The organism is Alphaproteobacteria bacterium (genome assembly GCA_017308135.1).
In the GTDB taxonomy this organism is placed as follows: Bacteria; Pseudomonadota; Alphaproteobacteria; order CACIAM-22H2; family CACIAM-22H2; genus Tagaea.
Map to the genome: position 1 here is coordinate 1 of JAFKFM010000015.1, position 57391 is coordinate 57391.

Annotated in this window: 52 protein-coding genes, 1 tRNA gene and 1 riboswitch (1 of these 54 cut by a window edge); of the genes, 31 read left to right on the forward strand and 22 right to left on the reverse strand. The window is 65.2% G+C overall.

The window, feature by feature from the left end; all coding sequences use genetic code 11:
- From J0H39_24235 to J0H39_24270, 8 genes are all read left to right on the forward strand, one after another.
- A partial coding sequence (locus tag J0H39_24235) for a flagellin (GenBank protein MBN9499870.1) occupies positions 1-540 on the forward strand: 540 nt, incomplete at its 5' end.
- Positions 541-789: 249 nt separating this feature from the next.
- The gene (locus tag J0H39_24240) at positions 790-1608 is read left to right on the forward strand and encodes a flagellin (GenBank protein ID MBN9499871.1); all 819 of its coding nucleotides are present in this window, start codon (positions 790-792) and stop codon (positions 1606-1608) included.
- Between the two features lie 173 nt (positions 1609-1781).
- The gene (locus J0H39_24245) at positions 1782-2600 is read left to right on the forward strand and encodes a flagellin (GenBank protein MBN9499872.1); all 819 of its coding nucleotides are present in this window, start codon (positions 1782-1784) and stop codon (positions 2598-2600) included.
- A gap of 106 nt (positions 2601-2706) precedes the next feature.
- The gene (locus J0H39_24250; GenBank protein MBN9499873.1) at positions 2707-3537 is read left to right on the forward strand and encodes a flagellin; all 831 of its coding nucleotides are present in this window, start codon (positions 2707-2709) and stop codon (positions 3535-3537) included.
- A 261-nt stretch (positions 3538-3798) separates the two neighbouring features.
- Entirely contained in the window at positions 3799-4617 is an 819-nt protein-coding gene (locus J0H39_24255) for a flagellin (GenBank protein ID MBN9499874.1), read from the forward strand.
- A gap of 231 nt (positions 4618-4848) precedes the next feature.
- On the forward strand, positions 4849-5862 hold the full coding sequence (locus tag J0H39_24260) for an ABC transporter substrate-binding protein (GenBank protein MBN9499875.1): 1014 nt from the start codon (positions 4849-4851) through the stop codon (positions 5860-5862).
- A gap of 4 nt (positions 5863-5866) precedes the next feature.
- The gene (locus tag J0H39_24265; GenBank protein MBN9499876.1) at positions 5867-6805 is read left to right on the forward strand and encodes an isopenicillin N synthase family oxygenase; all 939 of its coding nucleotides are present in this window, start codon (positions 5867-5869) and stop codon (positions 6803-6805) included.
- Positions 6802-7200, forward strand: coding sequence for a VOC family protein (locus J0H39_24270; GenBank protein MBN9499877.1), 399 nt, complete (start codon positions 6802-6804; stop codon positions 7198-7200). Before J0H39_24265 ends, J0H39_24270 begins: the two co-directional genes overlap by 4 nt.
- Here the strand turns inward: J0H39_24270 and J0H39_24275 are convergent.
- The 6 genes from J0H39_24275 to J0H39_24300 are packed head-to-tail and all read right to left on the reverse strand — an operon-like array spanning position 7197 to position 13132.
- Positions 7197-8225, reverse strand: a complete 1029-nt coding sequence (locus J0H39_24275; protein ID MBN9499878.1) for a hypothetical protein — start codon at positions 8223-8225, stop codon at positions 7197-7199. The genes J0H39_24270 and J0H39_24275 overlap by 4 nt on opposite strands.
- The gene (locus tag J0H39_24280) at positions 8222-9313 is read right to left on the reverse strand and encodes a GTP-binding protein (GenBank protein ID MBN9499879.1); all 1092 of its coding nucleotides are present in this window, start codon (positions 9311-9313) and stop codon (positions 8222-8224) included. The genes J0H39_24275 and J0H39_24280 overlap by 4 nt, the downstream gene beginning before the upstream one ends.
- Positions 9314-9343: 30 nt before the next feature.
- The gene (locus J0H39_24285) at positions 9344-10255 is read right to left on the reverse strand and encodes an ABC transporter permease (GenBank protein ID MBN9499880.1); all 912 of its coding nucleotides are present in this window, start codon (positions 10253-10255) and stop codon (positions 9344-9346) included.
- On the reverse strand, positions 10255-11175 hold the full coding sequence (locus J0H39_24290) for an ABC transporter permease (GenBank protein MBN9499881.1): 921 nt from the start codon (positions 11173-11175) through the stop codon (positions 10255-10257). The genes J0H39_24285 and J0H39_24290 overlap by 1 nt, the downstream gene beginning before the upstream one ends.
- Positions 11176-12651, reverse strand: coding sequence for a peptide-binding protein (locus tag J0H39_24295; protein MBN9499882.1), 1476 nt, complete (start codon positions 12649-12651; stop codon positions 11176-11178).
- Between the two features lie 31 nt (positions 12652-12682).
- Positions 12683-13132, reverse strand: a complete 450-nt coding sequence (locus J0H39_24300; GenBank protein ID MBN9499883.1) for a DUF1636 domain-containing protein — start codon at positions 13130-13132, stop codon at positions 12683-12685.
- Between the two features lie 94 nt (positions 13133-13226).
- Positions 13227-13422, reverse strand: a riboswitch (cobalamin riboswitch).
- A 312-nt stretch (positions 13423-13734) separates the two neighbouring features.
- Here J0H39_24300 and J0H39_24305 point away from each other — a divergent pair.
- The 3 genes from J0H39_24305 to J0H39_24315 all read left to right on the forward strand — a co-directional run bounded on the left by J0H39_24305 (position 13735) and on the right by J0H39_24315 (position 16668).
- On the forward strand, positions 13735-14145 hold the full coding sequence (locus tag J0H39_24305; protein MBN9499884.1) for an NUDIX hydrolase: 411 nt from the start codon (positions 13735-13737) through the stop codon (positions 14143-14145).
- A 38-nt stretch (positions 14146-14183) separates the two neighbouring features.
- The gene (locus J0H39_24310) at positions 14184-14507 is read left to right on the forward strand and encodes a hypothetical protein (GenBank protein ID MBN9499885.1); all 324 of its coding nucleotides are present in this window, start codon (positions 14184-14186) and stop codon (positions 14505-14507) included.
- A 196-nt stretch (positions 14508-14703) separates the two neighbouring features.
- Positions 14704-16668, forward strand: a complete 1965-nt coding sequence (locus J0H39_24315; protein MBN9499886.1) for a methyl-accepting chemotaxis protein — start codon at positions 14704-14706, stop codon at positions 16666-16668.
- Positions 16669-16676: 8 nt separating this feature from the next.
- Here J0H39_24315 and J0H39_24320 read toward each other — a convergent pair whose 3' ends face one another.
- The 4 genes from J0H39_24320 to J0H39_24335 form a co-directional block, all read right to left on the reverse strand.
- The gene (locus tag J0H39_24320) at positions 16677-17279 is read right to left on the reverse strand and encodes an SCO family protein (protein MBN9499887.1); all 603 of its coding nucleotides are present in this window, start codon (positions 17277-17279) and stop codon (positions 16677-16679) included.
- A gap of 40 nt (positions 17280-17319) precedes the next feature.
- Complete coding sequence (locus J0H39_24325) at positions 17320-18771, reverse strand: malonyl-CoA decarboxylase (GenBank protein MBN9499888.1); 1452 nt, start codon at positions 18769-18771, stop codon at positions 17320-17322.
- Positions 18772-18828: 57 nt separating this feature from the next.
- Positions 18829-19038 carry a hypothetical protein gene (locus J0H39_24330; protein ID MBN9499889.1) on the reverse strand — a complete coding sequence of 70 codons (210 nt, stop codon included), beginning with the start codon at positions 19036-19038 and terminating at the stop codon, positions 18829-18831.
- A gap of 81 nt (positions 19039-19119) precedes the next feature.
- Positions 19120-20613, reverse strand: coding sequence for an NAD(P)H-hydrate dehydratase (locus tag J0H39_24335; GenBank protein ID MBN9499890.1), 1494 nt, complete (start codon positions 20611-20613; stop codon positions 19120-19122).
- A 42-nt stretch (positions 20614-20655) separates the two neighbouring features.
- On the opposite strand from J0H39_24335, the gene J0H39_24340 reads away from it, so the two are divergent.
- On the forward strand, positions 20656-21339 hold the full coding sequence (locus J0H39_24340) for a DUF1194 domain-containing protein (GenBank protein MBN9499891.1): 684 nt from the start codon (positions 20656-20658) through the stop codon (positions 21337-21339).
- On the opposite strand, the gene J0H39_24345 is transcribed toward J0H39_24340, so the two are convergent.
- The 3 genes from J0H39_24345 to J0H39_24355 all read right to left on the reverse strand — a co-directional run bounded on the left by J0H39_24345 (position 21336) and on the right by J0H39_24355 (position 23415).
- On the reverse strand, positions 21336-21887 hold the full coding sequence (locus J0H39_24345) for an NAD(P)H-dependent oxidoreductase (protein MBN9499892.1): 552 nt from the start codon (positions 21885-21887) through the stop codon (positions 21336-21338). The genes J0H39_24340 and J0H39_24345 overlap by 4 nt on opposite strands.
- 14 nt (positions 21888-21901) lie before the next feature.
- Positions 21902-23230: a pentapeptide repeat-containing protein gene (locus J0H39_24350; GenBank protein MBN9499893.1), complete on the reverse strand. Its 1329-nt coding sequence runs from the start codon at positions 23228-23230 to the stop codon at positions 21902-21904.
- 109 nt (positions 23231-23339) lie between these two features.
- Positions 23340-23415: transfer RNA gene (locus tag J0H39_24355), tRNA-His, on the reverse strand.
- 103 nt (positions 23416-23518) lie between these two features.
- Between J0H39_24355 and J0H39_24360 the strand changes: the two genes are divergently transcribed.
- From J0H39_24360 to glnA, 3 genes are all read left to right on the forward strand, one after another.
- Positions 23519-24712, forward strand: a complete 1194-nt coding sequence (locus tag J0H39_24360) for a pyridoxal phosphate-dependent aminotransferase (GenBank protein MBN9499894.1) — start codon at positions 23519-23521, stop codon at positions 24710-24712.
- Between the two features lie 197 nt (positions 24713-24909).
- Positions 24910-25248 (forward strand): P-II family nitrogen regulator, encoded by a 339-nt coding sequence (locus J0H39_24365; GenBank protein MBN9499895.1) that lies wholly within the window; start codon positions 24910-24912, stop codon positions 25246-25248.
- 59 nt (positions 25249-25307) lie between these two features.
- Positions 25308-26717, forward strand: coding sequence for a type I glutamate--ammonia ligase (gene glnA, locus J0H39_24370; protein MBN9499896.1), 1410 nt, complete (start codon positions 25308-25310; stop codon positions 26715-26717).
- A 76-nt stretch (positions 26718-26793) separates the two neighbouring features.
- On the opposite strand, the gene J0H39_24375 is transcribed toward glnA, so the two are convergent.
- Entirely contained in the window at positions 26794-30015 is a 3222-nt protein-coding gene (locus J0H39_24375; protein ID MBN9499897.1) for an AsmA-like C-terminal domain-containing protein, read from the reverse strand.
- Positions 30016-30094: 79 nt separating this feature from the next.
- Between J0H39_24375 and J0H39_24380 the strand changes: the two genes are divergently transcribed.
- Both J0H39_24380 and J0H39_24385 read left to right on the forward strand, forming a co-directional pair.
- A complete protein-coding gene (locus tag J0H39_24380) occupies positions 30095-33034 on the forward strand; it encodes a bifunctional [glutamine synthetase] adenylyltransferase/[glutamine synthetase]-adenylyl-L-tyrosine phosphorylase (protein MBN9499898.1) in 2940 nt (979 codons plus the stop codon).
- Positions 33034-33567, forward strand: coding sequence for a peroxiredoxin (locus tag J0H39_24385; protein ID MBN9499899.1), 534 nt, complete (start codon positions 33034-33036; stop codon positions 33565-33567). The genes J0H39_24380 and J0H39_24385 overlap by 1 nt, the downstream gene beginning before the upstream one ends.
- Here the strand turns inward: J0H39_24385 and J0H39_24390 are convergent.
- The 3 genes from J0H39_24390 to J0H39_24400 form a co-directional block, all read right to left on the reverse strand.
- Positions 33564-34805, reverse strand: coding sequence for a hypothetical protein (locus J0H39_24390; protein MBN9499900.1), 1242 nt, complete (start codon positions 34803-34805; stop codon positions 33564-33566). The genes J0H39_24385 and J0H39_24390 overlap by 4 nt on opposite strands.
- A gap of 104 nt (positions 34806-34909) precedes the next feature.
- A protein-coding gene (gene prfB, locus J0H39_24395) for a peptide chain release factor 2 (GenBank protein MBN9499901.1) occupies positions 34910-36038 on the reverse strand; the annotation gives its coding sequence in 2 pieces (ribosomal slippage) (positions 34910-35968 and positions 35970-36038; 1128 coding nt in all).
- Between the two features lie 87 nt (positions 36039-36125).
- Positions 36126-38537, reverse strand: coding sequence for a penicillin-binding protein 1A (locus tag J0H39_24400; protein ID MBN9499902.1), 2412 nt, complete (start codon positions 38535-38537; stop codon positions 36126-36128).
- Between the two features lie 88 nt (positions 38538-38625).
- On the opposite strand from J0H39_24400, the gene J0H39_24405 reads away from it, so the two are divergent.
- From J0H39_24405 to J0H39_24450, 10 genes are read left to right on the forward strand one after another with little or no spacing between them, the layout of a single operon-like run.
- Positions 38626-39129 (forward strand): prolyl-tRNA synthetase associated domain-containing protein, encoded by a 504-nt coding sequence (locus J0H39_24405; protein ID MBN9499903.1) that lies wholly within the window; start codon positions 38626-38628, stop codon positions 39127-39129.
- Positions 39130-39165: 36 nt separating this feature from the next.
- Positions 39166-40218, forward strand: a complete 1053-nt coding sequence (locus J0H39_24410; protein ID MBN9499904.1) for an SPASM domain-containing protein — start codon at positions 39166-39168, stop codon at positions 40216-40218.
- On the forward strand, positions 40218-41411 hold the full coding sequence (locus tag J0H39_24415; protein MBN9499905.1) for an ABC transporter substrate-binding protein: 1194 nt from the start codon (positions 40218-40220) through the stop codon (positions 41409-41411). Before J0H39_24410 ends, J0H39_24415 begins: the two co-directional genes overlap by 1 nt.
- On the forward strand, positions 41412-43082 hold the full coding sequence (locus J0H39_24420) for an ABC transporter permease (protein ID MBN9499906.1): 1671 nt from the start codon (positions 41412-41414) through the stop codon (positions 43080-43082).
- Positions 43079-43702: an ATP-binding cassette domain-containing protein gene (locus J0H39_24425; GenBank protein ID MBN9499907.1), complete on the forward strand. Its 624-nt coding sequence runs from the start codon at positions 43079-43081 to the stop codon at positions 43700-43702. The genes J0H39_24420 and J0H39_24425 overlap by 4 nt, the downstream gene beginning before the upstream one ends.
- A complete protein-coding gene (locus tag J0H39_24430; GenBank protein MBN9499908.1) occupies positions 43699-44181 on the forward strand; it encodes a GNAT family N-acetyltransferase in 483 nt (160 codons plus the stop codon). The genes J0H39_24425 and J0H39_24430 overlap by 4 nt, the downstream gene beginning before the upstream one ends.
- A 36-nt stretch (positions 44182-44217) precedes the next feature.
- A complete protein-coding gene (locus J0H39_24435) occupies positions 44218-45582 on the forward strand; it encodes a hypothetical protein (protein MBN9499909.1) in 1365 nt (454 codons plus the stop codon).
- Complete coding sequence (locus J0H39_24440) at positions 45582-46547, forward strand: ABC transporter permease (protein ID MBN9499910.1); 966 nt, start codon at positions 45582-45584, stop codon at positions 46545-46547. Before J0H39_24435 ends, J0H39_24440 begins: the two co-directional genes overlap by 1 nt.
- A gap of 16 nt (positions 46548-46563) precedes the next feature.
- Complete coding sequence (locus tag J0H39_24445) at positions 46564-47517, forward strand: substrate-binding domain-containing protein (protein MBN9499911.1); 954 nt, start codon at positions 46564-46566, stop codon at positions 47515-47517.
- Positions 47514-48263 carry a sugar ABC transporter ATP-binding protein gene (locus J0H39_24450; GenBank protein MBN9499912.1) on the forward strand — a complete coding sequence of 250 codons (750 nt, stop codon included), beginning with the start codon at positions 47514-47516 and terminating at the stop codon, positions 48261-48263. The genes J0H39_24445 and J0H39_24450 overlap by 4 nt, the downstream gene beginning before the upstream one ends.
- A gap of 3 nt (positions 48264-48266) precedes the next feature.
- Here J0H39_24450 and J0H39_24455 read toward each other — a convergent pair whose 3' ends face one another.
- Together J0H39_24455 and J0H39_24460 are read right to left on the reverse strand one after the other, a co-directional pair.
- Positions 48267-49082, reverse strand: coding sequence for a hypothetical protein (locus J0H39_24455; GenBank protein MBN9499913.1), 816 nt, complete (start codon positions 49080-49082; stop codon positions 48267-48269).
- Positions 49083-49086: 4 nt separating this feature from the next.
- The gene (locus tag J0H39_24460) at positions 49087-49500 is read right to left on the reverse strand and encodes an acyl-CoA thioesterase (protein MBN9499914.1); all 414 of its coding nucleotides are present in this window, start codon (positions 49498-49500) and stop codon (positions 49087-49089) included.
- Between the two features lie 54 nt (positions 49501-49554).
- On the opposite strand from J0H39_24460, the gene parE reads away from it, so the two are divergent.
- The gene (gene parE, locus J0H39_24465) at positions 49555-51531 is read left to right on the forward strand and encodes a DNA topoisomerase IV subunit B (GenBank protein ID MBN9499915.1); all 1977 of its coding nucleotides are present in this window, start codon (positions 49555-49557) and stop codon (positions 51529-51531) included.
- On the opposite strand, the gene J0H39_24470 is transcribed toward parE, so the two are convergent.
- On the reverse strand, positions 51528-52409 hold the full coding sequence (locus tag J0H39_24470) for a LysR family transcriptional regulator (GenBank protein ID MBN9499916.1): 882 nt from the start codon (positions 52407-52409) through the stop codon (positions 51528-51530). The genes parE and J0H39_24470 overlap by 4 nt on opposite strands.
- A 72-nt stretch (positions 52410-52481) precedes the next feature.
- Between J0H39_24470 and J0H39_24475 the strand changes: the two genes are divergently transcribed.
- Positions 52482-53222 (forward strand): sulfite exporter TauE/SafE family protein, encoded by a 741-nt coding sequence (locus tag J0H39_24475; protein ID MBN9499917.1) that lies wholly within the window; start codon positions 52482-52484, stop codon positions 53220-53222.
- On the opposite strand, the gene J0H39_24480 is transcribed toward J0H39_24475, so the two are convergent.
- Both J0H39_24480 and J0H39_24485 read right to left on the reverse strand, forming a co-directional pair.
- Positions 53219-55318: a HAMP domain-containing protein gene (locus J0H39_24480; GenBank protein ID MBN9499918.1), complete on the reverse strand. Its 2100-nt coding sequence runs from the start codon at positions 55316-55318 to the stop codon at positions 53219-53221. The genes J0H39_24475 and J0H39_24480 overlap by 4 nt on opposite strands.
- Positions 55319-55468: 150 nt before the next feature.
- Entirely contained in the window at positions 55469-56119 is a 651-nt protein-coding gene (locus J0H39_24485; GenBank protein MBN9499919.1) for a cytochrome P460 family protein, read from the reverse strand.
- Positions 56120-56256: 137 nt separating this feature from the next.
- Here J0H39_24485 and J0H39_24490 point away from each other — a divergent pair, with 137 nt between their 5' ends.
- Together J0H39_24490 and J0H39_24495 are read left to right on the forward strand one after the other, a co-directional pair.
- Entirely contained in the window at positions 56257-57093 is an 837-nt protein-coding gene (locus tag J0H39_24490; protein ID MBN9499920.1) for a class II glutamine amidotransferase, read from the forward strand.
- 11 nt (positions 57094-57104) lie between these two features.
- A protein-coding gene (locus tag J0H39_24495) for a glutathione S-transferase family protein (GenBank protein ID MBN9499921.1) crosses the window boundary here: on the forward strand, positions 57105-57391 show its beginning. It continues 334 nt past the right edge of the window; the window shows 287 of its 621 coding nt (coding positions 1-287); it begins with the start codon at positions 57105-57107; the stop codon falls past the right edge of the window.

Sequence of the window (57391 nt, forward strand, 5' to 3'; positions counted from 1 at the left end):
GCCAAGATCACGCAGCTCGCCGACGGCTCCATCGGCAACTCGCAGCGCACGATCTACGCCGCCGATTTCAGCGCGATGACGAACCAGATTTCGAACTTCATCGCGCAGGCCAACTACAACGGCGTGAACCTGCTGTCGAACAACTCGGCGGCCAAGACCTTCCTGGCGGATACCTCGGCCGCGACGCTGACGATGACCAGCCGATCGGCGGTGCACACGGCGTTCACGACCTTCGCCGCGTCGTCGGTGTCGTCGGTCACCGCTGCCACCGCGGCGCTGACCTCGCTCACCACTTTCTCGAACGCCGTCGCGGCCTCGCTCGGCCAAAACGCGGCCGACACGCGTACGCTGCAATTGCAGTCGAACTTCGTGAACTCGGTGGTCGACGCCACGACGACCGGCCTCGGCGCCATCGTCGACGCCGATATCGGCAAGGCTTCGGCCTCCGTCCAGTCGCTTCAGGTTCGCCAGCAGTTGGGCATCCAGTCGCTGTCGATCGCCAACCAGCAGCCTTCGGTCCTGCTGGGCCTGTTCCGCTAAGCGACAAGTTTTGCGCGGTAAAACGAACGCCACCGCTTGCCGATATTTTAGGCAGCGGCGGCGTTACGATTTTCTAAACAATCATTATAAAACAACAAGATAACGCTCACGCATTTAATCCGAAAATCGGATATCCCGTTACATTTTGTAGTTTGACAGTGACAAGCGACAGGAATATTTTCGGCATCGTCGATATACGACACCGGATCGCAGAAGCGGCCCGGACATCTTCCAGAAGGAACCACGACCATGACGAATTCCGTCAATACGAACGTTGGTGCGCTTGTGGCTTTGGCCTCGCTGCGCACGACTCAATCGGCTCTTTCCGTCGCGTCGAAGCAGGTGCAGACCGGCTATCGCGTGTCGGACGCGCAGGACGACGCGTCGACCTTCTCGGTCGCGCAGGGCATTCGCGGCAACCTTCAGGCTTTCTCGGCCGTGCAAGGTTCGCTGGCGAACGGTGTCGGTCTCGGCACCGTCACGCAGGCCGCGCTGACCAACATCTCGGATCTGGTCGGCAACCTCCAGGCCAAGATCACGCAGCTGGCTGACGGCTCCATCGGCAACAGCCAGCGCACGATCTACGCCGCCGATTTCAGCGCGATGACGAACCAGATTTCGAACTTCATCGCGCAGGCCAACTACAACGGCGTCAATCTGCTGTCGAACAACTCGGCCGCGAAGACGTTCCTCGCCGACACCTCGGCGACGACGCTGACGATGCAGAGCCAGTCGACGGTGCACACGGCGTTCACGACCTTCGCGCAGTCGGCGGTTTCGTCCGTCACGGCGGCGACGGCGGCCCTCACCTCGCTGACGACCTTCGCCAACTCGGTGGCCTCGTCGCTGGGTGCCAACGCCGCCGACACGCGTTCGATGACTCTCCAGTCGAACTTCGTGAACTCGGTGGTCGACGCCACGACGACCGGCCTCGGCGCCATCGTCGACGCCGATATCGGCAAGGCCTCGGCTTCGGTGCAGGCGCTCCAGGTCCGTCAGCAGCTGGGCATCCAGTCGCTGTCGATCGCCAACCAGCAGCCTTCGGTTCTGCTGGGCCTGTTCCGCTAAGTCCAAACGAAAACTCTCCGATCGGACGAACGGGGGCGGTGACAACCGCCCCCGTTTGCATTGTGCGAATCAGGTTTTGACTTCGCCGCAACGTTTAGTTACAGTTCTGACAGCCGAAAATCGGCCCCGGATCGCAGAAGCGGACCGGACATCTTCCAGAAGGAACCATAACGATGACGAATTCCGTCAATACGAACGTTGGCGCGCTCGTGGCTTTGGCCTCGCTGCGTACGACTCAATCCGCGCTCTCCGTCGCCTCCAAGCAAGTCCAGACCGGCTATCGCGTCTCGGATGCGCAGGACGACGCGTCGACCTTCTCGGTCGCGCAGGGCATTCGCGGCAACCTTCAGGCTTTCTCGGCCGTGCAAGGCTCGCTCGCGAACGGTGTCGGTCTCGGCACGGTCACCCAGGCCGCGTTGACCAACATCTCCAACTTGGTGGGCAACCTCCAAGCCAAGATCACGCAGCTGGCCGACGGCTCGATCGGCAACAGCCAGCGTACGATCTATGCCGCCGATTTCAGCGCGATGACGAACCAGATTTCGAACTTCATCGCGCAGGCCAGCTACAACGGCGTCAACCTCCTCTCCAACAACTCCGCCGCCAAGACCTTCCTGGCGGATACCTCCGCGACGACGCTGACGATGACCAGCCAGTCGACGGTGCACACGGCGTTCACGACCTTCGCGCAGTCGGCGGTTTCGTCCGTCACGGCGGCGACCGCGTCGCTCACCTCGTTGACGACTTTCGCCAACTCGGTGGCCTCGTCGCTGGGTGCCAACGCCGCCGACACGCGTTCGATGACTCTCCAGTCGAACTTCGTGAACTCGGTGGTCGATGCCACGACGACCGGCCTCGGCGCCATCGTCGACGCCGATATCGGCAAGGCCTCGGCTTCGGTGCAGGCGCTCCAGGTTCGCCAGCAGCTGGGCATCCAGTCGCTGTCGATCGCCAACCAGCAGCCGGCGGTGCTGTTGGGCCTGTTCCGCTAAGACCGGCCCAGCGATACCAAACGGCGTTTTTCCGCATTTTTTGCGGAGGAAAAGCGGACGCGGGAGGAGACTCCCGCGTCTTCTTTTTTTGGGGTAGATTCACCCCATGGCCAGTTCGATCAATTCCATCAACACCAACGAGGGCGCCTATCGCGCGCTATCGTCGACGCGCAGCCAATCGGCGGCGTTGCAGCAGGCGCAAAAGCGTCTGCAAACGGGATTGCGCGTCGCCGATGCGGCGGACGACGCCTCCACTTTCGCCGTCGCGCAAGGTTTGCGCGGCGATCTGCAATCCTTCACCGCCGTGCAAAGTTCGCTCGCCAACGGCGCGGGGCTCGGCTCGGTCACGCAAGCGGCCCTCGGCCAGGTCTCGGATCTGTCGAACCAATTGCAGCAGCGTTTGACGCAGCTTTCCGACGGATCGATTTCGGCGCAGCAGCGCGCGACCTATTCCGCCGACGTGCAATCGCTGACCAGCCAGATCCAAACCACGATTCAGCAAGCCGGGTTCAACGGCCAGAATCTTCTGCAAGCCGGGGCGAGCGGCACGTCGTTCTTGGCCGACACGAATGGCGCCAGCATCTCGGTTTCCGGCCAAGGGCAAGTCGGCGCGGGCGCCACCACGCTGCAAGGGGCGATCGACACGTCGAGCGCCGCGACATCGCAGGCGAGCCTCGGCGCGTTGCAGAATTTTCAAAATACCATCGCGCAGGCTGCAGCCAATAACGCCGCCGATACGCGCGGCCTCGTCCAGCAATCCAGGCTTACCAATTCGATTTCCGACGCGGTGACGATCGGTTTGGGCGCGCAAGTCGATGCCGATATCGGCGCTTCGGCCGCGCAGGCTTCGGCCCGCCAAGTCGGAAGGCAGCTCGCCTTCACCAGTCTGGGCCTTGCCAACAGCCAGCCCAGCGCCCTGCTCGGGCTCACCCGCTAACCTCATTCCTGAGACGCATAATTGCGGTAATATATTAGCTCGTTAATTATGGCTAATTTTATCTTTATTTGAATTAACTAGATTCTGATTTCTCCAAGCATAACAAGGGCTTGCCGGTTCCGTAGATTTTACGTTAATATCTCATTGCTCGGCAGTCCGTGGACGCGGCGTCGTCGGCCCAACCCCGTCAAGAGGGAACGGCGACACGGACTCCAGGTTCGACAGAAGTCGAAACCACATAGACCAGAAAGGGACCAACTAATGACGAATTCCGTCAATACGAACGTTGGCGCATTGCTTGCGCTATCGTCGCTCCGCAGTACGCAGACCGCTCTGCAAACTGCGTCCAAACAAGTCCAGACCGGCTATCGCGTTGCCGATGCGTCCGACGACGCGTCGACCTTCTCGGTGGCGCAAGGTATTCGCGGCAACCTGCAGGCTTTCTCGGCCGTGCAAGGCTCGCTGGCGAACGGTGTCGGCCTCGGCACCGTGACCCAAGCCGCGCTGACCAACATCTCGGATCTGGTGGGCAACCTCCAGGCCAAGATCACGCAGCTCGCCGATGGTTCGATCGGTAACAGCCAGCGTACGATTTACGCCGCCGACTTCAGCGCGATGACGAACCAGATTTCGAACTTCATCGCGCAAGCCAGCTACAACGGCGTGAACTTGCTGTCCAACAACTCGGCCGCGAAGACGTTCCTCGCCGACACCTCGGCGACGACGCTGACCATGGCCAGCCAGTCGACGGTGCACACGGCGTTCACGACCTTCGCGCAGTCGGCGGTTTCGTCCGTCACGGCGGCGACGGCGGCCCTCAGCTCGCTGACGACCTTCGCCAACTCCGTGGCCTCGTCGCTGGGTACGAACGCCTCCGACACGCGTTCGATGTCGTTGCAGTCGAACTTCGTGAACTCGGTGGTCGACGCGACGACGGCCGGCCTCGGCGCCGTCGTCGACGCCGATATCGGCAAGGCCGCGGCGTCCGTCCAGGCGTTGCAGGTCCGTCAGCAGCTGGGCATCCAGTCGCTGTCGATCGCCAATCAGCAGCCCGCCGTGCTGCTGGGCCTTTTCGGATAAGGCCGGCGCTTCGCCGTCGACCTTTCGCCGAGCACGACAGAAAAAAGAAAGGCCCCGCACGCCGGCGGGGCCTTTCGTATTCTCGGGCGCCGTATTGGACGCCTTCCCCAAAAGTTGAGCCGCATCTGGCCTTTTGCACATCGCCGCAAGCCGCGCGCGGCACGCAAACTGCACGCCTCCGGGATCGCTTTTCGACCCCATGGGAGGTATCCAATGACGAATTCGCTCCGTATCGGCCGCCGTTCTCTGCTTCTCGCCGCCCCGGCCGTCGCCCTGGGCCTGGGATCGGCGCGCGGCCAGACCGCGAAATTCCGGTTCAATCTCGGCTGGCGCGTCGAAGCCTCCGCCGCCGGCTATCTCGTCGCGGCCGAACGCGGCTATTACCGCGAAGAAGGCCTGGACGTGACCATCGATGTCGGCAACGGCTCGGCGGGTGCGATCTCGCAGGTCGCGGGCGGCGCCTATGACGGCGCGACCGCCGACATCCCGTCGATGATCCAGCACAATCTCGCCAATCCCGGCCGCAAACTGATCTGCGCCGCGATCCAATACGACACGAACCCGAACGCACTGATCGTCAAGGCGGACTCGCCCATCAAGGCGCCGCGCGACTTCATCGGCAAGAAGGTCGCGGGCCAGCCCTTCAATGCCTCGCGCGCCCTGTTCCCGATCTTCGCGCGCGCGCAAGGCCTGCCCGCCGGCGCGGTGCAATGGCAATCGGTCGATCCGGGCTTGGGCAACCAGCTTTTCCTGAAGGGCGAAGTCGACGCGGTCGCGTTCTTCTATTTCACCGGTTTGCTGAATCTCAAACTCGCCGGCTTGCCGCTCGAGCAGATGCGCACGTTCCGTTATTCGGATTACGGCCTCAAAGGCTACGGCAACGCGATCATCGTCAATCCGGCGACCAACCCGCGCGCCATCTCGGGCTTCGTGCGCGCGGCGACGCGCGGCTGGCTCGATTGCATCGCCGACCCCGATGCGGGCGGCAAGGCGGTGAAGGCGCGCGACTCCCTCGCCGATCAGGCGATCGAAACCGAACGCCTGAAGATGATGGTCGAAGGCACGATGGTGACGCCCGACACGCGCCTTTATGGCTGGGGCGGCGCATCGCCCGCGCGCTTGCAGGCGACGATCGAGGAAACGCTGCTCGCCTACAATCTCCAAGGCAGCTTGACGCCGGACGACATCTTCACCAGCCAGTATCTGCCCGCCGCCGCCGATCGCACCCTGCGCGTGAAGAGCTAACGCGATGGGCATTCCGGTCGTCAGCCTCGCGAAATCCGACCTGGAGATCGCCGCCGCCATCCGTGCGGCGGCGACCGCCCACGGATTTTTCTACATCGTCGATCACGGCGTCCCGCAAAGCCTGATCGACGCGCAATACGAATGGGCCAAGCGCCTGTTCGCTTTGCCCGAAGCCGCCAAGCGCAAGATCTCGCTGTTCAACTCCAAGGCCAAGCGCGGCTGGGAAGCGATCGGCGATCAAACCTTGGACGCCGAAGCCGAGCCCGACCGCAAGGAAAGCTTCTATTGCGGCGTGCCTTACGGGCCCGAGCATCCTTACGTGAAGGCCGAGCTCAACGGCTACGGCGCCAATCAATGGCCCGAGGAATTGCCGGAGATGGCGGAATCCTGCGCAGCCTATATCGCCGCCACGACGAAAATCTGCGAAGGGCTGATGCGCCACCTCGCCCGCTCGCTCGATCTGCCGCCCACGCAATTCGACCACACGATGGCCGAGCCGATGATCACGCTGCGCCTGCTGCGCTATCCGCCGCATCCCGCGGATGCCGGCGCCAACGTGTTCGGCGCGGGTGCCCACACCGATTGGGGGGCGATCACCGTGCTGGCGCAGGACGACAGCGGCGGCTTGCAAGTGCTCGACGCCGACGGGAAGACGTGGCTCGACGCCACCCCCATTCCCGGCAGTTTCGTCGTCAATCTCGGCGACATGATTCCGCGCTGGACCAACGGGCTCTATCGCTCGAACCTGCATCGCGTGATCAACAAGGCGTCCGCGCATGATCGCTATTCGGTGCCGCTGTTCTACAGCCCGAATTATCACGCAAAGATCGAAGCCCTGCCCGGCACGGTCATTCCCGGCGAGACGCCGCTGCACGAGCCCTGCACCGCCGGCGAACATCTCGCCGAGATGTATCGCAAATCCTACGGGTTGAAGGCCGCATGACGAAGCTCGTCAGCATCGACGTCAATTTCTTCTGCGCCGATCCCGTCGCGTTGATGGGCTTCTATCAAGCGCTGCTCGGCTTGCCGGAAGTCGAAGCCTCGCGCTCGCCGATCTATCGCGCGCTGCGTTTGGGCGAGACCGAATTCGGCTTCAACAAGACTGACGCGTATCCGGTCTTGAACCTCGCCGACCGCGTGCCCGGCGACAAAGGCGTGAAGGCCTATCCGACCTTCGTCGTGCCGGCGGAACCGGCTATCGACGCCCTCGCCGCCAAGGTGACGGCGCTAGGCGGCAAAATCATCAAGCCGCCCTATCGCACCTACTACGGCGCGTGGCAGGTCGTGGCCGAGGATATCGAAGGCAACGTGTTCCGGCTCAACTGCCGGGCGGCCTAACTCTTGTTCTTCAGGTCGAACACGACGGCATAGCCGTCTTCCGCCCCCGCGGCGATGCGCCAGCCGTCCGGCGACCAGGCCATCGCGCGGATCGGCTTTTGTATGTCGGCCGGTGCGCGCAGTTCGAGATCGCGGCGGCTATCCATATCGCCCAAACGCAGCGCGCCGTTTTCGAACCCGCCGCAGACGAAGCCGCTGTCGGGATGCGCCACGATGCCGGTCATTCCCGCCCCGTCGCCGAACCCGTATTCGACCGGCGGCTGGCCTTCGGGACCTTTGCCCGAGAAATCCCAGCACACGAAGCAATCGGCGGCGTCGGACAGCAGAAAGCGCGCATCGGCCGTCCAGGCGAGCGTCTTCACCTTGGTGCGATAGCCCGCCATCTGCATGTCCTGTCCGTTGGCGAGGCGCCAGACATGGATCGCGTTGTCCTGCGTCGTCGTCGCGAGGAATTTGGCATTGGGCGCGTATTTGATCGCGACGTGGCTGCCCTTCCACTCCATCTTGCGCGGCGCACTGGCGGGATTGCGCACCTGCCAGATCGAGGCCCCGCCGTAATGCGCCGCCGCTACGCGGCTGCCGTCGGGGCTGAAATCGAGCGCGGTGATCGTGCTGGGATGGGGGCCGAGCTTCTTGGGTTCCGTCCCGCCCGGCGCCCAATACCAGATTTCCTTGCCCACGCCGCAAGCGATGCCGCCGTTCTTATGCGTGGCGAGCGCGTCGATCCAGCGGCCTTGTGCCTTGCCGATTTCCGCGAGCGACCCATCGACGCCGATGCGCACCAAACGCCCGTCGTCGCCGCCCGACACGAACGACACGCCATCGGGATGCGGCGCGAAAGACAGGCTGGCGCCGTTATGCGCCTCGACCTCGCGCGTCGAATTGTCGGCGATCGTGACGAGCTTGACGAGGCCGGAGCCGAGCGCAAACGCCGCCGTTTCGCCGTCCGCCGAAAATGCCGCGCCGGAGACGTAAGCGGCGAAATCGAACTCGCGCTTCGCGGGCAGTTTGACCGTTTCGCTCATGCCGCTTTGCAGGATTCGAAGCCGGATTTCAGCGCGTCGGCATCGAGCTTGCGGCCGATGAACACGAGCTTCGATTGACGCTTCTCGCCTTTGCGCCAGTTCTGGCCCCAGGTCGAATCCGCGATCATATGCACGGCCTGGAACACGAAACGCTGTTCGGCCCCGTCGATCGACATGACGCCCTTGGCGCGCAGGATATTCTGGCCTTGCGTCTGCAACACGCCGGAAATCCAGGTGCGGAATTTCTCCGGATCGACCGGCCCGTCGATCACCGCCGCGACGGAGAAGATGTCGTCGGCATGGCGCGGGTGTGCATGGGCATGATGGGAATGATCATGCGTGGGATCGTCGCAATGATCGTCGTGGCAGTCTTCGCCATGGTGGTGATGATGATCATGTCCGTGATGATCGTGGTCGTGATCATGGTCATGGCCATGCGCGTGATCGTGCAGGAAATGCGGATCGAGCTCCAGGATGCGCTGAAGATCGAACGAACCCTTGTTGAGGATCAATTCGAGGGCGATCTCGCTCTTCTTCGTGCGATGCAGGCGCGCATAGGGATTGATCTCGCGGATGCGGCGCTCGACGGCGCTCAATTCCGCCGGCGTCACCAGATCGGTCTTGTTGAGCAGGATCACGTCGGCGAAGGCGACTTGATCTTCCGCCTCGCGGCTGTCTTCCAGGCGCAGCGGGAAATGTTTGGCGTCGACCACGGTCACGACCGCGTCGAGCTTGGTCTTGGTCTTGACCTCGTCGTCGGTGAAGAAGGTCTGCGCGACCGGGGCGGGTTCCGCCAAGCCCGTCGTTTCGACGATGATGCCGTCGAATTGGCCGCTGCGCTTCATCAAGCCGCCGATCGTGCGGATCAGATCGCCGCGCACAGTGCAGCAGATGCAGCCGTTGTTCATCTCGAAGATTTCTTCGTCCGTGCCGACCACGATGTCGTTGTCGATACCGACCTCGCCGAACTCGTTGATGATCACGGCGTATTTCTTGCCGTGGCTCTCGGTCAGGATGCGGTTCAGCAGCGTGGTCTTGCCCGCCCCCAGATAGCCGGTGAGGACGGTGACGGGAATTTGCTCGGTCATGGAATGGGTGCTCCGGGTTCTCCCCCGGATTTAGCCCGTCCGGCGCGCGGTTTCCACCCCTGTGGCAACAGGGTTATCGGCGGCGCCATGGACATGCAGATCCGCGCATTCCAGGGCGGCGGCGGTATCGCCGGAGCTGGCGGGAACCCGCGCCCCCCGATCCTGGCCCAAAGCGGTGCGCAAAGCCGCGCACGTCACCACGACGGCAAAGCCGGGCCACAGCATCAAAGCCGGGTGATCGAACATATAAAGCCGGTATTCGAACAGCATCGCCCCCCAATCCGGGCGGCTGGAATCGGCGCCGAGGCCCAAAAAAGCCAACGCGGCATAGGCGATGACGATCCGCCCGAGCTTGGCGCCCAAATAGGCGAGCTGCGTGTCGAGCACGGCGGGCAGAACATGGCGGAACATCAGCCGGGATTTGGTGCCGCCCAAGGCGCGCGCGGCCTGGACATAAGGCTCGGACAACGCGCGCCGCGCCAAACCGTCGGCGAGCAGCGCGTAAGGTCCCCACGCACCCAGGCCCAACGCGATGCCGGCGGTGACGGCGTCGAAACCAAGAAGCGACACGATCGCGATAGCGACGACCAACGTGGGCATCACGCTGGCGAACTCGGCCACGCGCAGCAGCGCGCCGCGCAAAATGCCGGACGTACTCGCCGCCGCGAGTCCGACCGCGAGCCCCAGCATCACGCACATCGTCGCGACGATGCCGAGTGCGAGGAACGTGCGCCCCATCCCCGCCATCAAGCGCGCGAGCACATCGCGGCCGAGATGATCGGTGCCCAGCCAATGCGCGAGTGTCGGCGCGCCATGCCGGTTGAGCATGTCGATCGCGTCGGGTGCGTAAGGCTGCCACACGGCGCAGATCAATGCCGTGCCTGCGAGTGCGGGCAGCACCCATAGACGACGCTCGACGATGGCGGGCGCATGATGCGACATCAGCGCAGCCTCGGATCCAGAAGATGGCGCGCACCCGCCGCGACGAAGGCGATCGCCAGCATCCATGCCGCCGCGACGACGATATAGGCTTGCAGCACGAAGTAGTCGCGCATGGCGATGCTATCGACCAGGAACGTGCCCAGGCCCGGCAGGCCGAACACGACTTCGACGACGGCGGTCCCGCCGACGACCCAGCCCGCTTCGGCCGTCAACGCCGCACTCAAGCCGAGGCGCGCGTAGCGCCCGCCTTGCGCTTCCAGCGCCGTATCCGGATCGGCGCCCTTGGCCAGCGCCGTGCGGAAATAATCGGCGCGGCTCACTTCGGCGAGGCCCGCGCGATAGACCTGCGCCAACGGTCCCAAACCGGTGAAGGCGACGATCAGGATCGGCAGCACGTAACGCGCGGGCCCCTCGCCCAGCACATCGATCACGCGCAATTCGACCGCGAAAAACCATAGCAGCAAGCAACCGAGCCAAAAGGCCGGGATCGCTTGCGCACCCAGCGTGGCGGCATCGAGCACGCGCGCGGCCCAACCGTTCGGGCGTTTCGCGGCCCCGCGCGCGAGCGGTCCCACGGCGAGCAACGCCACGAACAAACCGCCGAAGCCGACGATTAGACTGACCGGCAAACGCTTGGCGAACTCGTCGAGGATTGGCGCGCCGGTCTTGAACGACCGCCGCCAATCGCCGGTCAGAAAATCGCCGAGCCACGCCGCGTATTGCAGCGGCAAGGCCTGGTCGAGGCCCCATTCGCGATGCAGGGCCGCGACCGTGTCGGGATCGGCGGCTTGGCCGAACGCCACGAGGCTCAATACCGCCGGATCGGCGGGCATCGCGCGCACGACGGCGAACGCGGCGAGACTGGCGAGCCACAGCAACAGCAGGGCTCGCAATCCTTCCGCGATCGCCGCGCGCGGCATTTACGGGCTCGCGCGCAGATCGGCGCGCAACACGTAATAGTCGGACGGGTACGGCACGTACGACGCCGCACGTTTCGACAGGCCGACATGCCAGACCGGCGTCATCAGGTAGACGACCGGCGCCTGCGCGAAGACGAGTTGCTCGATCCCTTTGAGCGCCGCGGCGCGGGCGGGGGCCGCGTCGATCTCGCGCAAGCGGTCCAGCGCCGCATCGACTGGGGCGCTGGCGAACGACATGAAATTGGTCGCCGAGGTCGAGCGCAGATATTGCTCGAACACGAAGGCACCGTCGCCGCCAGGGGCCGCGTGCATCGCCCAAAGCGCGGCGTCGTAGCGCTTGGCCTGAAGCTGCGGCGAGATCGCTTCCGTCACCTCGATGCGCACGCGAAAACCGATCCGCTCCAAACTCGCGCGGATCACCGGGGCGATGGTCACGAGATCGGGGCGCTGCGGATAGGTCGTCAGCGTGAACTCCAGCGCGCGCCCGTCCTTCATCCGCTGACCGTTCGCCCCCGCCTTCCAGCCCGCGTCGTCGAGCAGTTTTTCCGCTTCGCGCGCGTCATGCTTGCGCGGGCTTTCCGACGCGAATGGGAACACGCGCGGGAACATGCCGGTCGCCGTTTCGCCGCCATTGGCGGCGGCGATCAGCATGGAACGATCGATCGCGAGATCGACCGCTTGGCGCACTTTCACATCGTCGAAGGGCGCGCGCTGCGTGTTCAGCAGCGCCATGTATTGATAGGCGACCGGCGTCGACTTGATCGTCAGTTCCGGCCGCCGCTTCAAGCGCGGCAGCGTTTCGGGCGCGAGGTTGAACGCGATATCGACCTCGCCGCTTTCAAGCCCGAGGGCCAGCGTCTGCGCATCGCCGATCCGGCGGATCGTGACGGCGGGCCGCGACGCCACGTCGCGATAGAACGGGTTGGGTTCGAGGCGCAGACTCTCGCCGCGCTTGAACTCGACCGCGCGGAACGGCCCGGTCATGCTCGCATTCGTGCCGTCGAATTTGTGGATCGCGAGCGGAAACTCCGCGAGCACGCTTTCGATCGCCGCGACGGGGCGTTCGGGACGCAAGCGCAGCTCGCGCGCGTTCAGCACGTCGAGGGCGGGCGTACCGATCTGACCGCGCGCGCGCGGATTTTCCTTGGTCGCGCGGTCGAGCGACGCCTTCAACGCGGTCGCGTCCAAGAGCGAACCGTCGGCGAATTTGAGATCGGGCTTCAAACGAATGATGAAGCTTTCGCCATCCCGCCGCACGCTTTCGGCGAGGTTCGGCACGATGCGGCCTTCGCGGTCGACGGTGAACAACGTCTCCGCCACGCCATGCGATTGCAGCGCCCAACCGGCGACGCCTTGGGCGGGATCGAGGGAGTCGGTCAGGAAGCCCTGCCCGACGACGAGCGGGCGGGTTTGCGCGTCGGCCGGAACGGCCGTGAGAGCGAGTGCGGCGGCGGCCGCGAGAATACGGAACTGCATGTTTCGACCCCTTCGGGAGGAAAGTGTTATACTATAACAAATCTTGGACGCCAGGCTTTTCATCAAGGACCAAGGGTCCTTTCCAGCCGGGCGGCGCGATGCGGGCGAGAATTCCGGCGCGTAGCGGCTCGGGCCGTTCCTTGCGATCGAGGAATCCGTCGATGCGGTCGCGATACATCAGGAAGGCGTCGATCACGTCGCCCGCATGGATCGCGGGATCGAGATCCCCGAACAGGAAGGTGAAGCGCTTGGCGCCGCCCGCGAACGCGACCGTACAGGCGCGCGTGCATTGGCTTTGGCAATAGATGTCGCGCCGATGCACATCGCCGAGCCCGCGCTTGGCGAGTTCGGCGTCGATGGCTTGCGCGAATTTGCGCCCCGGCCGTTCTTCGAGCGGACCTTCCCAGCCCGGCGGCCGGCAGCGGTTGCAGACGTCTAATGTTGGCGATGGCAATGTTGGTGGTGGCGAGTCTTCAGACATTTCGGGCGGAACCCCTGTTTCGGTTCGCCACAGACGAGAGGACGGATTGCGATTTCCGCCTTGTCGCACCGGGACACCCCGCCCGATACGCTCGCACGTGACCGACGTCGATGGCAGGTCTCCTGGCTCGCGGGTCGTCGCCGAACCGTCGCCTTCCCGGCGTTCCGCGCCAGTGGCAATTTGACGATCCGGCTCGCCGCTCACAGTTGCGGGGGCAGCCGCGGATGAAGGCCCTTACGAGCCCGCGCCGCGTTCCCTCTAAGAGCATGACCAGGCGGGATTGAATCGTCTGCGTTGGGTTTCCGGCGCGTGCGAACCGCGAGGCGCGGTCCGAAGCCGATAGTGGTTCTATCGGCGAGGACCGCAACAAAGCGGGCGCCCGCCGGAACCCAACCCGAAGGGCCGCGTACTTTTGCGTCGCGGGGGTGTCGAAGGGCTCGCGCGTAGCACCACTACGCGACTTCGCCCTCCTCCTACCCGCGACGCAAAATTCCTGCGGCGCAGACGGCTCACTCCCACCTGGTCATGCTCTCATCCCTGGCGGGAACCATCGCGCGCACGGTGCTTGTCCGGGTCGGGCTTGTCAAGGTACCCAAGGCGCCATGTTTCTGCCCCGGCCCGCCGCTATCGCGATCGTCCCGCACCAAGGCAAGGTGCTGCTGGTCCGCCGCGCCAATCCGCCCGATCCGGGACGCTGGGGATTTCCGGGCGGCAAGATCGAACCGGGCGAGACCTATATGGCCGCGGCAATCCGCGAACTGGCGGAGGAAACCGCCGTGCGCGCCGAAGCCTTGCGCGCGATCGATGCGCTCGACGTGATCGTGCGCGACGAAACCGGCGATCTCAAATTCCACTACGTGCTGGTCGCGGTGCTGTGCCGCTTTATCGACGGCACGCCGGTCGCCGGCGACGACGTGCACGATTCCGGCTGGTTCGATCCGGCCCAAATCGCCGCCACCCCGCAAATATTCCTGGACCGGGTGGCGGGTTTGGCCCAGCGGGCGCTGGCTTGAGGGCTCGGCCGCCGGGTGGTACTCTTTAGTCCATGGAAATGATCGCCACCCCGGGCGGCGGCGTTTTGTTGCGCAATCCCTATTTGCAGCAGCAGCTCGCCACCAATCAGGCGCAGACCGGAACCAACGTGTTCCAGCAGGTCGCGGCGGCGGCGGCGCAACGCACGGTCAACGTCGTTCAGCAAACGCAAACCTCGTCGGGCGCGCAAGCGACCGGCCAGACCGAGAATTCGCGCGAAAGTCGTTCGTCGTCCGAAACCGGGCGCGCGGGCGATACGCTGACGAACTCGGTGCTTTCCGTCGCCGCGCGCGGTGCGGCCGCGCGCCAAGGGCGCGGCATGCAGCTCGACGTTACGGTCTGAAGACCTTCGCTTCTTCGGCGCGATCTGCATATTCGGTACGACATTCCTTGATTGGGGCGCACCTTTGGATACGCGCACATCGTCACAATTCCCAAATCGGCTTATCTTTTTTCAGCCTGCGTTCATCGGCCGCCGCTAAGCGGTCGATATGTCGCCGCGTCCTCCCGCGGCATGCCTTCGGAAAAGGGGCCAAGCCATGAATTTCTTCGCGTCGCTTTTGTCGCGGCTGCGCATGCGCGGCAAACTCGGCATCATCTGTGCGATCGCGGTCGCGGGCTTCGTCGCGGTCGGCGCGCTATTCCTGTTCCAGGAACGCATCCTCGCCGAGGTTCAACAGATCGAAGAACGCGCGGCCGAACGCAAAGAAGCGATTTTGCGCTTCGACTCTGAACTGCTGCAGTTGCGCCGCAACGAGAAGGACTTCCTGCTGCGCAAAGAGCTGCGCTACGCCGAGATGCACGCCAAGTCGCTCGAGGCCGCGCGCAGCCGCGTCGAGGGTTTGAAGGCCGGTGTCACGGGCGAATTGGGCGCGCTTTATGCGCGCGTGGACGGTGAATTCGCGAACTACCGAACCGCGTTCGACGACGTGGTCAAAACGCAGCGCGATATCGGCCTGACCGCCGACGACGGCAAATGGGCCGCTATGCGCGCCGCCGCCAAAACGGTCGAAGACGCGCTCGAGAAAATGGCGGCCGACGCGCTGACGAGCGGGCTGCTGCAATTGCGCCGCAACGAAAAGGATTTCATGCTGCGCGAACTGCCGGCCGACTACGAACAATTCGGCAAATCGGCGGCGGCGCTCGAAAGCGCCATTCGCGCGCGCGTGCCGGCCGGCGCCGCAGCGGCGCTGCTCGCCGACATCAAATCCTATACGGATACGTTCGAGGCGCTGGCCGCGTCGATCCGCAATCGCGCGGCCGTGACGCCGAAGATGAGCCAAGCCTACGCCGCGATCGACCGGGTTATCGACGAACTCTTCAAGATCGAGTTGGCGCAGGCCGAGACACGGCTCGCCGCCGCCGCGAGCCGTCTCGCGAGCTTGCGCGCGACGATCGGCATCTCCATCGCCGTGATCGCAATCGTCGTCGTGGCGCTCGCCATGCTGATCGCCGCCGCCATCGCGCGCCCGCTGGTTCACATCACGGGCGAGATGACCAAGCTCAGCGCCGGCGACACAGACATCGCCGTCACGGTCGCGGGCAAGGACGAGGTGACCGATCTTGGCCGCGCCCTCATCGCCTTCCGCGACAATCTGGTGCGCCAGCGCGACTTGGAAGCCCAAGCCCAAGCCCGCCAGCAGGCCGATCTCGAACGCGGCCGGAAGATCCGCCAACTGACCGACGAATTCCGTACCACGGTCGCCGGCATGATCCAGACGACCGGGGAGTCGGTGTCGAGCCTGCAAGGCACGGCCGGCGATCTGACCAAGATCTCGTCCGACGCGCTGCAATTGGCCGTCGCGGCGGCATCGGGCGCCAACGAAGCCTCGTCCAACGTGCAGACGGTCGCCTCGGCCTCCGAAGAGCTCGCCGCGTCGATCGCCGAGATTTCGCGCCAGCTCGCCAGCTCGACCGAAAGTGCGGGCAAAACGGCGGCGCTCGCCGGCGAAAGCGAGCAGCGCGTGCGCGAGCTCAGCGAAGCCGCGAAAAAGATCGACAGCGTCGTGACGCTCATCAATACGATCGCCGGGCAAACGAATTTGCTGGCGCTCAACGCCACGATCGAATCCGCGCGCGCGGGCGAAGCCGGCAAGGGTTTCGCCGTCGTCGCCAACGAAGTCAAAACCCTCGCCTCGCAAACCGCGCAGGCGACCAACGAAATCGCCGCCCAGGTTCAAACGATCCAGCAGCGCACCGACGGCGTCGTCGAGGCGATGACCGCGATCGGCGAAGCCGTGCGCGGCATTTCCCAGATGACGGCGGCCGTGTCGGCGGCGGTCGAGGAGCAAAGTGCGGCGACGCGCGAAATCGGGCGCAACGTCGAACAGGCCGCCCAAGGCGTGGAAGAGACCAACCGCGCCATCAACGGCGTGCGCGATGCGGCCGAACGCACGGGATCGAGCTCCGGCGTCGTGCTCGACGCCTCGCAGCGCGTATCCGACAAGAACGGCGAACTCAGCCGGGCGGTCGCCGCGTTCCTTGATTCGGTGCAGGCGGCCTGACGGCCGTTCTATCGAACACGGCGGCGAAGCCGCTCGGCGATTTTGTCGGGCGGCGTTTCGTGGCTGAAATGGTCGAGATACTTGCCGTCCGGCCCCATCAGATAGATCAGCGACGTGTGATCCATCAGATAGTCGCTCGTCCCCGGCGGCGTGACCTTGCGATAGAACACGCGATACGCCTTCGCGGCCGACGCGACTTGCGCGGCCGAACCGGTCAACCCGATCAAACGCGGATCGACCGCTTCGACGTAAGACTTCATCTGCGCGACCGTGTCGCGATCGGGGTCGACGGTGACGAAGATCGGCTGCACGCGTTCGGCGAGCGGGCCGATATCGTCGAGCGCTTGAGCCATGCCCAGCAGCGCGGTCGGGCACGCATCCGGACAGAAGGTGAAGCCGAAATAGATCATCACGAACTTGCCGCGAAAATCCGTGTCGCGGCGTGCGGCGCCGTTTTGGTCGATCAGCTCGTAGGGCCCGCCGATCGCATCGCCGGCCAACGTCGCCGGATCGGGCGCATGCCCCGACAGCCAGAATTGATGTGCCCAGAAGGCGCCGAGACCGACGATGGCGCCCAGCGCGACGAAGCGGATGGTCTTGAGGATGTTCATAGGTCGCGAAGCTAATCGGACGCGATGAAGATGCCCAGCGTCACTTCGTCGCGGCTGCCTTGACCAGCCCGCGCACCGAAGACGACGTCGCGATCGTGCCGTCGGTCGCATAGGCCTCGTGGTTCGTTTCGATTTCCGCGAGGCTGTAGAGATAATTGACCATCAAGCCGGCGGATTGGCGCAATCCGTTGGGCGATAGATCTGCGCGCCAATTGACGCGCTCCAACCGCGCGCCGTTCGACAGATGGAAATGCGCGACGGGGTCGAGGGCACGCCCGTCGTTGCGTTTGGCCTTGGTGAGATAGACGGCGCAGGCGCGCGATAGCGGCGCTTCCATCGCCTTTGCGAGATTCCTGTTCGTGGCCCACGAATCGTCGGCGAGCACGCGTTTGAGATCGCCCTTCGCCACGGGGCTGTCCACGTCGCCCTTCAACGCGGCCGCCAGGCCGCCGCGCTCCTCGCGCGTCAGCAATCCCTTGGCGCCATCCGCGAATTGCCGGTCGAGCCATTTGCGGAAACCGGGGACCGGCGACAACGTCGCGAAGGTTTTGAGATTGGGGAACGCGCCCTGCAACTCGGCGACGACGCGCTTGATGAGGAAGCCGCCGAACGAAATCCCGGCGAGGCCCCTTTGGGCGTTCGTGATCGAATAGAAAATCGCCGTATCGGCGGCGCGCGGATCGCCCAGCGGCGCGTTCTCGTCGAGCAGCGCTTGCACGTCGCCCGCGAGGCCCTTGACCAGCGCCACTTCGACGAAGATCAGCGGCTCCAGCTTCATGCGCGGATGGAAGAAGGCGAAATAGCGCCGGTCGCCGTCGAGCCGGTTTTTAAGATCGTTCCAATCGCGCACCGCGTGGACGGCTTCGTATTCGGCGAGCTTCTCGAGCAAAGCCGCCGGGCTTTCCCAGGTGATGCGGCGCAGTTCGAGGAAACCCAAATCGAACCACGCGACCAGCAGATCCTTGAGATCGGCTTCGAGCCCGGCGAGTTCGGGCATCTCGCGCGACCAGTCGAGCAATTCGGCGCGGCGATCGACCAGGAATTTCACGCCTTCGGGCAAGGCGGAAAATTGCTGGAGCAATCGCGCGCGCGGCGCTTCCAGCGAACGCTTCAACGCGATCTCGGCCTTCGCGCGCGATGCGGGCGTGCCGTTTTTCCAGGCCGCGAGGGCGGCCGCCGCCGCTTTCTCCGCCGCCGCGCGGTCGAAATCGAATTCGGTCGCGATCAGCGACATGAAGCGTTTGCGCCCGGTCTGCGACAAATCAAGATAAAGCCGCCCGAGCTCGACCGCGCGCTGACGCGCGCTCGCCTCGCCGCCTTTGCCTTCCAGGCAATCGCGCATGCGCGCGCGCAACGGCTCCAGATCGTCGTCGGACAAATCGGGATGCGGCGTGCGCGTGCCGCCGACCGCCGCGCGGGCGGTGGAGGATAGATCCCGCCACGCCTCTTTCAGACGGGCGACGAAGGAATTCGGGACGCGCGTTTCGCTCATCGCCCGAAAGTGTCGCGCGGGCCACGGGGCGAGGCAAGCGGCGAAATTATGGCGGAACTAATGCGCCAAAGCACCGTCGTCGGGCGGCGTCGATTGCAGGCAGAACTTGATCGCCGCCCACTGCGCGTCGGGCAGCGACGACAGCAATTCCTTGGCGAGCAGCCAATCGCCGGAATCGTCGGATTGCACCGCGCGCGCCAAAGCACGGGCGGCCGCATGCTCGGCGCCGAGCACGGAACACGTCGCCACGAACAGAGGATGGTCCATGCGATTTAAATGAGCCGCGCCCCCGACAAGCACAAGAGCGCGATTGTCGCGGATCGGACGAAACGTTGCGGTTCGCGGCGTTTAGCTACCGTCTCGCGGTAATTTCGTCGAAGAATTTTTTAACCCGTTCGCCGCGCGGAGAAACGGCGCCAGCGATTGCGAAATGCGAAGCGGAAGATCGTCGGCGATCAAGCCCGGCCCGTGAATGGACGCGGCATCGCCGTGGAACCACACGCCCGCACAGGCCGCAAAGAATTCGTCCATTCCTTGTGCAATCAGCCCGGAAATCGTGCCGGCGAGCACGTCGCCCGATCCGGCGGTCGCCAGCCACGGCGGCGCGTTGGCCGCGATCGCCGCGCGCCCGTCGGGATGGGCGACGACCGTATCCGCCCCCTTCAACACGACGATGGCGCCCGACCGCGCGGCACCGGTCCGCGCGCGCGTCAGCCGGTCGCCTTGCGTGAGATCGGGGAACATCCGCACGAATTCGCCGTCATGCGGCGTGACGACGAAATCGCGCGTCAGGCGAATATCCAGCGGCGACAAAACGCGCAGCGCATCGGCATCGAGCACGCAAGCGCGCCCCGCCTTGCGCACCGCTTCGATGCGCGCCCGGCACGCATCGTCGGCGCCGTTGCCGGGACCGAGCAGAACGACATTGCGGCGCTTGTCGGCGAGCAATTCGTCGAATCCGCGAAGATCGCGCACCACCACGGCGGCGGGCGACGCGACGCGCAGCATATCGGTGACAACATCGGGTGCCGCCAGCGTGACGAGGCCGGCACCGGCGCGCAAACACGCCTCGCTGGCAAGGCGCGCCGCCCCGGTCAATTCGCCGCCGCCGACGATCAGCGCATGGCCACGGTCGTATTTATGGGTTTGCGCGCCGGGGATCGGCAGCGCCGCGCGCCAGAGTTCGGGCGTGTTGGCGAAGGTTTCGACCTTCACCTGTTCATGCACCGCCGCGGGAATACCGATATCGGCGACGACGAGTTCGCCGCAGAGTTCGCGCCCGGGCAACAGCAAATGGCCGGGCTTGGGGCGATGGAACGTGACGGTGAGGTCGGCTTTCGCCGCCCCGCCCTTCACTTCGCCCGTATCGCCGGACACGCCGCTGGGCACATCGATCGCGACGATCGGCGTGGCGCGATGGTCGAGCACGCGCACGAGGGTGAGGGCCGCCCCGTCCAAATCCCGCGACAAACCGGCGCCGAACAACGCATCGACGATTAGGCCCGCATGTTCGATCAAATCGGGGGCGATCGTCTCGATCTCCACCGGACAAAGTGCCGCCATCGCCGCCGCGTCGCCGCGCAAGGCGGCGCGCTCGCCCAGCAGGCCGACACGGACGGGCCAGCCCGCGTCGAACAAATGCCGCGCAACGACGAATCCGTCGCCGCCGTTATTGCCCGGCCCGCACAACACGGCGACCGGGCCGCGCTTGAACCGCGCGCCCAGATGCCGCGCGACCGCCGCCCCGGCGTTTTCCATCAAGCGCAGGCTTGGCACGCCCGCTCCGACCGACGCGCGGTCGATCGCCGCCATTTCAGCGCAACTGGGTAATATCGTCGTCATCGCCCCGATCATGCCATATTGGGGGCGTATTTCTCCCGCCCCATGAATCGCCGCAACTTCATCGCCGCCGGCCTCGCATCGGCCGCCCTGCCCGCCCGGGCCCAGGCCGCGTCCCATCCCGTGGATGTGGCGCTGGTGCTGGCCATCGATTCCTCAAGCTCGGTGTCGATGGACGAGTTCTATTTGCAGATGGAAGGCTATGCCGCCGCGTTCCGCCACCCGTCGGTCGCGGACGCGATCGGATCGGGCCGGGTCGGCGCCATCGCCGTTGCGATGTTCGAATTCGCCAACGCGAAGACGCACACGATCAACATGGATTGGTGCCGCATCGCGGCCCCTGAAGCGCTGGAGCAATACGCCAAGGAATGCGAAATGGCGCCGCGCTTGGTGATCGGCGGCGCCACGGCGATCGGCGACGCGCTCGACTTCGCCTACGACGCGCTGAACGCCTGCCCCTACCAAGCCGGGCGGCTGGTGATCGACGTGTCGGGCGACGGCGCTTCGAACCAAGGGCGCAACGTGCTGGCCGCGCGCGAAGACGCGCTGGCCGCCGGGATCGCGATCAACGGTCTGCCGATCCTCAACGAGGAGCCCGATCTCGACGCCTATTACCGGCTTTATGTCGTCGGCGGACCCGGCGCCTTCGTCGTGCCCGCCCGCGACTACACCGATTTCCGCGACGCGATCCGCGACAAGCTGGTGCGCGAGATCAAGTTCATCGCTTAACGCTTCAGGCGTTCGATCCAGGCGGCGAAGGCTTTGAGCTGATTGGCGAGCGTCGACTTCGCGCGCTCGTCGGTCAGATTGCCCTCGGCGTCGAACACCGCGCCGGCGTTCGGCACGGTCGTATTGGCGCCGACCAGCGGCAACATGCCCATGCCGGTCAGCACCGGCAGGATCGAGGTTTGCGCGCGCAACGTGCCCGACATGCCCGGCCCCGTGCCCATCACCGCGACCGGCTTGCCGGCGCAAGTCGACTTGCCCGGCGGGCGCGACATCCAATCGAGCGCGTTCTTCAACACGCCGGGAATGCCGGAATTATATTCGGGCGTGGCGATCAGCACGCCGTCCGCGGCGCCCACCGCCGCATGCAGCTTGGCGACCGCGTCGGGATAGCCTTGCGCTTCGACATCCTGATCGAAGAACGGGATCGGCTTCAGATCGAAAGTCTCGATCGTCGTCCCTTCCGGCGCCGTTCTGGCGGCATAGGCGAGAAGCATGCGATTGAAGGATTTGGCGCGCAACGAACCCGCGATACCGAGCAGCTTGGGCATTTTGACGTATTCTCCTAGATGCGGCCGATGGCGCCGCGGAAATCCGCACCGTCGATTTTGGCGTCGCGGAAATCCGCGCCGGTCACGTCGCAATCGGTGAATTTGCAATCGGTCAAATCGGCGCCGCGGAAATCCGCCTGCCGCATGATCGATTCCGAAAAATCGCACACCGCGAGCTTGGCGCCACGCAAATTCGCGCGATGCAGCTGGGCGCCGCGCATACGCGTGGGCCAGCTACCCGTCGCGGTCGTGGGCAGCGGCATCGACGTCAAATCCGCGTTCGACAAATCCGCACCGTTGAGGATGCATTTGTCGAGCGTGGCGCCGCGTAAATCCGCCGATTCCAGCTGCGCACCGGCGAGATTGGAGCCCGTCATATCGGTCATCTGGAATTTGGCGCTGTCGAGCTTGGCGTCGATCAGCGTCGTCCGCTTCATCCGTGCCGCCGAGAAATTCACGCCCTTGGCGTCGATCCCGGTCAGATCGACGGAATCGAGCACGGCTTGCGCGCCCTTGGCGCCGGCGGTTTGCAGCCAGTCGAAATGGTTCAGCACGATCTCGCCCAGCTTCATCCCGATATCGTCGAGCGATTTGGGCAGGATCGCCTTGCTGGTGTCGGACTTCTCGAAATCCTTTTTCGAGAACTGCGCGGCCGTGAGATCGGCGCCGTCGAGATTGGTGTTGTTGAGGAAGGCGCCGGCCAACACCGCGCCTTGCAAAATGCAGTTCGAAAGATTGGTCTCGGTCAAATCCGCGCCGGTCAGCACCACGCCGGTGAGGTCCGAATTCGAGAAATCCGCGCCGGCCAGATTGGCGTTGCGCATGATCGCGTTGGACAGATCGGTGCGCCGGCCGAAAGCGCGCGCGACTTTGGCTTCGGTCAGGTTGGCGCGGCTGAACGACGCGTCGTCGATTTCGGCCGAGCGGCGCTGCGCGCTGGCGAAATCGAAATTGCCGTTGTCGTCGGGCACGATGATGAAGCCGTCGCGGATATCGGCCTGACGCAAATTCGCGTTTTCCAGATTGGCGCCCTTCAAACTCGCGCCGCGCAGATCGGCGCGTTGCAAATCGGCGCCGCGGAAATTCGCGCGCGTCAGATTCGCGCCGAAGAAATTCGCGCGTTCGAGCTTGGCGCCTTGGAAATCCGCCTCTTCCATCCGGCTGCCGACGAACTCGGCTTCGGCGATGTTTTTGTTGGCGAAGACCAAACGCTCGAGCGTGTGGAATGGATAGGCCAAACGCTTGCCGCCGGTCTGCTTGGCCACAAGCCGCTCGTGCAGCTTGATGGCCGCGTCGAGATCGGCTTGCGCGACTTTCGCGTATTTTGGCGGACGGGGCGGCATGATCGCGGCGGAGTGTAGGCCCCCCACGCGAAAAGGGGCAACTGCACGGCCCTTTTTCGTGAATGCCACCGCAATTCTTCTTCCCGACCGGCGGAACCGGTGGGAAGGCTGGGGCGAGCGACGGGGCTCGAACCCGCGACAACTCGGACCACAACCGAGTGCTCTACCAGCTGAGCTACGCCCGCCACAGCGGGGCGGTTTTTAGCCCCCCCGCCCCCGCAACGCAAGGCTTACCGACGGACGGGTGGACATGCTACCCAGTGGCCCAGAAAGTTCGAGGGAGGCCCCATGTCCATGCAATTGGCCGAGCGCATGTCGCGCCTTGGCACCGAAACCGCGTTCGAAGTGCTGGCCCGCGCCAAGGCGTTGGAAGCCAAGGGCAAGTCGATCGTCAATCTGGGCATCGGGCAGCCGGATTTCGTCACCCCCGAACATATCGTCGAGGCGGCCGTGAAGGCCCTGCGCGACGGCCATCACGGCTACACCCCCGCCAACGGCATCCTGCCCTTGCGCGAATCCGTCGCCCGCGACATCCACAAGCGCCTGAAGGTGGAGATCGATCCCGGCAACGTGCTGATCGTGCCCGGCGGCAAGGTCACGATGTTCTTCGCGATCATGATGTTCGGCGAGCCGGGGGCGGAGATCGTCTATCCGAATCCCGGCTTCCCGATCTACGAAAGCGTCATCAAATTTTCGGGCGCCACGCCCGTCCCGCTGCCGCTTCTGGAAAAGAACGGCTTCGCCTTCACCGCCGACGACGTGCTGTCGCGCATCACGCCGCGCACGCGCTTGCTGATCGTCAACTCGCCCGCCAATCCCACGGGCGGCGTGTCGCCGAAGGCGGAAATCGACAAGCTGGTCGCGGGCCTCGCCAAACATCCGCATGTCGCGATCATGTCGGACGAGATCTACGGCCAGATGACCTATGACGGCCGCGAGCATGTTTCCCTGCTGTCCTATCCGTCGATCCGCGACCGCCTGATCCTGCTCGACGGCTGGTCGAAGACCTATGCGATGACCGGCTGGCGCATGGGCTACTCCGTGTGGCCCAAATCGATCGTGGCGCAGGCCGAGCGTCTGGCGATCAACTGCCATTCCTGCGTCAACGCCTCGGCGCAGTTCGCCGGCATGGCCGCCCTCGACGGGCCGCAGGACGCCGTCCACAAAATGGTCGCCGCTTTCGCCGAGCGCCGTCGCGTGATCGTCGACGAGTTGAACGCCATACCGGGTATCTCGTGCGTCGAACCCGGCGGCGCCTTCTACGCCTTCCCCAATATCAAGGGCACGGGCATGGATAGCCGTGCCGCCGAAACCCTGTTCCTGGAACAGGCCGGCGTGGCTGTGCTGTCGGGTACGGCCTTCGGCGCGCATGGCGATGGCTATCTGCGCTTCTCCTACGCCAATTCGGTGGAGAACATCCGCGAGGCGATGCGCCGCATTCGGGAAACTTTGGCGCGCACCGGCACCAAGGCAGCTCAATGAATGGGCAAATTGCCTATTTTTTGAACGAAATTCGGCCGCTTTTCTGGGCGGCCGATCGCGAATCCGTGAGTCCGCGCCGTCGATTTTCCACCGGTCCTGGCACGCCCCGTGCTTTGTAGGGAACACGTGCCGGGCATCCCCCGGGAATTCGTCGCACTCACGTACCTTCTCTCCAACTTAGCAGCGTCCTGAACCTCATGAAAAAGATCGAAGCGATCATCAAGCCCTTCAAGCTCGACGAGGTGAAGGACGCGCTCAACGAAATCGGCCTGAAGGGCATCACGGTCGTCGAGGCCAAAGGCTTCGGCCGGCAGAAGGGCCATACCGAGCTTTATCGCGGCGCCGAATACGTCGTCGACTTCCTGCCCAAGGTGAAGCTCGAAGTCGTGCTCGAGGACAATATGGTCGAGCGCGCGATCGAAGCGATCCAGCGCGCCGCCCATACGGGCCGCATCGGCGACGGCAAGATTTTCGTCTCCACCATCGAAGAAGTCGTCCGCATCCGCACCGGTGAGCGCGGCGCTGACGCCGTCTGATCGAACGTTTCAACCCGCCCGGCGGTAGGGACCGCCGGGCAAACCACAGGAAGAAGACTATGTCGGATCCCAAGACAGTCCTGAAAAAGATCAAGGACAACGGCTGCAAATATGTCGACCTGCGCTTCACCGATCCGCGCGGCAAGCTGCAGCACCTCGCCCATGCGGTCGAGACGATCACCGAAGAGACCTTCGAAGAAGGCCTGATGTTCGACGGCTCGTCGATCGCCGGCTGGAAGGCGATCAACGAATCCGACATGACGCTGATCCCCGATCCGACGACCGCCGTGATGGATCCGTTCGCGGCCCAGCCGTCGATGACGATCATGTGCGACATCTACGAGCCGGGCACCGGCCAGCCCTATAACCGCGACCCGCGCGGCATCGCCAAGAAGGCCGAAGCCTACGTCAAGGAAACGGGCATCGGCGACACGGCCTATTTCGGCCCCGAAATCGAATTCTTCGTGTTCGACGACGTCCGCTTCAAGGTGTCGATGAACAAGACCTCGGTCGAAATCGATTCGATCGAAGGCCCGTACGTGACCGACAAGGTCTATCCGGACGGCAATCTCGGCCATCGCCCGAAGATCAAGGGCGGCTACTTCCCGGTTCCGCCGGTCGATCAGGAATCGGACCTGCGCGCCGAGATGCTGACGATCATGAAGGACATGGGTCTCGACATCGAGAAGCACCACCACGAAGTGGCGCCCTCGCAGCACGAGCTCGGCGCCAAGTTCACCACGATGGTGAAGGCCGCCGACCAGTGCCAGATCTACAAGTACGTCGTCCATAACGTCGCCGCCCAGTACGGCAAGACGGCGACCTTCATGCCCAAGCCCATCAAGGGCGACAACGGTTCGGGCATGCACGTCCACCAGTCGATCTGGAAGAAGGGCAAGCCGCTCTTCGCCGGCAACGGCTACGCGGACCTCTCTGAAACGGCGCTGTTCTACATCGGCGGCATCATCAAACACGCCAAGGCGATCAACGCGTTCACCAACGCGTCGACGAACTCGTACAAGCGCTTGATCCCGGGCTTCGAAGCGCCCGTGCTGCTCGCCTACTCGGCGCGCAACCGTTCGGCGTCGTGCCGCATCCCGTTCGGCGCCGGCCCCAAGGCCAAGCGCGTCGAAGTGCGCTTCCCCGATCCGTCGGCCAACCCGTATCTCGGCTTCGCCGCGATGCTGATGGCCGGCCTCGATGGCATCAAGAACAAGATCCATCCGGGCGATGCCATGGACAAGAACCTGTATGACCTGCCCCCGGCGGAACTGAAGAAGGTCCCGACGGTGTGCGGTTCGCTGCGCGAAGCGATGATGGCCCTGCAGAAGGACAACGCCTTCCTCACGGCCGGCGGCGTCTTCACGGAAGACTTCATCGAATCGTATATCGACCTGAAGTTCGAAGAAATCTACGCCTTCGAACACACGCCGCACCCGATCGAGTTCGAGATGTACTACTCGGTCTAACCGGCGCGCCCGCAAGGGTTCGAAACGAAGACGGCCCCGGAGAAATCCGGGGCCGTTTTTCGTTGGGGGGGGGACCTCAATCGCGGCCGGGCTGGCCGCCGCGCGGATCGAACGGATCGATGGGGGCGGGCGGCGGCGCGTTCTCCGTCGTACCGGTCGCGGGGGCGGGCGCATTGGCGCCGCCGAACACGCCGAACAAGCGGCGCAGGAAACCGGGCGCCAAAGTGGACAGCGGATTGATCCGCACATCGGCGTCGGCGGCCGGACCCTTGGCGGTATAATTCGCCGCGAAGATACCGCCGCCGCGCTGGCCCGCGAGCAGATCGCCGAGCAGCGGAATATTGCCCAAGATCGAATTGACCGCATAGGCGGGCACGATCGTGCCCGCGACGTCGATCTGATCGGTTTCGAGATCCACGACGCCGTTCGCCGTGAAGCCGATCGACGCGCCATGCATGCGCAGATCCTTGATTTCGATTTTCGGGTCGGCCCAGGCGAAATCGGTGTCGAGACGGCTAAAGCCGATCCCCTCGCCGCGCAAGGAATCGAGCACGCCGGTCAGCAACGTCACCGATAGAAGCTTCGCCATCACCGGCGCGTTGACCAGGCGGAAATTCTCGATCGCCAGCGTGCCCGCGATCGCCTGATCGGGGCGTGCCGGATCGGTCTTGCCGCGCGCGACCAAGCGCCCGCCGACCATGTTCGGCGTAATGTCGAGCGCCTTCAACACCGCGCCCGCATCGGGCGAACTCGCCGCCAGGCGCTGCATGCCGTCGGCATCGGGATCGAGATCGAATTGAAACGGCACGGAAGCCGCCTGCGCGCCCGCGGGCAAAGGCGTGCTGGGATCGAGCTGCGCCGACAGGCGCAAACGTTCCCACAAACGCTGACCGCGCTGCCCGTCGATCGACGCCGCGCGCAATTCGCGCCCCGTGCCCAGCATCAAGCGCTCGAACTCCCCGCGCAGCCCGAAATCGGCGCGATTGGGATCGGGCGGCGATTTGTCTTTGAGGAAGGGTTCGACGTCGAGGAACTTGCCCCTCGCCTCGTAGCGATCGCTGCCGCGCCCGTCCGCCGCTTTCGGATCGCGGCGCACGCGCAGATTTTCGAGATCCATCCGCCCGTCGAGCAAAGCGCGCGAGAAATCCACCTCGCGGATCGTGCGGCCGTCGGCGTCCATGCCGACGCGCCCGCGAACGGCGATGCCCTCGCCCGCCGCATCGATGCCTTGCAATTCGACCAGCGTGTCGCGACGCAGCACCAGGCGCATCTTCGCGTTCAACTTCTTGCCGGGTGCGCGCAACCACTCGAGTTCCGGCACTTTGACGGTCGTGTTGGCGAGGTCGAGCCCGAGATCGATCAGGCGCCGCCCGTCGCGATAGGCGACCATCGCCACATCCACGTCGATCGGCCCGTCGAGATAGGCCGGAAAATCGAGATTGAAGCGCGCTTGGGTTTCGGGCGAAGCGGTGCCCTTGGCGGTCGCGCGCTCGACCGGATCGGCCTTGTCGGAAAATTCGCGCCGATACGCGATCTCGGCCGGCGACCCGCCCGCAAGGCCGAGCCCCTTCAGATCCATGCCGTTCTCGTCGACGACGATGTTGAAATCGCCGTGCTCGATCGGCTGATCCTTGACGGCTTTCGCCGCGAAGAACTCGGTCGCGCGGGCTTCGGCACGCACTTTGACCTGATCGAGTTTCAAATTGGCTTCGAGCGGAAAACCGATCTCGAGCTTCACCGTGCCGTTGCCGTCGTAACCTTCCGGATCCTCGCCAATACGTTTGAGGAAGCCGAGCGGGGGCATATCGATCAGCCGCATCGCCGCGCGTACCGGCGTGGTCATGTTCAAATCGATCTGTGCCGCTTGATCCGCCTTGTCGAGGCCGGTCAGCGACACGGTGCCACCCTGAACTTTGATCTCGCCGACCTCGCCCGCCGCGATTTTGAAATCGAGGCGGCGCGTATCCATCACCGCACTCGCCGACGCGTTGCGCACCGGCGGCAAGCCTTTCAGGAATTCGACCGTCGCGTCGCGCACGTCGAAGGTCAGGCGGAACTTGTCGAGCGCGAAGCCCGCGAACGACGCGTCCTTCGCCGACATCTCCAATTCCGCCACGCCCGCGGGCACGCGCGCCTGGGGAATGCTGTCGGCGATCCAGATCTTCGGATTCTCCGGCGCCGCATGGGGCCACAATTCGACGAGGCGCTTGGCGTCGAGCCCGGCGATTTCCGCGCGCAACTTGATCGCGGGCTTGCGCAGAAAATCGTCGGCCGTGCCTGTCACGCGGATCGTCGGCGCGCCCATATCGATCTCGAATTTCTCGATCGCGATCTTGGCGAAATCGGCGGAGACATTCGTCTCCAGCGCGATCTCGCGCACCGCCACTTCGCGCGCGAACCACGCGGGATCGGCCAGCACCGCGTCGCGCGCGCGCAAGGTCAAACGCCCTTGCTCGATACGCCCGCCGCCGACGATGGCATCCAGGCCGATATCGGGGCGCATGCGCAGCCCCTTCAACAGGGCAAGGCGCGGATCGAGATCGGCGAGGCCCGGCAGCCACACGCCGGGGATATCGGCGGCGAGGCGGATCTCCTCGTTTTGCACGACATAGCGGGCGCGCACCGTCACCGGAATGCGCTGCGCGCCGACCTGCAAGGGCAGCGACGCCGACAACGCGATGCCGCGATCGTCGCGCGCGGCTTCCGCTTGCGCGCCGACCAGCGAGACGGACAGCCCGGTCAACGCGTCCTCGACGTCGATCCGCGTGCCGGTCAGCGTGACGCGCGACAGCAGACCGAGCATCTTGTCGGGATCGGGCGGGCCGGACAATTCGCCCAGCAAAAAGCCGAGCACCCCGCCCTCGGAAACGGGCGCGTCATTGGCGTCGCTTTCCTGCAAGCGGATATCGCCGTTGGCGTCGCGCGCCAAGCGCAGATGCAAGCCTTCGATGCGCACCGCTTCGGGCTGCACCTCGCCCACCAGCAGCCGGCGCGCGGAAAGGCGCAGCCAGGCGAGCGGGATCGAAACGAGTTCCTTGCCTTGGCGGTCGCGCACCACCGTGTCGACGATGCGCAACTCCATCGATTGGTTGAGCCCCGACCAATCGATCCAGGTCTCGCCCACATCGACGTCGTAGCTGCTGTCGTCGGCCGCCAAAGCGGCCTCCAAAATGGGCGTGACGAAGGGCACGGCGATCGGCCCGGCCGAGAGCCGCCAAAGCAACAGCCCGGCGCCCACCAGCAGCAAGGCCGCCAGCGTGCCCAGAATTTCAAAAAACAGCCGGATCGGGTGACTCATCAACTAACCTTACTTCGACCCACCTTGACCCGTGGCCCCGGCGGCGGTCACCCTGCCCGGCTCGGAGCGGATTCGACACATGCCCTCATTGTACCCCGGTTTTGCGAAGGCCCAATGGCCCAAGCCCTTTGATAACGGCGCGGCGGCGCGGGAATTCCAGAATTTGGCCGAGGCGGCGGACGAATTGCCCGCCAATTCGAAACGCGGATTCTGCCGGGAACTCGCCAAGGGTCACCCGGCTTTGGCCGCGATTTTCGGCAATTCGCCGCATTTGTCGGCCCTGGTCCGTCGCGACACCGAATTCGCCCTGGAATTGCTGTTGAAAGGGCCGGACAAAATGTTTCCGGCCCTTTTGCGCGAGGTCCGCAAGGCGCCCAAAGCGGGCTGGACGACCGAAGGGCTGATGTCGGCCCTGCGCACGATGAAGCGCCATGCCAGCCTGACCATCGCGCTCGCCGACATAAGCGGCGTGTGGCCGCTCGCCAAGGTCGTGGCCGCGATTTCCGACACGGCGGAAACGGCGCTCGATCTTGCCTTCGCGCATGCGTTGCGCGAGACCGCGCGGCGCGACGGGCTGAAACTCGCCGATCCGAAGGACCCCAACAAGGACTCCGGGCTCGTCGTGCTCGGCATGGGCAAGCTGGGTGCGCGCGAGCTCAACTATTCCTCCGACGTCGATCTGATCGTGCTCTACGATCTCGACAAGGTGCGCGGCATCGATCCCGACGACGCGCAGCAAATCTTCGTCAAGCTCACGCGCCTTGCCGTGCGCATCATGGAAACGCGCACCGACGAAGGCTACGTGTTCCGCACCGATCTGCGTTTGCGCCCCGATCCGTCGGCGACACCGATGGCGCTGTCGACGTTGGCGGCCGAAACCTATTACGAGAGCATCGGCCAAAACTGGGAACGCGCGGCGATGATCAAGGCGCGGCCCGTGGCGGGCGATCGCGTCGCGGGAGAGCATTTCGTGTCGATCCTGCGCCCTTATGTGTGGCGCAAGCATCTCGACTTCGCCGCGATCGAGGATATCCATTCGATCAAACGCCAAATCCAGGCGCATCGCGGCGGCGGCGAAATCGCGTTGCACGGCCACAACGTCAAAACCGGCAAGGGCGGCATTCGCGAGATCGAGTTCTTCGCCCAGACGCAGCAATTGATCTGGGGCGGGCGCGACCCCGATCTGCGCGTGAAGGACACCTGCGCCGCGTTGGACGCGCTGGTTGCCAAAGGCCACACCAACGCGCGCGACGTCGAGGCTTTGAAGAAATCCTATGCGTTCCTGCGCACGCTCGAACATCGTTTGCAGATGGTCGCCGACGAGCAGACGCAGGAACTGCCCGAGCAAGGCCCCGACTGGACGCGCATCGCCCTGTTCATGGGCTATGACGGCGACGCGGCGTTCGAGCGCGATTTGCTGGCGCATTTCACGCTCGTCGCCGACCGTTATGCGCGGCTGTTCGAGGAAAGCGAGACGCAAGGCGGCTCGGGCTTGAATTTCGGCGGAATGGAGGACGATCCCGCGACGCTGGAAGCGCTGACGAAGCTCGGCTTCGTCGAGCCGCAACGGGTCTGCGCCGAAATTCGCGCCTGGCATCAGGGCCGCTATCGCTGCGTGCGCTCGGCGCGCGCGCGCGAATTGCTGGCGGATTTGGCGCCGCGCATCGTCGAAGCTTTCGCGCGCACGCCGCAACCCGATGCCGGGTTCGTGCGTTTCGCGCGCTTCCTGGAAGGCCTGCCGGCGGGCGTGCAGCTTTTCTCGCTGTTCAAGGCGCAAGCCTCGCTCGTCGATCTGACGGCGGAGATCATGGGCACCGCCCCGAAGCTCGCCGAAGAAGTCGCCACGCACACCCATCTGCTCGACGCCGTTTTGTCGGGCGATTTTTTCGCGCCCCCGCGCGACAAGGATGCGTTGGCGGCGGAACTTGCCCGCCTCAACGGCCAAGCGCGCGACTATCAAGACCGTCTCGACATCGCACGGCGCTGGCAGCACGAGCGCGAGTTCCAAGTGGCCGTGCAGCTTTTGAAGGGCGCGCTCGACGCGCGCGCCGCCGGGGCCGCCTTCACCGACATCGCCGATGTAGCGCTCGCCAGCCTGCTGGCCGATACGCAAGCCGAGTTCGCGCGCGCGCATGGCCATGTGAAGGGCGGCGCCTTCGCGGTGATGGCGCTCGGCAAGCTCGGCGGGCGCGAATTGACGATCACGTCGGATCTCGATCTGATCGCGCTCTACGACGTGCCCGCAGGCGTCGAACGGTCGGACGGCGAGCGCCCCTTGCCGCCGTCGCTCTATTTCATCCGCTTGGCGCAGCGTTACGTTTCGGCGCTGAGCGTCGCCACCGCCGAAGGCGCCCTTTACGAAGTCGATCTGCGTTTGCGCCCCGACGGCGAAAAAGGCCCGACCGCGTCGGCGTTGGCGGGCTTCGGCAAATACGTCGCCGAGGATGCGTGGACCTGGGAGCATATGGCGCTGACGCGCGCACGCTTCGTGTGCGGCGACGAAAAACTTGGCAAGAAGGCGCTCGCCGCCATCGCCAAAGGCCTCGCCAAGAAACGCAAAGCGGCGGAACTCGCGCGCGACATCGCCGATATGCGCCTGCGCATGGCGGCGGAGCGGCGCGCCGACACGCCCTGGCGCATCAAGGATTGGCGCGGCGGCTTGGTCGATATCGAATTCCTGGTCCAGCACGCGATCCTCGCCTCGGGCGATCCCGCCCTCGCTTTGCCCGCCATCGGCGAAGCGATCGCGGCGCTAGCCAAGGCGGGAAAATTCACGAAAGCGGAGGCCGAAACGCTGTCCGCCGCGCATGCGCTCTATTCCAATCTTCAGGCGATGCTGCGCCTCACGTGGCGCGGCGAATTCGACCCGGCGACGGCGCCCGACGCGCTCAAAAACCTGCTTGCGAAATCCGCGGGCGCGGTTGACTTCGCCGCACTACAATCCACCCTCGAAGAGCATGGCGTGAAGATCCGCGCTTTGTTCGAAAAGCGTTTACCGGCACCGCAAAGGAGTTCGTGATGGCCGCCAAGACCAAGACCGCCGCCAAAAAAGCCCCGAAAAAAGCCGCCGCCACCGAAGCGCCCGCGCGCGGGCCCAAGGTCGGCGCCAAGGCGCCCGATTTCAATCTGCCAACCGCCGGCGGCGGTTCGGTCAAGCTGTCGGCGCTGAAGGGCAAGAACGTCGTCGTCTATTTCTATCCGAAGGACGACACGCCCGGCTGCACGACCGAGGCTTGCGGCTTCAACGAAGCGCTGATGCAGTTCAAGAAAGTCGATGCCGAGATCGTCGGGATCAGCCGCGATCCGATGAAGAGCCACGACAAATTCGCGGCCAAATACGGCCTCAAATTCCATCTCGGCTCGGACGAGGAAGGCAAGGCGACGGCCGCCTACGACACCTGGGTCGAGAAGAGCATGTATGGCCGCAAATATATGGGCATCGAACGCTCGACCTATCTGATCGACAAGACCGGAACGATCCGCGCCGTGTGGCGGCCCGTCTCCGTCACCGGCCATGTCGACGCGGTGCTCGCGGCGGTGAAGGCCCTTTAGAACTCGAAGCCGTAAACGACCTGGGCGCCGATCGTGCTGGTCGTCGCCTGGGCGTTGACGTTGCCGAAGGCGGGCACCGCCTTCGTGCGTTTCCAGCCGATACCGACCGTCAGATCCTCCATCACCTTGTAGAGAAGGTTGGCGGCGATCTGGCGGTCCTGCTGGTTGAAAAAATCGCCCGACGTGGCGGCGCTGTCGGGCTTGGCGAAAGTCCGCGTCATGCGCGATGCGACGAACGTAAAATCCCGCCAGGTCAGGATTCCGGCCGTCGTCCAGTAGCTGCGGTCCTTGAACTGGTTGACGCCGATGATCGGGTCGGCGTTGAACACGTCGGTGAATTTCGCCCATTCGACGAAGGGCGTGAACACGAAGCCCGCCGGCAGGCCGATCTCGTAGCGCGCCCCGGCGACGTAACCGTCCGACGCGCGCGAGGCGACGGCACCGCTCGTCGCTTGCAGCGTCGCGGGCTGACGCGTGCCGGCCGCCAAACGGCGATAGCCCAAACCGATCGTCAATCCTTCCAGGCCCTTGGGATCCGTAAGTTCGTATCCCAGCGCGAAGGATTCCGGGCCGTTGGTGTTGCCAGGCCCCCCATATTCCAGGCGGTTGCGCCCCAGACGCTGCGTGGTCGACAACGGCCCCTGCCCCGGCCCATAACCCGGCCGGTTGAAGACCGAACTCGACAACGCGGTGTTGTCGAAGAAGAACGCGGCCACGTTGATCTTATGCGTGCCGAAGGCGCCCAGATCGAAATCACGCCCGGCGCCCGCACCGATCGCTTCCTTCATCTGGTAGTCCTTCGCGAATTCGTTCGCGTAGAACCCCGGCAAGCGCGCATCGTCCCAGCCCATGCCGAAGGCCGGGTTGAACTTGCCCGCGTAGAGCTTCGCGATGTCGAGTTCAAGATTCGCGAACAGGTTTTCGAGATAGGCTGCATGGCCGCCGAACAGGCGCCCTTCCGTCGGCGCCTTGACGCGTTCCCAATGCAGCTTCGCCTGCAGATTGAAGTTCGACGTGACGAACAATTTCGTCACCCCTTCGAACTCGCCATAGCCGTCGGTCAATTTCGACGGCCCGTTGGTACTGCCATAGGCGCGGTCGATGCCGAGTTTCACCGTCACGTCGGTGTCGAAATGAATCCCCTCGCCATGGACATGACGGTCGGGGCTTTGCGCGAGGGCCGGCGCGGCCAAAGCGAGGAACAAGGCGGTAGACGCGAAAAGGCGGCGGAACGTCATCGGTTACGGCACTCCAACTCATTGTGTTATACTATAACACATGAAGTTTGGGCGATTGCCAAGCGGAATCCGGTATTTCCGGATTCCGCCTTACCGTCAAATAATTAGGACTTGGCGTCGGCTTCCGCTTTGCCGCCTTTGAGGCGCGAGGCGAGCGAGGCTTCCAGGAACCGATCGATATCGCCGTCGAGCACGCCTTGCGTGTCCGAGGTTTCGACGTTCGTGCGCAGATCCTTCACCATCTGATAGGGCTGCAACACGTAGGACCGGATCTGGTGGCCCCAGCCAATATCGCTCTTGCTCTGGTGCTCGGCGAGCGTCGCGGCTTCGCGCTTCTGAAGCTCGGCCTCGTAAAGCCGCGCCCGCAACATCTTCCACGCTTTGTCGCGGTTCTTGTGCTGCGAGCGTTCGGTCTGGCACGCCACGACGGTGTTGGTCGGAATGTGGGTCAAACGCACGGCGCTTTCCGTCTTGTTGACGTGCTGACCGCCCGCCCCCGACGCGCGATAGACGTCGGTGCGCACGTCCGACTCGTTGATATCGATCTGGATGTCGTCTTCGATCGCCGGGTAAACCCAGGCCGAAGCGAAGCTCGTCTGCCGGCGGTCGTTGGAGTCGAAAGGCGAAATGCGCACGAGGCGATGTACGCCGCTTTCGGTCTTCAGCCAGCCATAGGCGTTTTCGCCCGAAATGCGCAGCGTCGCCGATTTGATGCCCGCTTCTTCGCCCGGGCTTTCTTCCAGATATTCGGACTTGAAGCCGCGCTTTTCCGCCCAGCGCAGATACATACGCGTGAGCATTTCGCCCCAATCCTGCGCTTCCGTGCCGCCGGCCCCCGCGTGAATTTCAATAAAGGCGTCGTTGGAATCGGCTTCGCCCGATAGCAGCGCGGCCAAGCCCCGCTTCTCGCTTTCGGCCTTCAGCGCCACCAGCGCGTTTTCCGCGTCGGCCAGAATGGCCGCGTCGCCTTCGGCTTCCGCAAGTTCGATCATGCCGACCGCGTCGTCGAGATCGGCTTGCAGGCGCTTGACCGCCGTGATCGAGGTTTCGAGTTGCTTGCGCTCGCGCAGGATCGCTTGCGCCTTCTTGGGATCGTTCCAGAGCGACGGGTCTTCGGACAGCGCGTTCAGTTCGTCGAGTTTCTTGAGGGCTCTATCCCAGTCAAAGAAACCTCCGCAGAAGATCGAGCGACTGCTTGATTTCGGCGGCAAGGGCGGCGATTTCGGCGCGCATAAGGATGCTCCAATTCGAATGATGGCATGCGGATACGAAATGCGGGCCCGCTTGGCAAGCCCCGCTTTTCCGCGCCCGTGCTGAGGTTCAGTAAATCCCGTCCGCGTCTTGGCCTGCGGGCGCGGCGATGCCGGGGGCGGAGGTCGTGAACGCGCCATTGCCGTCCAGCACGTTGCGGTCTTCGCGCGCTTCCGTACCCGGCTTGAACGCCTCCCAGATCGCGTCGCGCTCACCGGGGCGTGCGGGCAACCCCGTCTGCGGGTTGATGCGCACGAGACGAATACCCGCCGGAGTCCGGAACGGTTCGACCGGTACGCCCTGCAGCGCTTCGGCCATCACATCGCGGAAGATCGGCACCGCGATCGACGAGCCCGTTTCGTTGGGGCCGAGCGTGCGCGGATTGTCAAACCCGACCCACACGCCGACGGTCAAATCGGGCGAGAAGCCGACGAACCACGTATCGAACGATTCGTTCGTGGTGCCCGTCTTGCCCGCGAGCGGCCGGTTGAGTTCGAGCAAGCGACGTCCGGTGCCGCGCTGGACGACACCTTGCAGCATCGACGTCATCTGATAGGCGGTCGCGGGATCGATCGCCTGGGCGCGGGATTCGGCCAAGGCGGGCGGTTCTTCGCCCGTGAAAATCTCGCCGCAGGATTCGCAAATGCGAGGATCGTGCTTCCAGATCGTGCGGCCTTCGCGATCCTGGATCCGGTCGATCAGCGAGGGCGAAATGCGCATGCCGCCATTGACGAACATCGAATACGCCGTGGTCATGCGCATCAACGTGGTTTCGCCCGCCCCCAGCGCCATGGCGAGCGTGGGTTGCAGCTTGTCGACGACGCCGAGGCCTTCGGCGGTCGCGGCGATCTTCTCCATTCCCACCGCTTGCGCCAAGCGAATGGTCATCAGGTTGCGCGATTGCTCGATGCCCACGCGCAACGGCGACGGCCCGTAGAAATTGCGCGAGTAGTTCGCCGGGCGCCAGGGCGGCATGCCGGGGCCTTGGTCGATGACGATGGGGGCGTCGAGGACGAGGCTCGCCGGCGTGAAGCCGTTATCGAGCGCGGGCAGATAGACGAAGGGTTTGAACGACGAGCCCGGCTGACGGAACGCCTGCGTGGCGCGATTGAACTGGCTTTGCTCGTAGCTCCAGCCGCCCACCAGTGCCCGCACGCGGCCCGAATGCGGGTCGAGCGCCACGATCGCGCCGCCGACATTCGGAATCTGGCGCAACGCGAAGCGCCCCTCGGTCGCGGTCTTCTCGACCAGAATGACGTCGCCGACCGACAGCGCGTCGGCCGGATTGCGCAGCGGCGGGCCCAAGCGCTGCTCGCGTTCGGGCTTGCGCGCCCAGCGCATCTCTTCGAACGGCAGCGTGCCCTTCGTATTGTCGGCGAATCCGAGTTCGACCGAATCGTTGGCAAGGCGCAGCACCAGCGCCGTGCGCCATTCCGGCGGCGTGCCGCCGGGGCGCGGCACTTGGGCCAACGCGCGCGCGAAATCGGCGGGGGCGCCTTCGACGCGCGCGAAGGCGCCGCGCCAGCCATGGCGGCGGTCATAGGCGAGCAAGCCTTTGCGCAATGCACGCTCGGCGATGTCCTGGATCTTCGGGTCCATCGTCGTGCGCACGACCAAGCCGCCGCGGAACAGCTCGCGCTCGCCGTATTTCTGCAACAACTCGCGGCGCACTTCCTCGGCGAAATAATCGGCGTGCACCGTATCTTCGGGCCCGCGCGAGCGCGTGACGATTTGCTGCGCGCGCGCCTCGTCGAACTCAGCCTGGGTGATCTGCCCGTCCTCGAGCAGGCGGCCGAGCACCCAATCGCGCCGTTCGACCGCGCGTGCCATGAAGCGCTGCGGATTGTAGTTGTTCGGCGCCTTGGGCAGCACGGCCAGGAACGCCGCCTCTGCCAGTGTGAGCTCGTCAAGAGAACGGTCGAAATAATTGAGCGCGGCCGACGCCACGCCATAGGCGCCGTAGCCGAGATAGATTTCGTTCAAATAGAGCTCGAGGATGCGGCGCTTGGGCAGCGCCTCTTCGATCCGCAAGGCGAGGATCGCTTCCTTCACCTTGCGCTCCAACGACACTTCGTTGGTCAGCAGCATGTTTTTGGCGACTTGCTGCGTGATTGTCGAAGCGCCCACCGGGCGGCGCTGGCCGAGATTGGCGAGGTTCTGCACCGCGGCGCGCGCGATATCCGGCAGGCTGACGCCGGGATGGGTATAAAAATTCTTGTCCTCGGCCGCGAGGAACGCGGCGACCACGCGGCGCGGAATTTTCTCGTAAGGCACGAAGACGCGCCGTTCGATCGCGAATTCGGCCAGTATGCGCCCGTCGGCGGCATGCACGCGGGTGGTGATTGAGGGCTGGTATTCGGCGAGCGTTTTGTGGTCCGGCAGACCGCGCCCGAAATACCAAAGCCCGCCCAGAATCGCGGCGCCGCCGCCGACGATGGCGACGAAAAGGAACAACGACAGAAGGATAATCGCGCGGCGCATGATCGGGGATTTATACGCTCAACCCCGCGCCTTCCATACCCCCCGTCAAAGCATTGAAATTCCCCGGTGAACTTGGCTAGATGCGGCCATGCCGCACACGCCGGACGACCTTTTCGCCGTTCTTGCCCAACTGGGCATCCGCACCCAAACGGTGGCGCACGAGGCCGCCTTCACGGTCGAGGACGGCAAGCGCCTGCACGGGCGCAGCCTGCCGGGCGTCAACGTGAAGAATTTGTTCCTGAAGGACGCGAAAGATCGGCTCTGGCTCGTCTCCGCGCCGTGGGAGCGGGTGATCGACTTGAAAACGCTGCCCCAGCGCATCGGGTCGAAGCGCCTGTCCTTCGGTTCGGCGGCGCTGCTGATGGAGGTGCTGGGCGTCATCCCCGGCGCGGTCACGCCCTTCGCGCCGATCAACGACAAGGACAAGCGCGTGACGGTCGTGCTCGATGCCTGGATGATGCGCCAGGACAGCGTGAACGCCCATCCGCTGGTCAACACGGCGACGACGAATATCGCCCCCGGCGATCTGATCGCCTTTCTGCGCCATGTTCATGGCGAGCCCCTACTGGCCGAACTGGACGCCGCGCTCTAGTGTAACCTCGCGGAACGGCACGACGAAACGGCGGACATGGAATCGATCTACTACGTCATGAGTTGGGCGTGCCATCGGCGGTGCAAGCACTGCTACGAGGACCGCTTCCGCCCCTACAACAAGCGCGAGATGAAGGGCGTGCTGGCCGAGGCGGTCGCGAACTACCCGCGCATCGTCGATAACCTGCCGGACACGATGCTGTATCGCGACCGCGCCGACATCGACGAAACCGGCGCGCCGCGTTTGAAGGTCGGGCGCGTGATTTTGTCGGGCGGTGAATCGCTGCTCGACCCGATCCGCGAGAACGTCACCTATAAAGTCATCGAACGTCTGCGCGCCAAATACGCGGATCGCGGCGGAGTAAAAATCGTCGTGCAGACGACCGGCGATCTGGTGACGCCGGAAATCGTCGACGATCTGCTGTCGCGCGGCGTGTGGATGATCTCCTGCGCCGGCCTCGACGATTTCCACGTCAACATCAAAGCCGACGCGATGAAGGCCGATTTGACGCGGCTGTTCGAAAGCAAAGGCATGCGTCAAAGCGGCCTTGCCACGCAGAACCGCAAATGGCTGGAGGAGGAAGGGCCGGTCTTCAGCTTCTTCGGCGCCACACCCGATACGTGGATCGGCAAAATCTGGCCGCGTGGGCGGGCGTGGGAGAACGACCTTTCGCACGCGACGATCGACGACAATTTCTGCGCACGCTGGTCGGGCGGGCTCGACTTTCTGCGCTACGGGGAGTCGGGCGCGGAGATTTCCGTCGAGCCGGACGGCAGCGTCTATCCCTGCTGCATCAAGACGAAACTGCCGATCGGCAATCTGACCGAGGATCGCCTCGCCGATATCATCGACAGCCTGCGCGACGATCCGGTGTTCCAGGCGATTTCCGCCGGCGAACCGCAGAAGATGGGTCTCGCCGATGGCTGGGACGAAGCGAAATTCGCCGACGCCTCGCGCACCAAAACGCCGTCGGGCCGCGACTATCAAAATCTCTGTATCGGCTGCGACAAATTCTTCGAAGCCAAAATGGGCGCGCGGATCGAAGCGGCGAAAGCGCGGCGCCGGGCGATGAAGGAAGCCGCGAAGTGATGAAGCGCCGCGAATTCCTGATCGCCGCCGGTGCGAGTGCGGCGTTCCCCGCTTTCGCGCAAACGTCGTGGACCGAAACGCTGGCGGCGGCGAAGGGCAAGCCGGTGTTCTTCAACGCCTGGGGCGGCGACGAACGCACCAACGATTTCATCGCCTGGACGGCGGCGCGCGTGCGCGCCGAATACGGTATCGATCTTCGCCATGTGCGTTTGCGCGACACGGCCGAGGCGGTGCAGCGCGTGATCGCGGAGAAAGCGGCGGGGCGCGACGGCGGCGGCTCGGTCGATCTCATCTGGATCAACGGCCCGAACTTCCTGGCGATGAAGGAACAGCGCCTGCATTACGGGCCGTTCGTCGAGCGCCTGCCGAATTTCCGCTATGTCGACATCGAGGGCAAACCGTCGAACGTCGTCGACTTCACCGTGCCCGTCGATGGCTACGCCGCGCCGTGGCGCTTGGCGCAGATCGTCTATGTCTACGATTCCGCGCGCCTGTCCAAGCCGCCGCGCTCGATGGCCGCGATGCTGGAATGGGCAAAGGGAAATCCCGGGCGCTTGACGCACCCGACCGCGCGGAACTTTCTGGGTGCAACCTTCCTCAAGCAAGCGCTCTACGAGTTGACGCCCGATCGCGCGTTGCTCGCCGCCGCCCCGACCGACGCGAATTACGACGCCGCCGTCGCACCGCTCTGGGCATGGTACGACGCGCTGCGCCCGAACATGTGGCGGCGTGGCGCGCAGTTCCCCGAAAGCGGACCTGCGCAGCGCACACTGATGAACGACGGCGAGATCGATCTGATGATCTCGTTCAATCCGGCGGAAGCGGCGGTATCCATCGCCAATAATCTTCTGCCCGCCACCGCACGCGCGACGGGGCTTGAGGGCGGAACGATCGCGAACACCAGCTTCGTGTCGATCCCCTACAACGCCGCGAACCCGGCGGCGGCGATGGTCGTCGCCGATTTCCTGCTGTCGGGCGAAGCGCAAGCGCGGATGAACGATCCGCGCCATCTCGGCAATCCGACCGTGCTCGATATCGATCGTCTGCCGCCCGCGCAGAAGAAGTTCTTCGGCGATGTGCCGCCCGTTCCCGGCATGCCCAGCGCCGCCGAGCTTGGCCGTGCGCTGCCCGAGCCCCATCCCGGCTGGATGACGCGCCTCGCCGCCGATTGGGAAAAGCGCGTGCTGCACTGAATGCTGCGACTTGCGCCACCCGCGACGCTGCTGGTTTTCCTGGCGCCGATCGTCGCGGGGCTGCTCGGCACGGCCTTGCCCGCGTTCGGATGGTTCCCCGCCCTGGGCGCACACGCGTTCGGCCTCGATGTTTTCGCGCGGCTGTTCGCGCAGCCCGGCTTGGGCACGAGCGTCGCGCTGACGCTGTTCACAGGATTCCTTGCGACAGCGTTGTCGCTGACGCTGGCGCTCGCGTTTTGCGCCGCCGCCTACGGCACAAACGCCTTCGGGACGGCGCAACGATTTTTGGCGCCGTTGCTGGCGACACCGCACGCGGCTCTCGCCATCGGCTTCGCGTTTTTGGTGGCACCCTCGGGCTGGATCGCGCGCTTGATCTCGCCCGAACTCAGCGGCTGGACACGCCCGCCCGATATCGCGACGGTGCAGGACCCGCTCGGCCTCGCCTTCGTCGCGGGGCTGATGCTGAAGGAAACGCCCTATTTGTTGCTCACCCTGATCGCCGCGATCGGCCAAGCCGATCTGGCGCGCAGCCTGACGACGGCGCGCATGCTCGGCTACGGCAAATTCACGGCCTGGGCGAAGATCGCGATCCCGCGTCTCTATCCGCAGATCCGTTTGCCAATCTATGCCGTGCTTGCCTTCGCCTTGTCGAACGTGGACGTGGCATTGATCCTCGCCCCGACCAATCCGCCGACGCTGAGCGTGCTGATCCTGCGCTGGATTTCCGATCCGCATCTCGATTTGTTCCTGCCCGCGACGGCGGCGGGGCTGCTGCAATTCGCGCTGGTCGTCGCATCGATCGGCGCGTGGCGCCTCGGCGAAATCGTCATCGCACACGCGGCGCGCGATTGGCTGATCAACGGCGCTCGCGGCGGCGAAGGGAAATTCCGCGCGAGCGCCGCGCGTACCGCGCTGACCTTGCTGTTCGCATTCGCCATCGCCGCCTTGATCGCTTTGGCGATCTGGTCAATCGCCCTTTCCTGGCGCTTCCCCGATGCGCTGCCCGACCGCTGGACGAGCGCGAATTGGCTGCGCGAGGCGCCGTCCCTCGCTGCGCCTGCGACGACCACCTTGCTCGTCGCGCTCAGCGCCACGGCGATCGCGATCCTGTTGGCGGTGCTGTGCCTTGAAAACGAAATCCGCAGCGGTAAGCGCGCGACCAAGGCGCTGGTGCTGCTCTATGCGCCGCTGCTGATCCCGCAAGTCTCGTTCCTGATCGGCGCGCAGACGCTGCTGGTGCGCTTGAATCTCGACGGCGGGTTCGCGGCCCTCGTCTGGGCGCATCTGCTGTTCGTGCTGCCCTATGTGTTCTTGGCGTTGGCCGATCCGTGGCGCGCGCTCGATCCGCGCTATGCGCGCATCGCATCGTGCTTGGGCGCATCGCACTGGCGGGTTCTCTTCGCCGTGAAAATCCCGCTGCTGCTGCGCCCGTTGTCGGTGGCGGCCGCGGTGAGTTTCGCGGTGTCGGCAGCGCTCTATCTGCCGACGTTGTTCGCAGGCGGGGGGCGCTGGACGAGCCTGACGACCGAAGCGGTCACGCTCGCCTCGGGCGGCGACCGGCGCGTACTCGGAGTCTATGCCTTCGCGCAAGCCGCCTTGCCGCTGATCGTCTACGCGGCGGCGCTGGCCGTGCCCGCCATCCTCTATCGCAACCGGAAGGGCATGGCATGAGCGGCCTTGCCTTGCGCGACGTGACGCTCAGCGTGGCGGGCAAGCGATTGCTCGGGCCGCTGTCGCTCGACGTGGCGCCGGGCGCCATCGCCACGATCATGGGCCCGTCGGGCTCCGGCAAATCGTCGCTGCTTGCGTATCTGTGCGGCACGCTCGATCCTGTTTTCGCCGCGAGCGGCCAAGCGATGCTCGACGGCGCGGCCCTCGCGGGCCTCGCGCCCGAGAAGCGCCGCATCGGGATTCTGTTCCAGGACGATCTGCTGTTCCCGCATTTGTCGGTCGCGGGCAATCTCGCCTTCGCGATCCCCGCGCACGCGCCGGACCGAAAGGCGCGCATCGATGCCGCCCTCGCCGAAGCCGAACTCGACGGTTACGGCGAACGCGATCCCGCCACGTTGTCGGGCGGGCAGCGCGCGCGTGTGTCGCTGATGCGCGCGTTGCTGGCCGAGCCGCGCGCGATCCTGCTCGACGAGCCGTTCTCGAAACTCGATGCCGCCTTGCGCGGCAAGATGCGCGAATTCGTGTTCGCGCATATCCGGATGCGGAAAGTTCCTTGTTTGATGGTCACGCACGACGAAGCTGACGCGGCCGCCACCGGCGGCTATATCCTGCGCCTATGACACTGAAGATTCGCCCCGCCGCACCCGAAGACGCCGCCGAATTGGCCGATCTGATCAACGAGATCATCGCGATCGGCGGCACGACCGCGTGGCAAACCAAATTCACACCCGAGACATTCGCCGCGCATTACATCGACGGGCCAGACTGCCTGTCGTGTTTCGTAGCCGAAGCCAATCGGCTTTACGGGTTTCAGGGGTTGAGCCGATCGAAGACGCTGCCCGCGAATTGGGCCGATATCGGCAGCTTCGCGCGCGTGCGACCGAAGCTGCCCGGCGTGGGCGCCGCCTTGTTCGCCGCGACCAAGGTGAAGGCCCGCGAATTTGGTCTTGTCTCGATCAACGCCCAAATCCGCGCCGACAACAAACCCGGCCTCGGCTTCTATTCCAAGATGGGCTTCGTCGATTACGGCGTGAAGAAGGACGTACCGTTAACGGACGGCGCGATCGTCGACCGCATTCTGAAACGCTACGATCTGTAGATTTCCCGGCCGATCTGTGGTCCGCTCGCCGCCGTCATGAGCGTTTATCTCGTCGCCGATCTGGGAACGAGCGCGCTGCGCGCGGCGGCGATCGATGCCGAGGGCGCGACGCTCGCCGCCCATAACGTGCCTCTCTCCATCGTAGCGCCCGTGCCGGGGGCGGCCGAAGCCGATCCCGAAATCTGGTGGGCGGCGCTGCGCGACGCCTTCGCGCAAATCCTGAATACCGCGCCCAAGCCCGATGCGATTTGCCTGACCGGCATGACGCGCGGACAGATTTTCCTCGACGCGAAGGGCACCGTGCTGCGCCCGGCGATCCTGTGGGCCGATACGCGCGCCGCCCCGCTCGATCTCGCGATCGACAATCCGGCGGTCGCGATCAATCCCTTCCACGCGCTCGCGCGCATCGCTTGGGTCGCGCGCAACGCGCCCGAACTTTTCGCGCGCATCGCACGTGTGATCGAGCCGAAGGATTGGCTCAATTATCGCCTGACCGGCGTGATCGGCGCCGATAGCGTCACCGCCGCGCGCTTCGATGCGGTGCCGGCCGATGCGCCGCATCGCAATCTGATCGATCTGTCGCGCGCCGAACCCTGGGCGAAGATCGGCGCGGTCGTTTCGATCCCCGAACTCGCCGGCGTGCCGGTCTTCGCCGGTGCGATGGATACCTGGGCGGGCGCTGTCGGCACGGGCGTGGTGTCGCCCGGCCAAGCCTACGACGTCGCGGGCACCACCGAACAAGCGGGCGTGTTGACCGCAACGCGCGTCAAAGTACACGGCCTCGTCGATCTGCCCTGGATGCCCGGCGCTTTCCAAGCGGGCGGACCGACGCAAGCGGGCGGCGACGCGCTCGCCTGGGCGCGCGATCTGGTCGCGAAGGATCTCGATTTCGACGCGGCAATCGCCTTGGCCGCGACCGCCGATCCGGCGAATGCGCCGATCTTCGTGCCTTATCTTGCGGGCGAGCGTGCGCCGGTGTGGCGCGCGGATGTGCGCGGCACGCTGATCGGGCTTTCGCGCGAACATAAGCAAGCCGACATTCTTTATGCGGCGGTTGAGGGCGTGGCGCTCGCGCTCGCCGATATCGTCGTCGCATCGGGTGCCGCGCCGTCGGCTTTGCGTATTTCGGGCGGCGGCGCGCGCAGCGATTTCTGGTGCCAGGCGAAGGCGGATGTTCTGGGCATCGCGGTCGAACGCCCGCGCGAGATCGAAGCGGGCTTGCTGGGGGCCGCCGCCTGCGCGGCGTTCGGACTGGGCCATACGCCCGATTTCGCTACGGCCGCCGCGCGAATGAACCCGATTTCGCGCGTCTTTCGCCCCAATCCGGCCAAAGCGCCCTTGTATGCCGCGCGCCGGGCGCGCTATGCCGGTGCCAAGCAATACGTTCTCGGGGCCGGTTGATGCGTTCCTTCCTGGCGAAATACGCGACGGCGCTGGCCGGTCTCGGCGTGGTGATCTGGTTCGCCGCCACCGCACCCGCTTTCGCCTCGGCGGCGAATTTCACGCTGATCTTGAAGGAGACGAGCTTCCTCGCGATATTGGCGCTCGGCTTCGCGCTGGCGCTGGTGACGGCCGAGCTCGATTTGTCGATCGCGGAAGTCGCGAGCCTCGCCGCCGTCGTCTGCGGTTTCCTCGTCCATTCGGGCTATCCGCCGTCGCTGGCCATCGCCGCCGGATTGGCCGTGGGCGCCGTCTGCGGCTTGGGCAATGGGTTCGCCGTCACGGTGCTGAACGTGCCCTCGTTGATCGCCACGCTGGGCATGGCGGCGATCGCCAAAGGGCTCGGCTTCATGCTGACGCAAGGTGTCGCCTTCGTCGGCCGCTGGCCCGCCGATTTCACCGGCCTCGCACGCGGCAATTTCCTGGGCGTGCCGAACTTGCTGTGGTGGCTGATCCTCGCCTCGATCTTCGCCTATGCGCTGGTCAAATGGACGCGCACCGGCGCGCATCTGGTCGCGACCGGCGAGGCGGAAGAAGCCGCGCGCCTTGCCGGCATTCCGACCAAGAAGATGAAGCGCCTCGCGCTGCTGCTGACCGGCTTGTTCGCCGGGGCGACCGCCGTGCTGCTCGCCGCGAGCCTTTCCTCGGCCGCGCCGAACATGGCGAACGACCATTTTCTTTACGCCATCGCCGCCGTGCTGCTGGGTATGACGATGTTCGAACCCGGCCGGCCTAACGTGCCCGGCACGCTGGTCGCGGCGTTCACGTTGAAGGCGCTGGGCAACGGATTGATCCTGTCCGGTGCGCCATACTACGTGCAGGATATCGTGCTCGGCGCCATCATCGTCGGCTCGGTCGCTTTGTCGGCGGGCGCCTTGGGGCGCGCCGCCTTCGTCAAACGCCTGTCCTTCCGGACGGCGCAATAACAGGGAGAGAGAAACAATGGTCGAAATCACCCGCCGTCAGGCTTTGGCCGGCACCGCCGCCGCGCTGGCCGCCGCCCCGTCGATCGTGCAGGCGCAAACGCCCGAGATCGGCATCGTCGCCTTCCAGATGTCGTCGGAAACCCATGCGCGCGTGGCGAACGCCGCGCAGGCCGCCGCCCGCGCCAAGGGCTGGACGGCGACGATCCTCAATTCCGAAGGGGCGCTGCCCAAGCACGCGGAACAGCTCGACGCGCTGATCCAGCGCAAGCCGCGCGCCATCGTCGTGGCGATGGGCAAGCCCGTCGAAGCCGACGCGCAATTCGAAGCCGCCAAGAAAGCGGGCATTCCCGTCGTCACCGTGATGGCCGGCACGTCGCCGCACACGCTGTTCGACATCCAGGTGAACGAGTTCAAGGTCGGCGCCGACGCCGCTTTGTGGCTGCTGGGCGAGATGAACTACCAAGGCAACGTGCTGCTGCAACGCTTCGACGGCAATGTCGGTACGCGCATCCGCGGCCGCGTGCTTGACGCCGTGCTCGCCGAAAACCAGGGCGTGAAGGTTCTCGGCTCGCATTCGATGGCGCGCACGCAATCCTGGCGCGACGACGTGCGCCAGGGCATGCAAGCGCTGCTGTTGCAGCACGGCGCCAACACGCAAGGCATTTGGGCGTCGTTCGACGGCCAAGCCTATGTGATCGACGATCTGCTGCGCCCGCGCGGTCTGAAGAAGGGCCAGATCAAATTCGTGTCGATCGACGGCGGGGCCGAAACCTATCGGCGCATCGCGGACCCGGACTCGCTGTTGATGGCGACCGTGACCATCCCGTTCGAGGAGATGGGCAAGCGCGCCATCGACGCGATCGACACGATCGTCGTGAAGGGCCAGCCCAAGGGCAGCGTCACCAGCGGCCCCTACTTGTTCCTCGACGCGATCCTGGTCGATCAGAACAACGTGAAACAGTTCCTGTGAGCGTTCTCGTCCGTCTCGGCGCCGTGACCAAAAGTTACGGCGCCGTCGAAGCGTTGCGCGGCGTGGATCTGGAGATCCGCGCCGGCGACGTTTTGGCGTTGTGCGGCGACAACGGGGCGGGCAAGTCGAGCTTGGTGAAGATCCTGTCGGGTGCCCATGCACACGACGGCGGCGTTTTCGAGATCGAAGGCAAGGCCGTGCGCTTCGCTTCGCCGCAGGATGCGCTAACGCGCGGCATCGCCACGATCTATCAGGAATTGGCGGTCGCCCCGCGTTTGTCGGTGGCGGAGAATGTGTTTCTCGGCTCCGAACTCGTGCGTACACCTTTGCCCTTCGTGTCGTTGCTCGACAAGAAGCGCATGCGCGACGAAGCGCTCGGCTATCTCAAACGCCTCGGCGTCGATCTGGGCAACGCGACGCGGCCCGTCGAGCGCCTGTCGGGCGGTCAGCGCCAGGCGGTCGCGATCGCGCGGGCCCTACGCTGGAACGCGCGCGTCGTCATCATGGACGAGCCGACGGCCGCGTTGGGTGTCGCCGAAACCAAACTCGTCCTCGACCTGATCCGGCGGTTGAAGGACGAGGGCCGCACGGTCGTCCTGGTCAGCCACAACATGGCCGATGTCGTCGCCGTCGCCACGCGCGTCGCGATCCTGAAGGCGGGGCGCAAAACCGTCGACCGTCCGGTCGCCGGGCTCGATGCCGCCGCCCTCGCGCAGATGATTGTCACCGGCCGCGAAGCGGCCTAACGATCAGCGCTTCGCTTTGATCGCGCGCAGCCAGGCGATGGCGCCAGGCACGCGGGCCCAAGCCGCCCCCGCATTGACCGCGATCACGCCCGCTTCCTCGCGCCCCCCCGGCGGCACTTCCATCGGCGTGGTCTTCGGCGGTTTGCGGTCGCCGATCAGATAGGCGGGCGCGAAGCCGTTCGCCTTCACCGCCGCGTCGAGCTTGGCGTCCGCATCCGCCGCCTTGGTCGCGAAGGCGAGCAAGGCGCGCGCATAGGCGCCGCGCGCCCCGCCCTCGTCGGTCACACCGGCGAGGATCTCGTTCGCTTCGTCGTATTTCTCGCCGTCGATCAGCGCGTCGGCGAAATCGAACGAGCATTTCGCGGGATCGGACGGATCGAGGCGCAGCACTTCGCGCCAATGCGCGTAGCCCGCCTCGCGCTCGCCGCGTACGCTGATCGCGGAAGCCAGATGCTGGCGCGCTTCGAGATAGGCGAGACCGCGCGGTGTGGCGCCGAGCTTGCCCGCTTCGTCGGCCAATCGCGCGCCCAACGCGCCCTCGCCCGCGCGCAACGCGATCTCCAGCAAGCGGATACGCTCGTCGAGATCGCGTGCGGCGAGCAGCGACACGAGCGTGAGCGCCGAAGCGCAGTAAGCGCTCTGCTTCAACGCCGCCGCCGCACCTTGCAAACCCGCGCGCGCATTGGGCATATCCCAAGCGCTTTGCGCCAGCAGATCGGCGTCGTCGAGCGCTTGTTCGCCCAGCATCGCCGCGCGGTCCGCGCCCTTGGCGATCAGGTCGTAAGCGATCAGCAAGTCGAAATCTTCGTTGGTCAGCATCGTCTCAAACTCCATCGACCGGGCGCGGGCGGCGATCCTCGTCGATCGCCACATAGGTGAACACGCCCGCCGTAACCTTGGTCTGGGGACCGCCCGCGCGCGGGCGCGTCCAGGTTTCGACCTTCACGGTGATCGAGGTGCGGCCCACGCGCTGGATCTCGCAATAGCACGAGACCTCGTCGCCGACATGGACCGGTTTGTGGAAGGTCATCGCCTCGATTGCGATGGTCGCCACGCGGCCCTTGGAGCGGTGGCTGGCGATCGATCCGCCCGCCAAATCCATCTGCGACAGCAGCCAGCCGCCGAAAATATCGCCGTTGGGGTTGGTGTCGCCCGGCATGGCGATCGCGCGCAAGGCCGGTTCGCCCATTTCCTTGCGCGGGCCTTGTTCATGTAGTGTTTGCGTCGAATCGGCCATGACAGCTAGTCTCCCGCCGGTTTCCGTATACCTCTGACGTTCGAGTTATCGACGATGGCCGATTTGTTTTCCAGCGCTTCGCGCAAAAACGACTCCTATACCGCCAAGGACATCGAGGTCCTGGAGGGGCTGGAGCCGGTCCGCCGCCGCCCCGGCATGTATATCGGCGGTACGGACGAGCGCGCGCTGCACCATCTGATCGCCGAAGTGCTCGACAACTCGATGGACGAGGCCGTGGCCGGCCACGCCGACTGGATCGAAATCGAGATGGAAGAAGGCGGCTGGATGACGATCCGCGACAACGGGCGCGGCATTCCGGTCGATCCGCATCCGCGCTTCCCCAAGAAATCGGCGCTGGAAGTCATCCTCACCACGCTGCACTCGGGCGGCAAGTTCTCGAACAAGGCCTACGAGACGTCGGGCGGTCTGCACGGCGTGGGCGTCTCGGTCGTCAACGCGCTGTCGGACGGATTCGAGGTCGAGGTCGCGCGCGACAAGGCAATCTGGGCGCAGAATTATTCGCGCGGCGTGCCCAAGGGCCCGCTGAAGAAGATCGGCACGACCAACAACCGCCGCGGCACGACCGTGCGTTTCCATCCCGACCCGGAGATTTTCGGCAAGAGCGCGCATCTGAAGCCGCAGATCGCGTTCAAGATGGCGCGCGCCAAGGCGTTCCTGTTCAAGGGCGTCGAGCTGCGCTGGAAATGCGCGCCGTCGCTGCTGAAACCCGAATGGGGGATCGCGCCCGAAGCGACGCTGCATTTCCCCGGCGGTCTGGCGGACTCGCTGGCCGAGGTGATCGGCAAGCGCCCCTGCTATTCGTCGAAGAATTTCGCCGGCGACGTGAAACTCGACAGCCAAGGCGGCCGCCTGGAATGGGCGGTCGCGTGGCCGGGCGACGAGGAAGGCGAAGTCCATTCCTACGTCAACACGGTGCCCACGCCCCAAGGCGGCAGTCACGAACTGGGCTTGCGCGGCGCCCTCACCCGTTCGCTGCGCGGCTACGGGGCGCTGGTCAACAACAAGCGCGCCGAGACGATCCAATCGGAAGACGTGTGCGACGGCGCGGTCGTGTTCCTGTCGCTGTTCATCCGCGATCCGCAATTCCAGGGCCAGACGAAGGATCGTCTGGGCATGCCCGACGCGCAGAAGATGGTCGACGCGGCGCTGAAGGACCAGTTCGATCATTGGCTCGCCAACGATCCGGGTTCGGCCAAGGCGCTGCTGGAACGCGCGATCGAGCGCGCGGACGAGCGCGCCCGCCGCCGCCAGCAGAAGGAAATGGACCGCAAATCGGCGACGCGCCGGTTGCGCCTGCCCGGCAAGCTCGCCGATTGCTCGGCCAACACGACGCTCGACACCGAAATCTTCCTGGTCGAAGGCGATTCCGCCGGCGGCTCGGCCAAGCAAGCGCGCAATCGCGAGTTTCAGGCGATCCTGCCCTTGCGCGGCAAGATTCTGAACGTCGCCAGCGCGTCGGTCGACAAGCTGCGCCAGAACCAGGAACTGGCCGATCTGGTCCAAGCGCTGGGCTGCGGCACGGGCGAGAATTTCGATCTGGAAAAACTGCGCTACGACCGCGTCATCATCATGACCGACGCCGACGTCGACGGCGCGCATATCGCCTCGCTGCTCATCACGTTCTTCTATCGCGAGACGCCCAAGCTGATCGAGCAAGGGCATCTCTATCTCGCCATGCCGCCGCTTTATCGTTTGGGGGCGGGTGGCGACGTCGTCTATGCGCGCGACGACGCGCATAAAGACGAGTTGATGAAGTCCAAGTTCAAGAACCGCAAGGTCGAGGTCAGCCGCTTCAAGGGTCTGGGCGAAATGCCGCCCAGCCAGTTGAAGGAAACGACGATGGACCCGAAGCGGCGCACGTTGCTGCGTGTGACCGTGCCGCACGCGCACGAAACGGACGAAAAGGAAGCGACCGAGCAGCGCGTGGAAAGCCTGATGGGCCGCAAGCCGGAGCTGCGCCTCGCCTTCATCCAGGAACACGCCAAGTTCGCGACCGAACTGGACGTCTAGGCCTTCAAGTATTCGAACAACGCGCGCGCGGCGGGGAGCAGCCCCGCCACGCGGCGCACGCAGAGGACAAGGCGCCGTCGCGCGAAATCGTCGGCGAGCGGAATGCCTTTGACCGGCAACGAAGCCGCCGCGCGTTGCGCCGCAATGCGCGACATGACCGCGATCCCGGCGCCGCTCGCGACAAGCCGCGCCACGGCATCGAAAGTCGGCACGCGCGCGCGGACATGGAGCTTCTTGCCCAGGCGCCCGGCGTGTTCGGCGACCAGATCGAATTGCGCGCGTGTTTCGGGCAGCGCCACCATCGGCAGATCGGCGATCGCGGCGAGGCGCAAGGATTTGCGCGCCGCCAGCGCGTGATCGCGCGCCAGCACCACCCACAGCGGATCGTCGCGATAGGGAAAGGTGCGCACATCGCCCAACGCTGCGGTGTCGGCCGCCACACCGATTTCCGCCGCCCCGACCGCGACGGCGCGCGCCACGTCGGCGCTGCGCTGCTCGACGATCTCCACATCGATGCGTTGGTTTGCGGCGAGGAACGCGCCCAGATCCGCCGGCAAATGTTCCGACGCCGCCCCCGTATTCGCCGCGAGCCGGACAAGGCTGCGCGTCGTGCGGCCATAGGCGGCCATGTCGGCGCGCATCCGGTCGAGGCCTTCGACCAGCGACGACGCATGACGTTTGAACGCCTGGCCGCCGGCGTTCAACGCCAAGCCCCGGCGATGGCGGACGAACAAGACGGTATCGAGATCGGCTTCCATGCCTTTGATGCGCGCACTGGCCGAGGCGATCGACAAACGCAGCTTGGCCGCCCCGGCCGCGAGCGAACCGCTCTCGGCCACGGCGAGAAACAAGCGCAGATCGGCGGGATCGAAGCGCATTCGGATACTCCGAAGCCAAATTCCGGATTTTCCTTATTGTGAACCGCCTGCGTGCCGCGTCAAGCTCGCGCCATGATCGATCCGCTTCTCGCTTTCGTGGCTTTCGTCTTCCTGATCGGCGGCTTTTCCAAAGGCGTGCTCGGCATGGGCTTGCCGACCGTCACGATGGGTTTGCTCGCCGTCGTCCTGGCGCCGGTCCAAGCGGCGGCCTTCCTGATCGTGCCGTCCTTCGCGACCAATCTTTGGCAGATGCTGTCGGGCGGGCGTTTCCGCGCGCTGTGCCTGCGGCTCTGGCCGTTCCTGCTGCCGCTGATCCCGGCGACTTGGCTCGCCTCGGGCGCCATGACCGGCGACTATGCGCGCTACGCCGCGCCCGCGTTGGGCGTCACGCTGTTGATCTATGCCGGGCTGACGTTGGGTGGGGTCAAATGGCGCGTGGCGCCGGCGCAAGAGAAAGTCACCGGCGCCCTGGTCGGCATCGCCACCGGTCTCGTCACCGGCGTCACGGGCGTGTTCGTGATGCCGGCCGTGCCCTTCCTTCAGGCGATCGGGCTGGAGAAGGACGAACTCGTCCAAGCGCTCGGTATCGCCTTCATGGTTTCGACCGCCGCCCTCGCCTTGGGGCTGGGGCGTGCCGGGTTGTTCGGGGTCGACGAAGCGGCGCGTTCCCTCGTCGCTTTGCTGCCCGCTTTGGCCGGGATGTGGCTCGGCCAAAGCGTGCGCGCAAAGCTATCGGTCGCCGCCTTCCGGCGCGTGTTCTTCTTCGGCCTTTCGGCGCTGGGCGCCTATCTGGTCCTGCGTGCCGTTCTTTAGGCGGCGCGCATCTTCACCACGAAACCGTCGATTTCGGCGCGCAGGCTTTCAGCCAAGCGCGCGAGATCGTCGGCGGCCGTCAGCACATGCGCGGCCGCCGTGCCGGTTTCGTCCGTCGATTGCGTGACGGCCGCGATATTGCTCGATACCACCGCCGTGCCCGACGCGGCCTGCTGGACGTTGCGCGCGATCTCCTGGGTCGCCGCCCCCTGCTCCTCGACCGCCGACGCGATCGTGGTCGCGATCTGGCTGACCTGACCGATCGTCGTGCCGATCGTGCCGATCGCCCCGACGGCCTTGCCGGTGGCCCCCTGGATCGCCGAAATCTGCGCCGCGATCTCCTCGGTCGCCTTCGACGTTTGATTGGCGAGCGTCTTCACCTCCGACGCGACGACCGCGAAACCCTTGCCCGCTTCGCCCGCGCGCGCCGCTTCGATCGTGGCGTTGAGCGCCAAAAGATTGGTTTGCGCCGCGATGTCGTTGATGAGCTTCACCACGTCACCGATCTTTTCGGCCGCCGCCGCCAACGAGCGCACTTGGCCGTTGGTGTCTTCGACCTGTGCCACCGCTTCGCCCGCCACACGGGTCGATTCCGCGACCTGGCGGCTGATTTCGGCGATCGAGGACGACAATTCCTCGGCCGCCGACGCCACCGTCTGCACGTTGGTCGACGCTTGTTCGGATGCCGCCGCGACCGAAACCGATTTCTTGCTGGCGTCGTCGGCCATCGAAGACATCGATTTGGACGTCGCCTGCAATTCGCTGGACGCGGCGGCCAGCGTCTTCAGCGACGACGAAACGGATTCGTCGAACGTCTTGATGTCCGCTTCGATCGCAAGCTGGCGGCGTTCCTTGGCTTCGCGTGCGGCGCGCTGCTCGGCTTCCAGCGCGTCGCCTTCGATCATCTTCTTCTTGAAGAACTCGACCGCGCGCGCCATGTCGCCGATCTCGTCGCCGCGCGCCGCCCCGGGGATTTCGGTGGCGAGGTCATGCGCCGCGAGGCGCTGCATCGCACCGGTCAGCGCGCGGATCGGCGCCGAGATGCGGCGCATTGCGATCAAGAACCCCGCGACGATCAGCCCGGCCGAGAACAGCAGCAGCAATGCGTTGAGGATCAGCGCGCGCTCGGCGCTCGCGATCTGATCGTCGGCCATGCGCACGATCTCCGCCAGCGCCACCAGCGACACATTGCCGATCAGAGCCAACGCCTCGATGCGCGTGCGCAGGAAATCGGGGGCGGCCATCGCGGGCTTCTCGCCGGCGGCGAGCTGCTTGCCCAGCGCCGCGTTTTCCTCGGCGAGCGGGCCCGTGAAGTTCGGCTGCGCCGCCTTCACCGCCGCGTCGATCGACTTGGCGAGTTCGGGACGCGCGGAAGCTTCGCGCACGATCGTCCAGGCGGCCGACGCGATGCCCAAATCGCGCGCTTGCGCCTGGGCCTCCTCCGCCGTCCAGGCGCGGCCCGCCGACAGCGTCGAGCCGATGCGCAGCACGGTCGAACCGGCGGCACTGCGCACGGTCCAGGCCGCGCGCTTGACGCTCAAGGTTTGGTCGATGACCGGATCGAAGAACAGCAGCGAATTTTCCAGCAGCGTGCCGGTCGCCTCGAGCTGATCGAGGAAGTTCTGTCCGATGCCGGCCCAGTCGCGGATCAATGCGGCGTCGCGCTGCGCGCGGGGCACGCGGATATCGTTCGCGGCCTTGCCGCGCAAGGCGGCCAAGGCTTCGTGGCTCGCCTTCAACTTGCCGATCGCTTGATCGAGGCCGGGCAGCGAAACCTTCGCCAGCAACGCGACGCTGGCGGCGTAGCCCTCCTCGGTGATCTTGCGGTTCTTCGCGATGTCGTCCGCCATCGACGCGACGACCGGCGCTTCGCCGCTCAACGCCGTTTGCGTATTGCCGCGTTCCAGCCGCGCTTCCTGCAGCGTTTTGAACAAAGCCTGGCTGATCGGCGCGTAGGATGCGATGCGTTGCGCGGCGGCATAGCGCGAATACGCATCCGACACGTCGGACACGGTCGACGCGATGAGCATCACGCCCATGACGCCGATCAAAGCGCCCAGCGTGGCGCGGATGGAAAGCTTGGATAGCGCGATCATAGGGATGCTCCTGCGGAAAATCGCGAAGGCGAGCATCCCCTATATCGGCGATTCCTTAACGGCCCGTATCCGGCGCGAGCGCATGCGAAACTATTTCGCACATAGCCGGTATCGCCGGAGATTTAGCGAAAATACGCGGGAATTTAGCGATTAACGCGCATCGATCCGAAAGCGCGGCGGCACGAAAAGCAAATAATCCTGCGCTTGCGCGGCGCGATGGCATTCGATGCAAAAGCGGACATTCGCGTCGCCCCGCCCGCCGGTTTCGCCGATCAGCGTGCCATCGGGCTGGAACACGGCGAAGCGCCAATCGTGGGCGTCGGGCGCATAACCCGTCCTCTCGCGCGTCATGATGAAGATGCGGAACGCTTCGGCTTTGCCGTCCGCGCCGACACGGAAACTGCGCTTGAGCAGCGTGGCGCCTTCCGGCATCCGCGCGCCCATTTCGTAAAGGCGATAGGAGGGCGCGGCGGCCGCATCGGCATAGACTTGCAGGAACATGCCGTGCTCCGACGCGCGATAGCTTGTCGACATGGTCGTCCAATTCTTGCCGTCGATCGCCTTGTCGCGCACGCGCGCGAAGGCCGCGTCGAGATCGGGTCCGAGGCAATGGGCCATCGCCGCGATCTCGTCGTCGCGCAGGCTTCCCGGCGGCATGCCCAAATCGCCGAGCAGGATGCCCGGCGCCGGCGAGGCGGCGAGGCGCGGCACCGCGCAGCCTTGCCCGGTTTCGCGCGACGGGGCGGCACAGGCGACGAGCGCTAGAACGGCGGCGGCGAGAACGAAGCGGAACGAACCCATGGCGTCGTTTCGTAAGCCTCCGCAGGAAGGTTTCGCCGCCACGCTGCGCTCCCCCTCGATAATCCCGGGATTTTGGAATATTTTATCGATCGAGTCGTCGATCGGCGGCAAGAACCGCCTGACAGGGGAACGGCATCATGTGTCGCTGGCTAGCCTATACGGGCCGACCCATTTACCTCGAAGACTTTCTGTTCAAGCCTGAAAATTCCCTCGTCACGCAGTCGCTGCATGCGCGCAAGGGCCACACGATCACCAACGGCGACGGGTTCGGCGTAGGCTGGTACGGCGACCGGCCGGAGCCCGGCCTGTTCCGCGACATCCGCCCCGCCTGGAACGACGAGAATCTGCGCTCGATCGCCGAGCAGATCCGCACCGGGCATTTCTTCGCCCATGTGCGCGCCTCGACCGGCACGTCGATCAGCCGCGCCAATTGCCACCCGTTCCAGTACGGGCGCTGGATGTTCATGCATAACGGCCAGATCGGCGGGTTCGACCGCGTGGCCCGCGAGTTGGATTTCGCGATCGCGCCCGATTTCTACCGCGCGCGCAAAGGCACCACGGACAGCGAGACGATCTTCCTGCTGATGCTGAGTTACGGGCTGGAGCGCGATCCGGAAACGGCGGTCGCGCGCACGCTCGAACACGTCACCGCCGCGCACGCGGCGGCGGGCTGCGCCGATCCGTTCCGCTTCACCGCCGCGTTCACCGATGGGCGGCGCGTCTATGCCGCGCGCTATTCGACCGACGGCAAATCGCCGACGCTGTTCTATGGCTGCGGCACGGGCGTGCGCGCAGCGGTCGGCGGGGACTGCGCGGGCGACCAAAGCGGCGCCGATTCTGTTTTGGTCCTTTCCGAACCGCTCGATACCGACACGTCGCATTGGACCTCGGTGCCCGAAGCCTCGCTGCTGATCGCCGATCACGGCAATATCGACGTGCGCCGCCTGGAACTGCGTCTGCCCCAAGCCGCTTGAACGGAACCCATATGCTCGAGATTTACGGCCGTGCCTCGTCGTCCAACGTCCAGAAAGTGCTCTGGCTGTGCGAAGAGCTGGGCTTGCCCTATCGCACCGCGCATGACGTGCCGCCGGGCAAGGCCGGCACCGACGACTACAAGCGCGTCAATCCCACCGGCAAAATCCCCACGCTGGTCGAGCCCGATGGGTTCACGCTGTGGGAGTCGAACGCGATCTTGCGCTATCTCGGCGCCAAGCATGCGGCTGGCGGCTTGTGGCCCGCCGATCTGCGCGTGCGCGCCGATGTCGATCGCTG

Bases quoted from the DNA above. Each gene is read 5' to 3' on its own strand.
- J0H39_24240 (MBN9499871.1), top strand. From the start codon at position 790: ATGACGAATTCCGTCAATACGAACGTTGGTGCGCTTGTGGCTTTGGCC.
- J0H39_24245 (MBN9499872.1), top strand. From the start codon at position 1,782: ATGACGAATTCCGTCAATACGAACGTTGGCGCGCTCGTGGCTTTGGCC.
- J0H39_24250 (MBN9499873.1), top strand. From the start codon at position 2,707: ATGGCCAGTTCGATCAATTCCATCAACACCAACGAGGGCGCCTATCGC.
- J0H39_24255 (MBN9499874.1), top strand. From the start codon at position 3,799: ATGACGAATTCCGTCAATACGAACGTTGGCGCATTGCTTGCGCTATCG.
- J0H39_24265 (MBN9499876.1), top strand. From the start codon at position 5,867: ATGGGCATTCCGGTCGTCAGCCTCGCGAAATCCGACCTGGAGATCGCC.
- J0H39_24270 (MBN9499877.1), top strand. From the start codon at position 6,802: ATGACGAAGCTCGTCAGCATCGACGTCAATTTCTTCTGCGCCGATCCC.
- J0H39_24275 (MBN9499878.1), bottom strand. From the start codon at position 8,225: ATGAGCGAAACGGTCAAACTGCCCGCGAAGCGCGAGTTCGATTTCGCC.
- J0H39_24280 (MBN9499879.1), bottom strand. From the start codon at position 9,313: ATGACCGAGCAAATTCCCGTCACCGTCCTCACCGGCTATCTGGGGGCG.
- J0H39_24285 (MBN9499880.1), bottom strand. From the start codon at position 10,255: ATGTCGCATCATGCGCCCGCCATCGTCGAGCGTCGTCTATGGGTGCTG.
- J0H39_24290 (MBN9499881.1), bottom strand. From the start codon at position 11,175: ATGCCGCGCGCGGCGATCGCGGAAGGATTGCGAGCCCTGCTGTTGCTG.
- J0H39_24295 (MBN9499882.1), bottom strand. From the start codon at position 12,651: ATGCAGTTCCGTATTCTCGCGGCCGCCGCCGCACTCGCTCTCACGGCC.
- J0H39_24300 (MBN9499883.1), bottom strand. From the start codon at position 13,132: ATGTCTGAAGACTCGCCACCACCAACATTGCCATCGCCAACATTAGAC.
- J0H39_24305 (MBN9499884.1), top strand. From the start codon at position 13,735: ATGTTTCTGCCCCGGCCCGCCGCTATCGCGATCGTCCCGCACCAAGGC.
- J0H39_24310 (MBN9499885.1), top strand. From the start codon at position 14,184: ATGATCGCCACCCCGGGCGGCGGCGTTTTGTTGCGCAATCCCTATTTG.
- J0H39_24315 (MBN9499886.1), top strand. From the start codon at position 14,704: ATGAATTTCTTCGCGTCGCTTTTGTCGCGGCTGCGCATGCGCGGCAAA.
- J0H39_24320 (MBN9499887.1), bottom strand. From the start codon at position 17,279: ATGAACATCCTCAAGACCATCCGCTTCGTCGCGCTGGGCGCCATCGTC.
- J0H39_24325 (MBN9499888.1), bottom strand. From the start codon at position 18,771: ATGAGCGAAACGCGCGTCCCGAATTCCTTCGTCGCCCGTCTGAAAGAG.
- J0H39_24330 (MBN9499889.1), bottom strand. From the start codon at position 19,038: ATGGACCATCCTCTGTTCGTGGCGACGTGTTCCGTGCTCGGCGCCGAG.
- J0H39_24335 (MBN9499890.1), bottom strand. From the start codon at position 20,613: ATGACGACGATATTACCCAGTTGCGCTGAAATGGCGGCGATCGACCGC.
- J0H39_24340 (MBN9499891.1), top strand. From the start codon at position 20,656: ATGAATCGCCGCAACTTCATCGCCGCCGGCCTCGCATCGGCCGCCCTG.
- J0H39_24345 (MBN9499892.1), bottom strand. From the start codon at position 21,887: ATGCCCAAGCTGCTCGGTATCGCGGGTTCGTTGCGCGCCAAATCCTTC.
- J0H39_24350 (MBN9499893.1), bottom strand. From the start codon at position 23,230: ATGCCGCCCCGTCCGCCAAAATACGCGAAAGTCGCGCAAGCCGATCTC.
- J0H39_24360 (MBN9499894.1), top strand. From the start codon at position 23,519: ATGTCCATGCAATTGGCCGAGCGCATGTCGCGCCTTGGCACCGAAACC.
- J0H39_24365 (MBN9499895.1), top strand. From the start codon at position 24,910: ATGAAAAAGATCGAAGCGATCATCAAGCCCTTCAAGCTCGACGAGGTG.
- glnA (MBN9499896.1), top strand. From the start codon at position 25,308: ATGTCGGATCCCAAGACAGTCCTGAAAAAGATCAAGGACAACGGCTGC.
- J0H39_24375 (MBN9499897.1), bottom strand. From the start codon at position 30,015: ATGAGTCACCCGATCCGGCTGTTTTTTGAAATTCTGGGCACGCTGGCG.
- J0H39_24380 (MBN9499898.1), top strand. From the start codon at position 30,095: ATGCCCTCATTGTACCCCGGTTTTGCGAAGGCCCAATGGCCCAAGCCC.
- J0H39_24385 (MBN9499899.1), top strand. From the start codon at position 33,034: ATGGCCGCCAAGACCAAGACCGCCGCCAAAAAAGCCCCGAAAAAAGCC.
- J0H39_24390 (MBN9499900.1), bottom strand. From the start codon at position 34,805: ATGACGTTCCGCCGCCTTTTCGCGTCTACCGCCTTGTTCCTCGCTTTG.
- J0H39_24400 (MBN9499902.1), bottom strand. From the start codon at position 38,537: ATGCGCCGCGCGATTATCCTTCTGTCGTTGTTCCTTTTCGTCGCCATC.
- J0H39_24405 (MBN9499903.1), top strand. From the start codon at position 38,626: ATGCCGCACACGCCGGACGACCTTTTCGCCGTTCTTGCCCAACTGGGC.
- J0H39_24410 (MBN9499904.1), top strand. From the start codon at position 39,166: ATGGAATCGATCTACTACGTCATGAGTTGGGCGTGCCATCGGCGGTGC.
- J0H39_24415 (MBN9499905.1), top strand. From the start codon at position 40,218: ATGAAGCGCCGCGAATTCCTGATCGCCGCCGGTGCGAGTGCGGCGTTC.
- J0H39_24420 (MBN9499906.1), top strand. From the start codon at position 41,412: ATGCTGCGACTTGCGCCACCCGCGACGCTGCTGGTTTTCCTGGCGCCG.
- J0H39_24425 (MBN9499907.1), top strand. From the start codon at position 43,079: ATGAGCGGCCTTGCCTTGCGCGACGTGACGCTCAGCGTGGCGGGCAAG.
- J0H39_24430 (MBN9499908.1), top strand. From the start codon at position 43,699: ATGACACTGAAGATTCGCCCCGCCGCACCCGAAGACGCCGCCGAATTG.
- J0H39_24435 (MBN9499909.1), top strand. From the start codon at position 44,218: ATGAGCGTTTATCTCGTCGCCGATCTGGGAACGAGCGCGCTGCGCGCG.
- J0H39_24440 (MBN9499910.1), top strand. From the start codon at position 45,582: ATGCGTTCCTTCCTGGCGAAATACGCGACGGCGCTGGCCGGTCTCGGC.
- J0H39_24445 (MBN9499911.1), top strand. From the start codon at position 46,564: ATGGTCGAAATCACCCGCCGTCAGGCTTTGGCCGGCACCGCCGCCGCG.
- J0H39_24455 (MBN9499913.1), bottom strand. From the start codon at position 49,082: ATGCTGACCAACGAAGATTTCGACTTGCTGATCGCTTACGACCTGATC.
- J0H39_24460 (MBN9499914.1), bottom strand. From the start codon at position 49,500: ATGGCCGATTCGACGCAAACACTACATGAACAAGGCCCGCGCAAGGAA.
- parE (MBN9499915.1), top strand. From the start codon at position 49,555: ATGGCCGATTTGTTTTCCAGCGCTTCGCGCAAAAACGACTCCTATACC.
- J0H39_24470 (MBN9499916.1), bottom strand. From the start codon at position 52,409: ATGCGCTTCGATCCCGCCGATCTGCGCTTGTTTCTCGCCGTGGCCGAG.
- J0H39_24475 (MBN9499917.1), top strand. From the start codon at position 52,482: ATGATCGATCCGCTTCTCGCTTTCGTGGCTTTCGTCTTCCTGATCGGC.
- J0H39_24480 (MBN9499918.1), bottom strand. From the start codon at position 55,318: ATGATCGCGCTATCCAAGCTTTCCATCCGCGCCACGCTGGGCGCTTTG.
- J0H39_24485 (MBN9499919.1), bottom strand. From the start codon at position 56,119: ATGGGTTCGTTCCGCTTCGTTCTCGCCGCCGCCGTTCTAGCGCTCGTC.
- J0H39_24490 (MBN9499920.1), top strand. From the start codon at position 56,257: ATGTGTCGCTGGCTAGCCTATACGGGCCGACCCATTTACCTCGAAGAC.